This window comes from Bradyrhizobium sp. Kon37, assembly GCF_055807535.1.
On the sequence record NZ_JBVVOY010000009.1, the window covers coordinates 168457 to 218523 of the forward strand.

The following is a 50067-nucleotide window of genomic DNA, read 5'->3' on the forward strand; positions in this document are numbered from 1 at the left end:
CGGCCTGCCGGACGACCTGATCTCGGCGGTGGAGACGCGCGCGATCTGGGCGAAATTCGGGTTCTAGGCGGAGCCCTGCCGCGCCATTTGGCCCCAAGGAGACTTGAAGCCGTGCCAATTGCGGCGCGGCCCGGTCTGCGCAAGAATGCGCGTGGGGGCTGAGCATTGTGAACAAGGAACGACCGATGCCGCCGTTCGTCGCATTCGCGGGCGTCCTGGGCGGGCTTGCCGTGGTCCGCTGGGCCTACAAGACCGCTGTCAGGATCAACCAGGAGCTGGAGGAGATGCGCCTCTCACGCGTCGCCGAGGCCGCCCATAGGGGGGCCGTCCAGACCCTGAAACAGGATCCGGTGACCGGAGCCTATCGGCCGGGTTAGCCGGCGTCTTTCTTCCGGGTTCGATGCTTCGCATCGCCCCGGAATGACGCCATTCAACCCCTTCACCTTGATTCCGACCCCTGCCGTCGATACGGTCCCGCGCGATTCAACCCCCCGCGAGAGCCCGATCTGACGATGGACGCCTCCTTGCCCGCCCATATGCGCCCGGAACGCTCGTTCCAGGGTTTCATCCTCGCGCTCCAGCGGTTCTGGGCCGAGCAGGGCTGCGTGATCCTGCAGCCCTACGACATGGAGATGGGTGCGGGTACCTTCCATCCGGCGACTACGCTGCGCGCGCTCGGGCCAAAGCCCTGGAACGCGGCCTATGTGCAGCCCTCGCGGCGGCCCAAGGACGGCCGCTACGGCGAGAATCCGAACCGGATGCAGCACTACTACCAGTTCCAGGTGATCATGAAGCCATCGCCGCCGAACCTTCAGGAGCTGTACCTGAAGTCGCTCGCCGCGATCGGCATTGATTCCGCCGTGCACGACATTCGCTTCGTCGAGGACGATTGGGAGAGCCCGACTCTGGGCGCCTGGGGCCTCGGTTGGGAGTGCTGGTGCGACGGCATGGAAGTCAGCCAGTTCACCTATTTCCAGCAGGTCGCGGGTGTCGAATGCGCGCCGGTCGCGGGCGAGCTCACCTACGGGCTCGAGCGCCTCGCGATGTACGTGCAGGGCGTCGATCGCGTCTACGACCTCAACTTCAACGGCCGCGACGGTGACGCCAAGGTCACCTATGGCGATGTCTTCCTGCAGGCCGAGCGGGAATATTCGAAGCACAATTTCGAAGTCGCCGACACCGCGATGCTGTTCGAGCAATTCAAGATGGCGGAATCTGCCTGCCGGAAATATCTCGAGGCCGGCTGGAAAGATGGCAAGCGCGAGGCCCATCTGATGTCGCTGCCGGCCTATGACCAGTGCATCAAGGCGAGCCACGTGTTCAACCTGCTCGACGCGCGCGGCGTGATCTCGGTGACGGAGCGGCAGAGCTACATTCTTCGCGTGCGCGAATTGGCAAAGGCTTGCGGCGAGGCCTGGATACATACTGAAGCGGGCGGAGCGGCCTGATGCCCGATCTTTTGCTTGAACTGTTCTCCGAAGAAATCCCCGCGCGCATGCAGGCCAAGGCGGCCGACGATCTGCGCCGCATGGTCACCGACAAGCTCGTCGCCGAAGGCCTCGTCTACGAGGGCGCGAAGGCTTTCGCGACCCCGCGCCGCCTTGCGCTGACCGTGCACGGCATCCCTGCGCGCCAGCCTGACCTGAAGACCGAACGCCGCGGACCGAAGATCGGCGCGGCCGACGCGGCCGTGCAGGGTTTTCTGAAAGCGACGGGTTTGACGTCGCTGGACGAGGCCAAGATCCAGCGCGACCCGAAGGGCGACTTCTACATCGCGCTGATCGAGAAGCCCGGCCGCGACGCGATCGACGTGCTCGCGGAAATCCTTCCCGTGATCATCCGCACCTTCCCCTGGCCGAAATCGATGCGCTGGGGCGCGCGCTCCGGCAAGCCGGGCTCGCTGAGCTGGGTGCGTCCGCTGCACGCGATCACCGCGACGTTCGGGCCCGAGACCGAAGAGCCCGATGTCGTCAAATTCTCGGTGGACGGCATCGAGGCCGGCCAGACCACCTACGGCCATCGTTTCATGGCGCCGGCTGCGATTTCCGTGCGCCGCTTCGAGGACTACGAAGCGAAGCTGAAGGCCGCAAAAGTCATCCTCGATCCGCAGGCGCGCAAGGACATCATCTTCGCCGACGCCAAGGAGCTGACCTTCGCGCAAGGGTTCGAACTGGTCGAGGACCAGGCGCTGCTGGACGAGGTGTCCGGCCTGGTCGAATGGCCCGTCGTCATGATGGGATCGTTCGAGCAAGAATATCTCGCGATCCCCGAAGAGGTGATCCGCGCCACCATCCGCAACAACCAGAAGTGCTTCGTCGTCAGGGATGCCAAGACGGGCAAGCTGACCAACAAGTTCGTTCTCACCGCCAACATCGAGGCGCCCGACGGCGGCAAGACCATCGTCGCCGGCAACGAACGCGTGATCCGTCCGCGCCTGTCGGACGCGAAGTTCTTCTATGAGACGGACTTGAAGACGAAGCTGGAAGATCGGCTGCCGAAGTTCGAGCAGATCGTGTTCCACGAGAAGCTCGGCACCCAGGCCGCGCGTATCAAGCGCATCGAACGCCTCGCCGCCGAGATCGCGCCGCTGGTCGGCGCCGATGTCGCCAAGGCGACGCGGGCCGCGCATCTGGCGAAGGCGGATTTGTTGACCGAGGTCGTCGGCGAATTCCCCGAGGTGCAGGGCCTGATGGGCAAGTACTACGCGCTGGCCCAGGGCGAGGACGCCTCTGTCGCCGCGGCTTGCGAGGAGCACTACAAGCCTCAAGGCCCTTCTGATCGTGTGCCGACTGATCCGGTCAGTATTGCTGTGGCGCTCGCGGACAAGCTCGACACGCTCGTCGGCTTTTGGGCGATTGACGAGAAGCCGACGGGCAGCAAGGACCCGTATGCGCTGCGTCGCGCGGCGCTGGGTGTGATCAGGCTGATTGTCGAAAATGAGCTCCGACTGCCTCTCTATCAGCTTGCCATATTCCACTCACTCTTTTTCGCAGAGCGCACGCTTTCCACATTCGAGCACATGGTCGCAAAGAAGGCGGCGTCGCTGGACTTTGTTGTTCCAGGACTGTCTGAAAAATTGGCACAGCGCGCACGCGAGATCGCTCGTTCGGATAGCGTGTTGGAGAGCGGCCTGGAGCATTTCCAGGCGGTGGTCCAAGATGTAATCACCTTCTTCGCCGACCGCCTGAAAGTCCAGCTCCGCGAGCAGGGCGCGCGGCACGATCTCGTCGATGCCGTGTTCGCGCTCGGCGGCCAGGATGACCTCCTGATGATCGTCCGCCGCGTCGAGGCGCTCGGCAAATTCCTCGAGACCGACGACGGCAAGAATTTGCTCGCCGGCATCAAGCGCGCGAGCAATATCCTCGGCATCGAGGAGAAAAAGGACAAGCGCAGCTTCGACGGGGCGCCCGATGCTGCACTCTACAGTCTCGGCGAGGAGAAGGCGCTGGCCAAGGCGATCGGCGAAGTGAAGGCGGAGGCAAGCGCTGCTGTCGCGAAGGAAGACTTCGCTGCTGCAATGAGTGCGATGGCCAAGCTGCGCCCGCCGGTCGATGCGTTCTTCGAGAAAGTTCGCGTCAACGACGAGGATGCGAAGGTGCGCGAGAACCGGTTGAAGCTGCTCAACGAGATCCGCAGCGCCACGCGTGCGGTGGCGGATTTCTCGAAGATCCAGGATTGATCGCGGTTTTGGCGCAACTGAACACCGTCATGCCCGGGCTTGTCCCGGGCATCCACGTCCTTCTTCGCTCGTGGAGACGCGTGGATGGCCGGGACAAGCCCGGCCATGAGGTCGGAGTTGGTGGCCGCAATCCCTATGCGCGAAGAGTGCCCACACAAAAAGCCCCGCCCGGCGGGGGGAGGACCGGGCGGGGCCTGATGTCCGACTCTACTGCTCGCGTCAGCCTGATTGATGTGACGCGCCGGACACCTAGTCGATCCCTGAAAGCGCTAGTCCATCACCTCGACGATGCGCCGCGAGCGCGGCTCGACCAATACGGTCTCGCCGTTCACGACGGTATAGCGATAGGTGGTGGCGCCGAAACGCTGCGGCACGTCATAATAGGTGACGCCGCTTTCAGGTAAGGTGGCACCGACCACCACGCGATCCGGGATGCGGAAAGCCGGCACACGTTGTTCGACGACATAGTCGCGGAAAGCCGGCCGCTGCTCGACTGCGATGGTCGGGCCGCTGTCGACGACGACGGGCGCGCGTCCCACGGTGACGCTGCTTTGCGCCTGCGCCGCAAGGGGCGAACCGATCGCGGCCGCGAGCGCTGCAAGAGCAAGAATCCTGTTCCGCATGGGCAACTCCTTCGAGAAGGTTTTCGGGAAGCGCCGATGGCGCGACCGGTTGCCAATGCATGCGTCTCCGCGATGTTCCGGAAAACGCCCGCCGCATTCGCGGCATTTTCGGGCTGTTTTCGCGGAGCCGGGAACTCGTGCGCGCCCAGTGCGTCTCTACCCGCGGAACTCAGTCCGCTATGATCCCGCCGCGATTCGCCCCCACCCCACGGAAAGAAAATTCATGCACATCACCGTCGCCCACATCTCGCCGATCTTGTCGCTGCTTGCGGGTGTGCTCATCCTGATCATGCCGCGCCTGCTGAACCTGATCGTCGCGATTTTTCTCATCATAAATGGTGCGATCGGGCTCGGATTGTTGAAGTGGCTCCATCTCTAGGCCTTCATTCTACGGAACTCTTCGACTTGCGCGGACCTGCCCAAAGTGGTGTAAGGCCCGCAATTACCCATTCCTCTCGCAGGTTGTGTGCAAGCTATGGCCAAAGCCGCCTCGAAAACTTCAGCGAAAATGCCAGCGAAATCAAAGTCCTCCGCCAAGGCGAAAGCCGCGCCGGCGGCCCGCAAGGCACTTGCCAAACGCGCCCCGAAGCCAGTGGCCAAGGCCGCTGTTAAGCCGGTTGCCAAGGCTGCTGCCAAGCCGGCTGTGAAGCCTGCCGCCAAGTCGGTTTCCAAGTCGATTTCCAAGGCTGTTGCTAAGGCACCGACGAAACCGGTTGCGCCGAAGGTTGCCGTGAAGCCGGCACCGAGCAAGGCTGCTTCAAGCAAGGCCGTGCCTGTTGCGGCCAAGGCCGGCAAGTGGGTGTTCACGTTCGGCGACGGCAAGGCCGAGGGCAAAGCGGAGATGCGCGACCTGCTCGGCGGCAAGGGCGCCAACCTGGCCGAGATGGCCAATCTCGGGCTGCCGGTGCCTCCTGGCTTCACCATCCCGACCTCGGTCTGCACCTACTTCTACGCGCACGACAAATCCTATCCGAAAGAATTGAAGTCGCAGGTTGAGAAGGCGCTCGACCATGTCGGCAAGTTGACCGGCAAGGTCTTCGGCGATTCCAGGAACCCGCTGCTCGTCTCCGTGCGTTCCGGCGGCCGCGCCTCGATGCCGGGCATGATGGACACGGTGCTCAATCTCGGCCTCAACGACGAGACCGTGGAAGCGCTGTCGGAACTGTCGGGCGATCGCCGCTTCGCCTATGACAGCTATCGCCGCTTCATCACCATGTATTCGGACGTGGTGCTCGGCTTCGAGCATCATCATTTCGAGGAAATCCTCGACACCTTCAAGGACAGCCAGGGCTACACGCTCGACACGGATCTCACCGCCGACGACTGGGTCGATCTGGTCGGCAAGTACAAGGACGCGGTCGCGCGCGAAACCGGCAAGGATTTTCCGCAGGATCCGCACGACCAGCTCTGGGGCGCGATTGGCGCGGTGTTTTCATCCTGGATGAACGCCCGCGCGGTGACCTATCGCAGGCTGCACGACATTCCGGAATCCTGGGGCACCGCGGTCAACGTGCAGGCCATGGTGTTCGGCAACATGGGCGAGACCTCGGCGACCGGCGTTGCCTTCACGCGCAATCCCTCGACCGGCGAGAGCAAGCTCTACGGCGAGTTCCTGATCAACGCGCAAGGCGAGGACGTGGTCGCGGGCATCCGCACGCCGCAGGACATCACCGAGGAAGCGCGCAAGGACTCGGGCTCCGACAAGGCGTCGATGGAATCGGCGATGCCGGAGGCCTTCAAGGAGCTGACGCGGATCTACACGCTGCTCGAGAAGCACTACCGCGACATGCAGGACATGGAGTTCACGGTCGAGCAGGGCAAGCTCTGGATGCTCCAGACCCGCGGCGGCAAGCGTACTGCCAAGGCGGCGCTGCGCATCGCGGTCGAGCTCGCCAATGAAGGCCTGATCACCAAGAAGGAAGCGGTGACGCGGATCGACCCGGCATCGCTCGACCAGCTGCTGCATCCGACCATCGACCCCAACGCCAAGCGCGACGTGATCGCGACCGGCCTGCCGGCTTCGCCGGGTGCGGCGTCCGGCGAGATCGTGTTCTCCTCGGACGAAGCGGCAAAGCTTCAGGCCGACGGTCGCAAGGTGATTCTGGTCCGGATCGAGACCAGCCCCGAAGACATCCACGGCATGCACGCCGCCGAAGGCATCTTGACCACCCGTGGCGGCATGACCTCGCATGCCGCGGTGGTCGCGCGTGGCATGGGCAAGCCCTGCGTCTCCGGCTGCGGCACCATCCGCGTCGATTACGGCCGCGGCACCATGAGCATCGGCTCGCGCACCTTCAAGACCGGCGACGTCATCACCATCGACGGCTCGCTCGGCCAGGTGCTCGCCGGCCGCATGCCGATGATCGAGCCCGAGCTGTCCGGCGAGTTCGGCACGCTGATGAAATGGGCCGACCAGGTCCGCAAGATCGGCGTGCGCGTCAACGCGGACACGCCGGAGGACGCGCACACCGCGATCAAGTTCGGTGCGGAAGGCATCGGCCTCTGCCGTACCGAGCACATGTTCTTCGAGGAGACGCGTATCCGCACGGTGCGCGAGATGATCCTCTCCGAGGACGAGCAGTCGCGCCGCGCTGCGCTGGCAAAGCTGCTCCCGATGCAGCGCGCCGACTTCGTCGAGCTGTTCGAGATCATGAAGGGCCTTCCCGTCACGATCCGTTTGCTTGATCCGCCGCTGCACGAGTTCCTGCCGCACACCCATGCCGAGGTCGAGGAAGTGGCCCGCGCCATGAACACCGACCCACGGCGCCTGGCCGATCGCGCGCGCGAGCTGTCGGAGTTCAATCCGATGCTCGGCTTCCGCGGCTGCCGCATCGCGATCGCCTATCCCGAGATCGCCGAGATGCAGGCGCGCGCGATCTTCGAAGCGGCGGTCGAGGCCGAGAAGCGCACCGGCAAGGCCGTTGGCCTCGAGGTGATGGTGCCGCTGATCGCCACCAAGATGGAGCTCGACCTCGTCAAGGCGCGCATCGATTCCACCGCGAAGGCGGTGATGCGCGACACCAACACCAAGCTGACCTATCAGGTCGGCACCATGATCGAGCTGCCGCGCGCTTGCCTGCTCGCGGCCGAGATCGCGGAGAGCGCCGAGTTCTTCTCGTTCGGCACCAACGACCTCACGCAGACCACCTACGGCATCAGCCGTGACGACGCTGCGAGCTTCCTCGGGACTTACGTGTCCAAGGGTATCCTGCCGATCGATCCCTTCGTCGCACTCGACCAGGAAGGCGTCGGCGAGCTCGTCAAGATCGGCGTCGCACGCGGCCGCAAGACGCGCGCCTCGCTCAAGGTCGGCATCTGCGGCGAGCACGGCGGCGATCCTGCCTCCGTCGCCTTCTGCCACGCGATCGGCCTCGACTACGTCTCCTGCTCGCCCTACCGCGTTCCGATCGCCCGCCTCGCCGCCGCGCAAGCTGCGCTCGGCAAGGCGGTGGCGAGCCAGGCGTAAGCTAAGCGGCGAGTTGAAATGTTGAGAGCGAAAGAGGCGGGGCAAACCCCGCCTCTTTCATTTTGCGCACCGCTCTTTCCACGCCGTCATTGCGAGCGCAGCGAAGCAACCCAGAATCTTACCCCGGCGGCAGTCTGGATTGCTTCGCTGCGCTCGCAATGACGCGTTTGCAACACCGGGAACTCATCGCGCGTCTCGTAATGACACGTGCGCGCAAGAGTTCCTTCACCATTCGCGTTGACCGATTGTTTACCTCGTCGCGTGAGAGCGCGTTTACCAACGTGCATCATCACCCCGTGAAAACACCTGCGATTGCTTGCGTGTGCCGCCTGCGCAACGCCGATTAACGCCCCGGCAACCTAAATTAGATACTCACGATAAAGATCGAATTGCACGGATGTACTGCGGCTCGATTTTTCTAGCGTAAGCGTAGCGTGAGCGTATCGATGTTTTTGTTGCGTACCCATCCGAAGGGCGCGCGGTTCGCGTCCTTCGGCATCGGTCTCTGCATCTTCGCATTGATGCCGAGAGAGACCGGCTATCAGGACATTGCCTCGCTGCTGGCGCGCCAACCCGGCGTCGCGGAGCGTTGGCAGAAGCAGGTGTTCTCTGCTGCGTCCTCCATACAGCTCGCCACTTACAGTTTTTCCCGGCCGATCGGCACTTCGGCTCCGCAGAGCGCGATGGTTCTCCTCGCGAGCCTCGACGGCCGCGACGTCACCGGCGCGATCAGCCGCAACCCGGCGCTTCAGGCGCCGCCGCGCTACCAGGCCGCCGATTTTCCCAAAGTCGATCGCTCCATGAAGGGTGATCGGCTCGCAACGGTCACACCGACGCAGGCTCCCGAAGCGGGCGCGCCAACGGCAGCGCCGACGCAGGAAGATCCCGCGACGTCGAACAGCTCGGTGTTCGGCGCCAAGACGGTCGCGCTGCCACCGGCGATGTCGCCGGAGTCCGCGGCCGCGCTCGATCCCGAACTCGCGGAAGCGCTGCGCGCACCGCCGCTGCCGCAATACACCAATGCGCCACAAGCCAGCGACGCTGCGCGTTCGCTCGCGCTCCAACCGCTCGAAGCCCTGAAGCAGGCCACCATTCCGGCCGCACCGCCGCGCGATCCGTTCCGCGTCAAGACCTCGAACCTGTTCTTCGGCAGTTCCTCACTCGGTGGCAATGTCGAGAGCATCGAGAGCTGGCAACCCGGCGCGGAGCCGCTGATTGTGATGCCCGACCCCGACATGAAGGTGACGGCCTCGCTGTCGCCGCCGTCGGAGGATATTGCGAAGGATATCGAAAGCGGCGAGAGCGTCGCGCCGAAGGGTGAGGTCAACGTCGACAACCAGCGCGCCAGATCGCCGGCGGAACGGCTCGCGCTCGACGACAAGTCGCGCGCGAAGTCCGAAAAATGCCTCGCGGAAGCCGTCTATTTCGAGTCCCGCGGCGAAGCCGTGCGCGGTCAGATGGCGGTTGCGCAGGTGGTGATGAACCGCGTGTTCTCCGGCAAATATCCGGACACGGTGTGCGGCGCCGTCTATCAGAACAAGCACCGCCATCTCGCCTGCCAGTTCACCTTCGCCTGCGACAACAATGCCGACGTGATCCGCGAGCCCGAGATGTGGGAGCGTGCGAAAAAGATCTCGAAGGCCATGCTCGACGGCCAGATCTGGCTACCCGAGGTCGGCAAGTCCACGCACTACCACGCCTATTGGGTACGCCCGTCCTGGGTCGCCGAGATGAAGAAGATGTACAAGACCGGCGTCCACACCTTCTATCGCCCGCGCGCCTGGGGCGACGGCAGCGAGGAACCGAGCTGGGGGACGCCAGCGCAGACCGCAGCGCTCTCCGCCGAGCTCACCCAGGAAGCCAAGAGCTCCGCCGAGATGGGCGCGACCGAGCGAAGGTAGGCGTTCTTCACCTCGCCCCGCTTGCGGGGAGAGGTCAGATTGCATCGAAGATGCAATCTGGGTGAGGGGGACTCTCCACGAGTCCAACTCTCACCTTCCCTGTGGAGGCTCCCCCTCACCCCAACCCTCTCCCCGCAAGCGGGGCGAGGGAGAAGACCGGCCTCACATCTCGATATCCAGCGCGCAGTCGAAATTCGGCGCCGAATGCGTCAGCGCGCCGGCTGAAGCGTAGTCGACGCCGGTCGCCGCGATGGCCGCGATCGAATCCAGGGTGACGCCGCCGGATGCCTCCAGCTTGAGACGTCCCTCGTTAAGCCTGACGGCTTCGCGCAGCGTCGCAATGTCCATGTTGTCGAGCAGCACGGCGTCGGCAAGGTCGGTGTCGAGCACCTCGCGCAACTGCGCCAGCGTGTCGACCTCGATCTCGATCTTGACGAGATGGCCGGCATGGGCGCGGGCGCGCTCCAGCACGGGCCGGATGCCGCCGGCGACCGCGATGTGGTTGTCCTTGATCAGAATCGCGTCATCGAGCCCGAAGCGGTGATTGAAGCCCCCGCCGCAACGTACCGCGTATTTCTCCAACGCCCGTAATCCCGGCGTGGTTTTTCGCGTGCAGCAGATCCGCATCCGGGTGCCCTCGGTGCGCGCAACATAGTCCGCCGTGAGCGTCGCAACGCCTGACAGGCGGCCGACGAAATTCAGCGCGGTCCGCTCCGCCGTGAGGATGGCGCGTGCCGGCCCCGAGATCGTCAGCACCTGCTGCCCGCGGGCGGCGCGCGCGGCGTCGCGAACATGTGCGCGTACCTCGATGTCGGGCGAAAGCCTTTGCAAGGTGGCGAGCGCCAGCGGCAAACCGGCGATCACGCCCGATTGTCGTGCGACCAGGATCGCTTGCGCCTTCGTTGCCTCGGGGATCGTCGCAAGCGAGGTGATGTCGCCGGCGCGGCCGAGATCCTCATCGAGCGCGCGCAGCACGGCCTCGTCGATCGCGAGCGGGGAGAGGAAGGCGTCGGGATAGAGCAGAGAAGTCGGGGTGATCATGGCAGACTCCATCAGGCGGTCATGGGTTGCGCGGTGCGCGGTGTCGGGCGTTCGGTCAGGCCATCTGCGATCTCGCGCACTGCTGCGAGAGTCGTCATCGTGCGTTGCGCGAGTGCGGGAAAGTCCGCGGAATGGTCGGAGCGGAAATGCGCGCCGCGGCTCTCGCACCGGTTCCAGGCCGACGCCGCCACGAGCAGGGCTGCCGTTGCCATGTTGCGGACGGCGATGCTCGCGGCTTCGCGTTCGAGCGCGGCGAAGCCGCGAACCGCGTCTGCAAGCCCGTCACCGTCGCGGATCACGCCGACATGCGCGCTCATCAGCGTTCGCAGCCGCTTCACGGCCGCAGCATCCGGCGCGCCGTTCCGCGGTGTCGTCAACTCCGCCAGTCGTGTGGGCGAGGGAATGGTGCGGCCGGCGATGTCGTCGGCGATGCGCGCGGCGTAGACCACGGCCTCCAGCAGCGAATTCGACGCAAGCCGGTTCGCGCCGTGCGCGCCGGTGGACGACACTTCGCCGCCGGCCCAGAGCCCTTCGATCGAGCTGCGGCCGCGATGGTCGACCGCGATGCCGCCCATGTGATAGTGCGCCGCCGGTGCGATCGGGATGACCTGCGCGGCGGGGTCGATCCCAGCGGCGATGCAGCTTGCATGGACGGTCGGGAATCTGTCGGCAAAACGTCCACCCAGCGCCTGCCGCGCATCGAGGAAGGCGCCGCGCCCGGCGGAGATCTCCGCGAACACGCCGCGGGCCACGATGTCGCGCGGTGCGAGCTCGGCGAGCGGATGGCGCGCCGCCATGAAGCGCTCGCCACGGCCGTTGATCAGCGCCGCGCCTTCGCCGCGCAAGGCTTCCGTGGCGAGCGGCGCGGGATCGCGGCCGACCATGATGGCGGTCGGGTGAAATTGCACGAACTCGGGATCTGCGATGAGCGCGCCCGCGCGTGCGGCAATCGCGAGGCCGGATCCGCTGGCCTCGCGCGGATTGGTGGTGACGGCATAGAGATGGCCGATGCCACCCGTGGCCAGCACCACCGTCCGCGCGGCGAGCAGGATCGGCCGTGCGGCGAAATTGTCGGCTTCGCGCAACTGAAGACCGGTGACAGCGCCGTCCTCGGTCAACAGCGCCTCGGCGACGAATCCTTCGATCAGTCGGATCGAAGGCGTGCGCCGCACGGCATCGCTCAGGGCCGCGATGATGGCGGCGCCCGCGCCGTCGCCACGCACATGCACGATACGCCGCGCCGAGTGTGCGGCTTCGCGCCCGACTGCGAGCCTGCCTTCGAGATCGCGGTCGAACGGCACGCCATAGGCGAGAAGGTCGTGAATCCGCGGTGCTGCCTCGCGCGCGATCCCGAGTGCGACCGCCTGATCGACGATGCCGCCGCCGACAGCGATCGTATCCGCGGCGTGCGCTTCCGGCGTATCGCCTTCAGCCATGGCCGCGGCAATGCCGCCTTGCGCCCATGCGGACGACGCGCCCTGTCCGAGCGGCGCGGCCGAGATCAATGTCACGGGCCGCGGCGCGAGCTTGAGCGCGCAGAACAATCCGGCAAGGCCGCCGCCGACGATGACGACGTCGTCGGAGCGGGTGAGCGTGTTGATGTTGTTTGTCATGGCTTTATCTCAATTCTTTAAATTGATCATCCGTTCGACCGAGCGCCTTGCGCGGTCCGCAAGTGCGGGATCGATCGTCACTTCCTCGCGAAGCTTCAGCAGGCTCTCCAGAATGTTGGCGAGTGTGATGCGCTTCATGTGCGGGCAGATATTGCAGGGACGCAGCATCTCGACATCGGGCAGCTCGGCGCGGACATTGTCGGCCATCGAGCATTCCGTGATCATCACCAGCCGACGCGGCCGCCGCTCGCGCACCCAGTTAATCATGTGCGCGGTCGAGCCGGTGAAGTCGGCCTCGGCCAGCACGTCCGGCGGGCATTCGGGATGGGCGATGATCTGTACGGAGGGATCGGCCTCGCGATAGCTGCGCAGCTCGGCACCAGTGAAGCGCTCGTGCACCTCGCAGGCGCCCTTCCAGGCAATGATCTTCACGTCGGTCTTCGAGGCCACGTAAGTGGCGAGATAGCGGTCGGGCAGGAAGATCACGCTGGGCGCTCTGAGGCTCTCGACCACCTGCACCGCGTTCGACGAGGTGCAGCAGATGTCGACCTCCGCCTTCACCTCCGCGGAGGTGTTGACATAGGCAACGACAGGCACGCCGGGAAATCTGTCGCGGAGCAGGCGGACGTCGGCGCCGGTGATGCTGGCAGCGAGCGAGCAGCCGGCGCGCGTATCAGGAATCAGCACCGTCTTGTCTGGATTGAGCAGTTTCGACGTTTCCGCCATGAAGTGCACGCCGCACTGGACGATGATGCCGGCCTTCACCCTGGTGGCTTCGACCGCGAGCTGGAGCGAATCACCGCCGATGTCGGCGACGCAGTGGAAGATCTCCGGCGCCTGGTAATTGTGCGCGAGGATCACCGCGCCCCGGGCCTGCTTCAGCTCGTTGATCGCCTTGATCGTCGGGGCCATCAGCGGCCATTCGATCGGCGGGATGACGTGTTTCACGCGCTCGTAAAGCGGTGCGGTGGCTCGCTCGACCTCCGGCGTCCATTCCAGCGAAGGCATCGGCAGCGCAGGTCCGGTTCGCGCCTGCTCGGTCCGTACCGGGATGATGAGCTGGCTTTGGGGCCGGCTGGCAAAGTCGTCGGGGCCGTAAATTCCAGTTAGCGGCATCGAAGCCTCCCGTGCATGTCATTTATACTCAGTTTGAGCATATAAAGGGCCTGAGAAATCCGGCCGACAGGCCGGGGATCCATCAGATATGCTCGATATGAGCAAATAAGAAATAGCACGTCCTGTTTGAAGCCGCCAGATCTCGCCGCACACATTTCCGTCAAGTCGGGCACTCGGCGCGTCGACCGAGGCCGCGAGGAAATGCAATGCTCTCGCGCCAGCTCTTCGCGAAACGCAATCGTTTTTGACTTGGGGTTTTCATGCAGATGCATTAAACGAGCTCGCTCGCGGCTGCCATTTGCGAATCCGCGACGACGCACGAGGAACAGCATGTCGACACAGATGGGCGAGCTCGGTTCGGTCTCCCGTTCCTCCTCCTGGCGCACGCCGGCGATCATCATTCTGTGCGGCTGCGCGATCGGGATGCTCGGCTTCGGCCCGCGCTCGGCGCTGGGCTTCTTCGTGCAGCCGATGAGTCGTGAATATGCCTGGGGCCGCGACGTGTTCGGCCTCGCGATCGCGTTTCAGAATTTGCTGTGGGGACTGGGCCAGCCGGTCGCCGGCGCGGTCGCCGATCGCTTCGGCCTGTTCCGGGTGATGTGCGTCGGCGCTCTGCTCTATGCCGGCGGCTTGCTCCTGATGCGCTATTCCTCGACGCCGTTGTCACTCAACATCGGCGCTGGCGTCATGGTCGGCTTCGGTCTCGCCGGCTGCTCGTTCAATCTGGTGCTGTCGGCCTTTACCAAGCTCTTGCCGGCCGAGAAGCGCGGCCTTGCGCTCGGCGCCGGCACTGCGGCGGGATCGTTCGGGCAGTTCCTGTTCGCACCCATCGGTGTGGCCCTGATCGACAATTTCGGCTGGCAACAGGCGCTCACCGTGTTCGGCTTCCTGATGCTGCTGATCGTGCCGCTGGCGCTGGCGCTCTCGACGCCGCCGGTCGCGAGCACGGCAAACGCGGCGCCTGCGGACCAGCAGACCTTCACTAAAGCGCTCGCGGAAGCCTTCGGCCATCGCTCCTACGTGCTGCTTGTCCTCGGCTTCTTCACCTGCGGCTTCCAGCTTGCCTTCATCACGGTGCATCTGCCGGCCTTCCTGGTCGACAGCGGCATCTCCACGCAAATCGGTGGCTGGGTGATCGCGGCGATCGGCCTGTTCAACATCATGGGATCGCTCAGCGTCGGTTATCTCCAGAACTCACTGCCCAAGCGCTACATACTCTCGACCATCTATTTCACCCGCGCGCTTGCGACGCTTGCCTTCATCTCGTTCCCGATCACGCCGTTCTCGGCGATTGCGTTCGGCGCGGTCTCCGGCCTGACCTGGCTGTCGACCGTGCCGCCGACCTCGGCGTTGGTCGCGATCATGTTCGGCACGCGCTGGTTCGCCACCCTCTATGGCTTCGCCTTCGTCAGCCATCAGGTCGGCGGCTTCCTCGGCGTCTGGCTCGGCGGCATCGTGTTCGAGCGGTTCGGTTCCTACACGCCGATCTGGTGGCTTTCGATCCTGTTCGGCGTGCTGTCGGCGCTGATCAATCTTCCGATCGTGGAGAAACCAGTCCAGCGGGCGGTTGCGCAGCCTGCCTGATCGGCTAAACATCCCCTGAAACAAGTCAGGGAGTTTTGCTGTGGCGACGTTCAAGGCGATCCGGATCGATAAGGCCGACAAGGGCACCACCGCGCAGCTCACGCAGTTCGACGAAGCCGAGCTGATGGAGGGCGACGTCACCGTCCGCGTGGAATGGTCGACCTTGAACTACAAGGACGGCCTCGCGCTCACCGGCAAGGCGCCGGTGGTGCGCCGTTTCCCGATGATTGCCGGCATCGATTTCGCCGGCACGGTCGAGCAGTCCTCGCATCCGCAATGGAAGGCGGGCGACAAGGTCGTCTGCACCGGCTGGGGCATGGGCGAGACCCATCTCGGCGCCTATGCCGAGAAGGCACGGGTGAAAGGCGACTGGCTGGTCGCTCTTCCGCAGGGCCTGTCGGCGCGCGACGCCATGGCGATCGGCACCGCCGGCTTCACCGCGATGCTGTCCGTGCTGGCGCTGGAGAAGCACGGAGTGTCGCCGAACAGCGGTCCGGTCGTGGTGACGGGCGCGGCGGGCGGTGTCGGCTCGGTTGCGACCGCCGTGCTCTCGAAGCTCGGCTATCACGTCATCGCCTCCACCGGCCGTGCGTCCGAAGCCGACTATCTGAAGGAGATCGGCGCGACCGAGGTGATTGACCGCAACGAATTGTCGGCGGCCGCCAAGCCGATTGCGAGGGAGCGCTGGGCGGGGGGCGTCGATAGTGTCGGCTCGACCACGCTCGCAAACCTGCTGTCGATGACGAAGTACGGCGGCGCGATCGCGGCGTGCGGCTTGGCCGCCGGCATGGACCTGCCGTCTTCCGTCGCACCCTTCATTTTGCGCGGGGTGTGCCTTCTCGGCATCGATTCCGTGATGTGTCCGATCGAGCCGCGGAAAGCCGCCTGGCAGCGCCTGGCGTCCGATCTGGATCGGACAAAACTAGCTGAAATCACTCACGAAATTTCGCTTTCCGAAGTTCCGGAGTGGGGCGCGAAAATCCTGGCCGGCCAGGTCCGCGGTCGCACCGTTGTAAAAATTGTCTAACGGCGTTCAGACTTTACCAACCATGCTGCTTCAATGTCGCCATGGTTAGTATGGTAAGCAGCGGGTAAAGAGATAAGGCATAGCCCGCTGCGGGGTTGGTTCGGAGTTGAGCATGCTTGCGCGTATTGTGTTGGGGGCGGTCACGGCGGTAGCGACGTTTGCGCCGGCCATTGCTGGAAGCATGAACGCCGATGAGGCGCGCCGCTTCGTCGCCGGGAAGGTGTTTGCTTTCACCTGCTTTGACGGCACCCGCGGGGCTGGCCGCATCATGGACGACCTCGGCGCCGCCGGCGCCGTGCAGTTCTCGGGTGCAGGTCCGGTGAAACATCTCCGCCTGCCCGGCAACACGCTTCAGATCCGCGGCCAGAACGTCTGCGCCTCCATCAAGGGCATTCCGTTCGAGCCCTGTTTCAACCTTGAAAAGACCGACGATCGCAGTTTCCGCGGCTCGGTATCGGGGATGGGCTTCGCCTATTGCGACTTCCATCACCAGGGCGGCAACCAGATGCTGATGGCGCGCGCCGTAGCGCGGCCGCGCTCGCTGCGCACCTCGGAACACACGGGTTCGGTCGGCACGCCCAACACCGAAGTCGCCGCGCGTGTCGAGAGCCCGCGCGTCGAGAGTAGCCGGCTCGAGCCGGTGAAGCCGCAAGTCAAATCGGAGCCCGCCAGGGACGACGCCCCGCTGGAGCTGCGCCGCTCCACCCAGTAATTGGTGCGCGGGACAGTCTGCGCACTTTGTCGTTGAGAGCTGCCATCAGACACGAAGCCGCCGCGCCGTAGTCATACGGACGGCGGCTTTCATGCGTTGGTAGCTGTTCGCACCCCAGTTTGCGTACGGCCGGGGGGCGCGGCCCGATAAAAGGGTTCAACGATGTCGCTGTACTTCTTCCGTATCAGCACGGGCCGCTATTCCGGTGCTGCCGACCAGCCATATGAGTTCGAGGACCGCGCCGCGGCCTGGACCGAGATGACCGAAGTCTGTGCCAATTTGCTCGGCGGCATCTCGCGCGGCCTGAAACAGAACGCCGAATGGCGCATGGAGCTGCTCGACGAGAACAAGGAGCCGGTGTTCCGGATCAGCTTGATCGGCGAGAGCCAGAAGGCCCTTGGTCGCACTGGTTAGAAATCGGGCATCCTACCGCCGCGTGTGGTTAACCTGTTAAGCGCGCGGACCGTGCCGTTTTTAAAGGGATTTTTGGCGAGTCCGGTAGTTGTCCGGGGGCTGTCGTTAACCGGATAACCACACCTGAAGCTCAGTTTTTAGGCAAGGGCGATCAACGCCGAGGGCGGCCGACAATGACTTGGCCGCGCAATCCCGGGAAACGCCCTCATGTCGAGACTCATCCAGAATCTGCAAATCGGTACCAAGCTCGCGCTCGCTTCGGTGTTCGGCGTTGTTCTCGTCGGCGCCATGATCGCGAGCCAGGTCATCGGCAACAACACCGTGCGTCATTCCAACCAAGGCGCGCTTGCGCAGCAGGAATTGGTGCGCGAGGCCACCGAAGCCAAGCTTGGGATACGCGGCATGCAGCTCGCCGTACGGGACATGCGTCTCGCCAACAATCAGGGTGACTTGCAAAAGGCGAGCGAGACTCTGCTGGAGCGGTCGAAAGCGCTGAACGGCGTCGTCGATTCCATGCTCAGATTGGCGCACTCACCGGAAAATCGCGCGCGGATGGAGAAGCTCAAGTCTACGTCCGCCGATTACCTGAAGGGCGCGCAGCAGAACGCCTCTGTTCGCAGCGAGGCCATTGCCGTTGCGGCCACGGACCCGGTCCGCGCCGCCAAGATTTCCGAGGAAGGCGCGCGCCACATCCGTGAGGTGACGCTGCCGCTCGCTACGCAGCTGGATAATTTGACCAGCGAGATTGCCGATTTCGCCAAGCACAAAGGCGACGAAGAAATCGCGGCCGCGGCACAGGAGATGGCCGCGAGCGAGCGTCTCGGCATGGTGGTCGGCGCGTGCGCCGTGCTCGTTCTCATTGGTTCGTGGCTGATGTCCTTCCTGACCATCGCGCGGCCGATCCGCGCGCTCACGGTTGCCATGGACAAGCTCGCTGGTGGTGACTTCTCTGTTGTCCTGCCGGGTCTCGGCCGCAAGGACGAGGTCGGCGGCGTCGCTGCGGCTGTCGAGAAATTCAAGGTCGTATCGGAGCAGAAGGCGCGCGGGGAAGCGGAAGCCAAGATGCGGCAGGACCAGGTGGCGGCCGAGCAGCGCAAGGCCGATATGCGCAGGCTTGCCGATAGTTTCGAAGGCGCCGTCGGCGAGATCGTCGATACCGTCTCCTCGGCCGCGACGGAGCTCGAGGCTTCGGCCTCGACGTTGACTTCGACGGCGGAGCGGGCACAGGAACTGACGATAGTTGTGGCTGCGGCCTCCGAGGAGGCGTCGACGAACGTGCAGTCGGTTGCCTCCGCGACCGAAGAGCTGTCGTCCTCGATCACCGAGATCAGCCGCCAGGTGCAGGAATCGGCGCGGGTCGCGAGCGAGGCGGTGACCCAGGCCCGAACCACGACCGACCGTGTCGGCGAATTGTCCAAGGCGGCGGCTCGCATTGGCGACGTGGTCGAGCTGATCAACACCATCGCCGGCCAGACCAACCTGCTGGCGCTCAATGCCACCATCGAGGCCGCGCGCGCCGGCGAGGCCGGCCGCGGCTTTGCCGTCGTCGCCTCCGAAGTCAAGGCGCTTGCCGAGCAGACTGCGAAGGCGACCGGCGAGATCGGCCAGCAGATTTCCGGCATTCAGGCCGCGACGCAGGACTCGGTCAGCGCGATCAGCGCCATCAGCAACACCATCGAAAAGCTGTCCGAGATATCATCCACGATCGCTGCGGCCGTCGAAGAGCAGGGCGCGGCGACGCAGGAGATCTCGCGCAACGTGCAGCAGGCGGCGGAAGGTACCCATCAAGTGTCGTCCAACATCACCGACGTGCAGCGCGGTGCGGGCGAAACTGGATCGGCATCCTCGCAAGTGCTGGCAGCCGCGCAGTCGCTGTCCGGCGACAGCAACCGCCTCAAGCTCGAGGTCGGCAAGTTCCTCGATTCCGTGCGCGCCGCCTAAGAACCTCGTTCCAGACAGTTCGGAAGACGCCCTGCCTCCTTAGGCGGGGCGTTTTTGCATCCGATCGTCGCCGCGAACGTCTCGCGCATGCCTTCGGCGAACGTCGGCTGCAAAAGTAAACAGTGGCGACCTCAAGCTGAAATTTACAACTTGCTCGCGAAATTATCTCTTCCATTTCAATTATTTGGGCTGAAATCCCAGTATTTCTCCGGGCCCTCCCGTTAACCAGAATGCGAAGCTCGAGGACTAGATTCTCCGGCAAGGGCGATCAACGTCCATGCAGCCGGCAAGGACTTGGCTGCGTGTTTCCTTTGGGGGAAACGTAGCATGTTGAGCCCTGCTCATTATCAGCAGGTCCGAACTCAAGCCGCCAGCGCGTGGAGTCGGCTTGGACATGTTCGGATCGGCACGATCTTGCCAATCATCATCTCTGTCTTGGTCTTGCTGGGGTTGGCCTCGGCTGGATTCATCGCCTATGAGGCCATCCTCAAGCGGCGAGAGTCCGAGGCATTCCTGAAGGTCAATGCAGTTGCCCATCTGCTGCTGCGCAGCGCAGGACATTGGGCGATCGAACGCGGGCTGACCAACGCCGTGCTGAAGTCTCCTGATGTCGTCAGCGCCGAGCGCCGCGCCGAAATCGCAAAGGCGCGCGCGACGGCCGACGAGGCCTATCGCCAAGCCATCCTCGATATCAGCGCGATTCCCGAAATGACAGCGGGGCAAAGACAAATTGCGGACGCCGCGGCGAAATTCGAGGCGCTGCGTCTCTTGCGTGAGAAGGCCGATGCGGGAATGTCGCGCCCGCGCGTCCAACGCGAGCCTGACCTCGTCGATGGCTTCGTTCCAACGATTACGGAGGTGATCGACGTCGCGAGCAACCGCTTGCGGCTGACGCTCGAAACGCTCACCAGCCCGCCCGTGGCAAGGCTGGCGCAGCTCATCGGCTTGCGACATCTGACAGCTCAGATGGCCGAGAATGCCGGAAGGGAGCGGGCCCTGCTGGCCGGGGTCGTCGGTGCGCGCGCGAAGCTCGGGATGGAGGGGTATGAGCGCCTTTCGGCGCTGCGAGCCAAGGTCGAACTCGCATGGGACACGGTATTGCCGGTGCGGCTGCGCTCCGACCTCGCCGCGCAGATCGGCGAGGCGATGACGGAGGTCGAAAAGTCCTATTTTGGAGCCTACGGCGAAACGCGGGCGCTTGTGCTCGCCGGTGGCGAAGGCGGGGACTACAAGATCACGGGACCTGAGTACTTCGCGCGGGCCACTGCCGGCATCAATGCGGTGCTGAAGCTCGGTGAAGCCATTGGCGCGGCCGCTGACCGCGAAGCCACGATGCAGGCAGAAGGCAGCACTCGTAATTTCGCTTTCACGGTCGTGTTGCTCTGCGCCTCGGTGATGCTCGCTGGCCTCAGTTTCTGGATCACCTTTGGCCGGATCCTCAAGCCGCTTTCAGCCATTTCGGTTGCGATGGGTGGGCTCGCCAATGGCGACTTCACGACGGTCGTGCCAGGCACCCGCCGAGGTGACGAGGTCGGCGAGATGGCGCGGACCGTTGAAGTCTTCAAGCAAAACGGCCTCGAAGTCGAACGCATGCGCGGCGATCACGCTGCGGCCGAGCGGCGGGCAGCCGAGCAGCGCAAGGCGGAGATGCGGAAGCTGGCCGACGGCTTCGAAGCCGCGATCGGGGAGATCGTCGATACCGTGTCCTCGGCAGCGACCGAGCTCGAAGCCTCGGCGTCGACGCTCACATCGACCGCCGAGCGCGGACAGCAGCTCACGACCATGGTTGCTGCGGCCTCCGAGGAGGCGTCCACCAACGTGCAGGCGGTGGCGTCGGCGACCGAGGAGCTGTCGTCTTCTATCACCGAGATCAGCAGGCAGGTGCAGGAATCGGCCCGCGTGGCCAACGAAGCTGTCGGCCAGGCGCGTGTCACCACCGAGCGTGTCAGCGAATTGTCCAGGGCGGCGACGCGGATCGGCGACGTGGTCGAGCTGATCAACACCATCGCAGGTCAGACCAATCTCCTGGCGCTCAACGCGACCATCGAGGCCGCGCGCGCCGGCGAAGCCGGTCGCGGCTTTGCGGTCGTCGCCTCCGAGGTCAAGGCACTCGCCGAACAGACCGCGAAGGCCACCGGCGAGATCGGGCAGCAGATCGCCAGCATCCAGACCGCGACCGAGCATTCGGTCGGCGCAATCAAGGACATCAGCGGCACTATCGAGAAGCTCTCGGAGATTTCCTCCACCATCGCGGCTGCCGTGGAAGAGCAGGGCGCGGCGACACAGGAAATCTCCCGCAACGTGCAGCAGGCGGCGGAAGGCACCCATCAGGTCTCGGCCAACATCACCGACGTGCAGCGCGGCGCGAGCGAGACCGGCTCGGCGTCGTCGCAGGTGCTGGCGGCGGCCCAGTCGCTCTCCGGAGACAGCAACCGCCTCAAGCTCGAGGTCGGCAACTTCCTCGATACCGTGCGCGCAGCGTGACGCGGCCGCCGTCATCAACGACTGCAACCGCCGCGCGAAGACGCGCGGTGGCTCGCATGCGTTCGCAGCTGGATGCCGCGGTGCGAAGAGCCGCACGGTTAACCTTCCGGAAAACCGATTCAGTCATGATCTCCGCAATATTCCGGGTGCCGAGTCGCCCTCCTTGCATTGCGTATCCATCGTATTGGAGCACATCCCATGAGTGGCCCTTCCATTCGCCTCACCCATAAGGTCATGGCGATCGGACTGTTCGGATTGTTGGGTCTCGTCGCCTTCGGCGCGATCTATGAGATCGGCAGTCTCTCCCAGGACGCCTCGCGCGACGTTGCCAACCGGGCTCGCGCGATTGCGGATCTCGACAAGCAGCTCTCGATCGAGATGCTGGAGGCGCGCCGCAACGAGAAGAATTTTCAGCAGCGCCGCAACGAGAGCTACGCCAAGGCCCACGCGGAGTTGATCGGGCCGATCAACCGCGATTTCGAAGAAATCGAGCGTCTGATGGCGGCCGGCGGCATGAGCGCGCTGTCCGACCGGATGAAGCAGGCCCAGGACGACTTCAAGCGATACGCCTCGGACTTCGGCAAATTGGTGGCCGCGGAGACCCGGCTCGGCCTGAACGAGACGCTGGGCCTATCCGGCTCGCTCCGCGCCGCGGTGCACGACATCGAAGCCAAGCTCAAGGAGATCGACGATCCCAGGTCCACGAGCTGGATGCTGATGATGCGCCGGCATGAGAAGGACTTCATGCTGCGGCGCGATCCAAAATACATCGCCGAGATGAAGAAGGCCGCAGCCGAATTCTCCAAGGCGATAGAGGTCGTCGCAGTCCCCACGGCCGTGATGAACGACATCACAGCCAAGCTGCAGAAATACCAGTCCGAGTTCGCGTCCTGGGTTGAGACCGCGCAGCAAACTGCGGCCCTCGACGCCAGCATGATGAAAACCTTCCGTGGGTTGGAACCGGGCATGATCGAGGTGCGCAACACAGTCGAAGACCTCTACAGGAAAGCCGAAGCTGCAGAGGCTGCGACCCGCGATTCCGTGCGGCTGTGGATGGCCGTCGCCTTCGGCGTCACCGTCCTCGTGCTCGCCGCGGTCGGATTCCTTCTGGGACGTTCGATTTCGAAAGCGCTTGCAGGCATGGTCGGCGCGATGACGCGGCTAGCGCGCGGCGAGCTTTCGATTTCCGTTCCCGGCGTCGGGCGCAGAGACGAGATCGGCGAGATGGCCGGCGCCGTCGAGGTGTTCAGGACCAATATGGCGGAAGCCGAGCGGCTGCGCACCGAGCAGATCGAAGCCGATGCGCGCGGGCGCCAGCAGCGCAAGGCCGACATGCACCGGCTCGCCGATAATTTCGAAGGCGCGGTCGGCGAGATCATCGATACTGTTTCGTCGGCTGCAACCGAGCTCGAGGCGTCCTCGAACACGCTGACGCAGGCGGCCGAGCGCGGCAACGGGCTTGCCACCGTCGTGGCGGCCGCCTCCGAAGAGGCCTCCGCGAACGTGCAGTCGGTGTCTTCAGCGAGCGAGGAAATGACCTCCTCGATCTCCGAGATCAGCCGTCAGGTGCAGGAATCGGCGCGTGTTGCCGATGTCGCCGTCGAGCAGGCCCAGCGCACCAATGCGCGCGTCGCCGAGCTGACCAAGGCCGCCTCCCGCATTGGCGACGTGGTCGAGCTGATCAACACCATCGCCAGCCAGACCAATTTGCTGGCGCTCAACGCGACGATCGAGGCGGCGCGGGCGGGCGAAGCCGGCAAGGGCTTTGCCGTGGTCGCGACCGAAGTGAAGGCGCTCGCCGAGCAGACTGCGAAAGCGACCGGCGAGATCAGCCAGCACATCGGTGCGATCCAGAACGCAACGCAAGACTCAGCCGGGGCGATCAAGGAGATCGGCGACACCATCGCGCGGATGTCGGAGATCTCGTCGACCATCGCGGCCGCGGTCGAGGAGCAGGGCGCCGCCACCCAGGAGATCTCCCGCAACATCCAGCACGCCGCGAATGGCACCTCCGAAGTCTCAGCGAATATCGGCCACGTCCAGCGCGGCGCAGGCGAAACCGGAGCTGCCTCGGCGCAGGTGCATTCGGCTGCGCAATCCCTTTCGCAGGAGAGCAACCGGCTGAAGAGCGAGGTCGCGCGCTTCCTGGAATCGGTCCGGGCGGCGTGACAGCCGCTGCCGCGTTGGTCGCATGTTGCGGCGCAAGCGGACAGGCTGCGCGTGGCAGCATGAGGTGGCTGCGAGCTGCAACAGATGGTTGCAGGAGAAATAGCGACTCTTGGAAGTGTCCCGTAATTTTACGTAGGTCCCTGTTAACGCCTGCTTGCGACTATGTGTGCAATCTCTCGGGATAAGAACCAGCCAGCATTGTTGAACTGACCTCCGTCTCGCCATCTTCGTGGCGATTTGCGGCGCAGGTGGTTTGCGCGTTGCCAGGTAACATCGGGATTTGTCGTGATGTCGAAATTGTCCATCGTCTTCAAGCTTCTGGCAGTGCTGTCGGTCCTCGTTCTTTCGCTCGCCGGAGTCGGCGTGACGGCGATCGGCACCATGCAGAACATCAATTCCCATACGGTCGAGATCGCGGAGAGCTGGCTGCCCAGCGTGCGCGCGCTCGGCTCGCTTCGCGCCGACATCAACGAGCTGCGCGTCGCGCTGCGCCTGCATCTGATGCAGGACACCGTCGAGGGCAAGGACGCCGCCGAGAAGCGCCTCGCCTCGCTCCGGGCGCGCATCGACCAGACGCGTAAGGTCTATGAGCCGCTGATCACCTCCGCCGAAGAGCGCTCGCTCTATGGGCAATGGAGCACGGCGTGGGCCGAGTATCTGAACGGCGTGCAGGACGTGATGGCCCTGTCGCGCAAGGGCGTGGGACGTTTCCCGGCCGACGCCAACGAGTTGTTGCAGACCAAGGTCGCAAAGATGGCCCAGGCCGCCGATCCCCTGCTCCAGAAGGGCATCGAGATGAACAACCGCGGCGCCGAGCTGGAGACCAAGCAGGCCGCCGACAGCTACGCCATGATCTTCCGCGTGCTGGTCGGCATCATCGTGTTCTCGGTCGTGATCGCGATCGGCGCCGCCTATTATCTCGTGCGCGACGTTTCCCGTGGCATTGCCTCGATCATCCGCCCGATGCAGTCGCTCGGCGAGGGCGACCTTTCGGCCGAGGTGCCGCATCGCGGCGAGAAGACCGAGATCGGCTCGATGGCGGATGCGCTGCAGATCTTCAAGGAGGCGCTGATCGCCAAGAAAGCCGCCGACGAGGCCGCTGCGCGCGATGCCGAAGCCAAGATCGAACGCGGCCGCCGCGTCGACGCCATCACCCGCAAGTTCGAAGCCATGATCGGCGAGGTGGTCGGGACCGTGTCCTCGGCCTCGACGGAGCTCGAGGCCTCCGCCTCGACGCTGACCAACACCGCGCAGCGCGGACAGGAACTCGCGACCGTCGTCGCAGCCGCCTCCGAGGAAGCCTCGACCAACGTCCAGGCGGTGGCATCCGCTTCCGAGGAGCTGTCGTCCTCCATCACCGAGATCAGCCGCCGCGTGCAGGATTCGGCGCGGATGGCGGCGGAGGCCGTCGAGCAGGCGGCGCGGACCAACGACCGCGTCAACGCACTGTCGCAGGCGGCGTCCCGCATCGGCGATGTCGTCGAGCTCATCAACACCATCGCAGGGCAGACCAATCTGCTGGCGCTGAACGCGACCATCGAGGCCGCGCGTGCCGGTGAAGCCGGCCGCGGATTCGCCGTCGTCGCCTCCGAGGTCAAGGCGCTGGCGGAGCAGACCGCGAAGGCGACCGGTGAGATCGGGGCGCAGGTCTCGGGCATCCAGGCAGCGACGCAGGAATCAGTCAGTGCCATCCAGGAGATCGGCGGCACCATCGAGCGGCTGTCCGAGGTGGCTGCGGCCATTGCCGCCGCCGTCGAGGAGCAGGGCGCGGCCACGCAGGAAATTTCGCGTAACGTGCAGCAGGCCTCGGTCGGCACGCAGGAGGTCTCGTCGAACATCACCGACGTGCAGCGCGGTGCGATCGAGACCGGCGAGGCTTCGAACGAGGTGCTGTCGGCGGCGAAATCGCTGGCGACGGACAGCACCCGTCTCAAGGTCGAGGTCGCGCAGTTCCTGGAATCGGTTCGCGCGGCCTGATCCTCACATGCTCGTCTGCGGAGCCGGCGGCGGTGCGACCTGCCGCCGGAACAGGATACGCTGGTAGAGCCAGCCGATCGCGACCAGCACGATGCCGAGGCACATGAAGGACAGCGCGCGGTAGACGCCCGTCAGCGTCGACATGTCGATGACGAAGGCCTTCAGGATCGTCAACGCGATCACGACGGCCGATGCCAGCCGCGCCCGCTCGGAATTGACGAGAATGCCGACGCCGAGCAGCACCACGCCGAAGCCGAGCCAGCCGATCGAATAGGTATATTGCTCGGCGCCCGTGGTCGTCCCGGCGGAGAGGATCGGGCCGTGATAGAAGCGGCGGATCTCCAGCGTGACATAGGTCAGCGCGAACAGCAGTGCGCCGCCCGCAATCGTGTTGGCGTAGGCCTTGCCGCGTTCGCCGGCCACGGCATAGGACAGCAGCAGCATCAGCACGGCCGGCAGCGCGTAGCCGAGCAGCAGCAGGTTGAACACGGCGCCGCCAACGTCGGTGCGCCACAGCAGCGGGTTCTCCAGGATCAGGAGGCCGAACACGCCGACGAGCCCGGCGATTGCCGTGAGCACGACTGCGCCGACATTGTGCACGATGCTGCGGCTGCGCTGCCGCAGACGCTCCAGCCCGATCGCCATGGCGAGCATGACGCAGACCTGCAGCGCGCATTCCAGCAGCGACGGTGCGTCCGTCATGTTGCCGCCGGTCGCAAAATGGCGGATCTCCATGAAAGCGAGGAGCGCGGTGAACAGGATCGCGGCGCTCTCGACCATGCGCAGAGGGGCGTCGTCGGCGCGTCGGCGCAGGAACAGGCTCGCCGCCCAGAACGATGCCGCCGGCAGTCCGTAGCCCCACAACAGCCAGTTGAAGATCGGCGTGGTGCCGACGGCGTCGCCGACGATGCGCGGATCATAGCCGATCCGGGCGGTGACGAGGCCTGCGAAGATCGCGGCCAGCCAGCGCAGGAACGGGATCGGCCGCTGCATCGAGATCCAGGCGGTGCCGAGCGACATCAGCGCCAGTGCGATCGTGAGCCAGCCCTTCTCCAGTGCAAACGTCAGCGCCAGCGCCAACGCACCGAGCGTGCCGGTCGCGAACAAGGCCGTGGAGATCATGGCGCCCGGCCGGGTCTCGCGGCGCGCAAGGGCCTCGGTGGCAGCGCCAAAGGCGGCGGCGAGCAGCACCGCGAGGATGGCGAACGGGATCGAGCGGTCGAGATGCGCGATGCGTGCGTAGAGCGCGACCAGGATCGCGATCGGCGTCGCGACACCGGCGACCGACCACACCACCGGAATGATCGCCGAGTTCGAACGGCCCTGCGCGAGGAAGCCCGCGATGCCGAAGCCGGCGGCGAAGATCGCCGCCATCACCAGATGCAGTGTCACCGCACTGTCGATCGCCGTCGGTGCGATGCCGGCGATGGGGCCGCCCGGCAGCACCAGCATGTCGGGATTGGCGCGCACCGCCCATTCGGCGAACACGACGAAGACGGTTGCGGCCGCCGCGCCGAGTGCGCCGGTGGCCGCCGGCGCGCGCCAGGCGACAAGCAGCGTCGCGCCGACCAGCAGCGCGAAAGCGATCAGCGCCAGGTCCGCATGCGCGCTCGACAGCACGATCAGCATCGCGCCGAACAGATAGGCACCGAGCGAGCCGGACGAGACCGGTTCGATCTCGCCGTCCTCGATCGTCGGGCCGAACATGAAGCCGCAGACCACGAGAAGAGCGGCAAGAACGAAGCCTGCGATCACATGGAAAGCGTGCGGTGCGACCTGCAAGTCGCTGGTATCTAGTCCCGGAAAGATCCAGAGCACGGCGAAGGCGATGGTGGTGACTGCAAGCCAGCGCCACAGCCGGATACGGGCGAGGCCGAAGCTCGCGGCGGTGACGATCGCGAGATAAATGTAGAGCGCCCAATAGTCCGGCTTGTCGCTGGAGACGAGGATCGGCGTCACGAACGCGCCGACCACGCCGAGGCCCGCGAGCGCGGGCCCGTGCAAGAGCGCCGCGGCCAGCGTGCCGAGCGCGACGAGGCCGAGCAGCACGAAGGCGGTCGCTGGCACGAGGAAGCCATAGAGCGCGTAAGCCGCGTAGATGGTCGCAAACGCCACCGCCGTGCCGGCCGCGGTGAGAATCGCGGGAATGTTGGCGATCGGCAACGCGGCGATATTGGAGATGCTCTCCTTGCGGCGTGACCATTCGCCGGCCCCCAGCAGCGCCAGCGCGAATACGCCGCCAAGGAACACGCGCACGCCGGGGCCGACGAGGCCGGCCTCGATCGAATAGCGCACCATGAAGAAGCCGCCGAGCGCGAGCGCAAGGCCGCCGATCCACACCACCCAGCGAGTGCCGAGCCGTTCCTCGAAGCCGGGCGCGGGTGCGGGCAGCGGCGGCGTCGCGTCGGCCCCGGTGTTCGCTGCGAGCGGTGGCGGTGAAACATCCTCGGTGATGAGCGGGGGCGGCGCTTCGGGCACCACTTCGGCTTGGGGCACAAGCGACGGCGGCGCTGCGGAAGTCGTCGCGGACGCTTCAGCCCACACATCTGCCGGGATCCGCGGCGGCTGCACGGGCCGTTGCGCGTGGAACGTCTCTTCGAGCGAGCTCAGCCGTCGTCGCAGCTCAGACGCCTGGCTGGAGGCCTTGATCGCGATGATGAAAGCGATGACCGCAATGATCAGCGCGAAGACGTCGAACGGACCGTCAGACATAAAGCCTCCAGGCAATCGGCGGGCAGGGGCCGATCACACATATATCGGGTTAGCGCCGGGAGCGTACGCGCAAGCCCGGCGCGGGCCGCTCCTGGAGCACCTCGCGACGGAAGCGGTAGAGCGCCGCCGGACGTCCGCCCGTCTGTGTCGACATCACCCCGGTCGGTTCGACCAGGGCTTCCATTTCGACCAGGCGGCGGAAATTTTGTTTGTGCAGGTGTCGGCCGGAGATCGCCTCCACCGTATACTGCAATTCGGTGAGTGTGAACTCGGCGGGCAAAAGTTCAAAGACCACAGGACGATACTTCAGTTTGGCACGCAGTCGCGCGACCGCTGTCGCAAGAATCCGGCGGTGGTCGAAGCGCATGGATGTGCCGAGCGCGGGCAGGGCCTTGCGCGCTAATGCCGCAGGACGGCCGTCGCGCCGCGCTTCCTCGACCAGCCCAGCCTCGTACAGGAGCTCGTAGCGGTCGAGCACGCGCTCCTCGTCCCAGGACGCGCCGTCCAGACCGAAATAGAACCGCACCCGATCCTTGCGGGGCAATGCGCGCGTCGTTTCGGGCGTCTCCTCTTCGGCCCACTCGGTCAATGCCGGGATGATGTCGCGCGCGACGATCGCGGGCGGGCCCTCGCGCCGGTCCTCCCAAGGCAGGAAGCGATACCATGGCGCGAAGCTCGCACTCGTGGCTGCCAGTTCGCCGCCGATGGCGCGCGTCAGTGCGAGATAGCCGATCGACACCATGTGCGCGCCGGTGTCGCCGGCCTCGGCATGCCGGCCGCGATCGCCGAACGTGTAGAGCTGTTCGACATAGCCGAGCCGCAGCCCCGTCTGTTCCTCGACCCAGGCCCGCAGGCCGATCTCGAAAGTGCGATGGCTCGGCGCATCGAACGGGCCGAACGGCAGGCCCGCCAGTCCGTCACTGTCGCGCGCGGTGAGGATCAGCGGCTCGTGATCCTCGATCGCGACGATCGCGGCAGTCAGGCCGATCTCGATCGGCGTCAGCAGCTTTTCGCTCATGCGACGGCGGTCGCGTGAGTGATGAGATAGGTATGCCAATTGATTGAGCCGGTCTCGCCGCGGGCTCGCTGTAATCTCTCCCGCTTGCGGGAGAGGTCGGCGCGCAGCGCCGGGTGAGAGCTTTCTCCTCTAGGGGACTGTCCCGATGCGGAGATACCCTCTCCCCACCCCTCTCCCGCAAGCGGGAGAGGGAGCGCACCTGTGCTGTGGTGCGCAACTGTCATTCGAGCTCGATCACGAAGGGGCGGCCCTCGACCATCATCGCGCCCGGGCCCATCTCGTCGAGTGCGCGCAGCATGCGGCCGTTGCGCCCCAGCGCACGGTCGGCAAGACCGACGATGCGGCGGTTCGGCCAGGCGATCGGGGAAGCTGCCCGGATCTTCTTCGCGATCTCGGTCTCGTCGCGATCCGGATTGAGTGCGCACACGGCGGCAAAGGCGCTCGCGGTGGAGCGGCTGATGCCGGCATAGCAATGCACCACCAGCGGCGCGTCGCGGTCCCAGCCGCGCACGAAATTCAGCACCTGCTCGATATGCGTTTCCGATGGCGCGACGAAGCCGTCCATCTCCTCGGTGATGTCGTCCATCGACACCTTGAGATGGTTGGCCGGCAGCACCGACACCGGCCGCGCCACCTGCTCGACATTGGCCATCACGGTCAGCACGTGGCTGGCCTTGGTGAGGCGGACGGTTTCGGGAAGGGCGGCGAGGGAACAGACGTGGATCATGGCGGACCTTTTTCCGCACATTATAGCGAGCGTTGGCGGGGTGGGCAAAGCGAAGCGTACCCACCACTTTCGTCTCATTGCGCAAAATCAGTTGGGGGCGGCGCAAGGGCCCCAATGCCCGCCCTGCAGGACCTACGCAAACACGGCGCCAAACCGCTCCAGAAACTGCTTCTCGGCCCGGGCAGCCGTCCAGGGGGTGAGATAGTCGCGCCGGACGCTGTCGGAGAGGCCGGGATCCTTGCCGAACAGGCGCTTGGCCTCGCTCTCGCTGAAGCCGGCCAGCGTCGTCGCCTCCAGATAGGCCGCGCCGCGATCGGCGGCCTTGATCGCCAGCGTGATCTCCTCCGGCAGTACCGGCGGCAGGCCAAAGCGGATGTGGATGGCGCCGAGCAGGCGTTTCTCGACCGCCTTGTAATGACCATCGAGCACCGCCTTGAACGGCGAGATCATGTCGCCGATCACGTATTCGGGTGCGTCATGCAGCATCGCCGCAAGCCGCATGCGCTGATCCACGCGCGGGTTCTCGTGCCGCATCACGGTTTCGACCAGCAGCGTGTGCTGCGCGACCGAGAAGATGTGCGCGCCAATGGTCTGGCCGTTCCAGCGGGCGACACGCGCCAGCCCATGCGCGACGTCGGCGATCTCGATGTCGAGCGGGGAGGGATCGAGCAAATCGAGCCGCCGGCCCGACAGCATACGTTGCCAGGCGCGGGTGTCGGCGCCGCGTTCCGTCTTCTTCGCGCTCATTTGGCCTTGAGGCGCGGCTTGCGCTGCGACTTGCCGCAGCTCGCGTGACAATGGCAGTCGACGAGATGATCGTTGACCATGCCGGTCGCCTCCATGAAGGCATACACGATCGTCGGGCCGACGAATTTGAAGCCGCGCGCGGACAGCTCCTTGGAGATCTGCATGGAGAGCGGCGTCGAGGCCGGTACGCTCGCGGTGGTCTTGAAATGATTGACCTTGGGCCTTCCGTCCATGAAGTCCCACAGGAATTTCGAGAAGCCGGGGCCCTTCTCCATGATGTCGAGATAGGATTTCGCGCTCGATATCGCGCCGTCGATCTTGGCCTTGTTGCGGACGATGCCGGCATCGTTCATCAGCGCGTGAACTTTCTTCTCGCTGTAGCGCGCGATCTTGTCCGGCTGGAAATCGTCGAAGGCTTTGCGGAAATTGTCGCGCTTGCGCAGGATGGTGATCCAGGACAGGCCGGCTTGGAAACCGTCGAGGATCAGCTTCTCATAGAGCGCGCGGTCGTCGTATTCCGGCACGCCCCATTCCGTGTCGTGATAGGCGACGTAGAGCGGATCTTCGCCGGGCCAGGGGCAACGCGTCTTTCCGTCGGGATGCAGGCGGGGAGCACGGCTCATGCGGTGGGTTGCTTCGTTGGAATGCGCACGACGTCTGGTTCCGCAAGCCTCACAGCGAGGCCACCGGCAGTCAGCGCCTGTCCCGCGTCGAGCGCATCGGCGACGCGGTCGATGCGCACCAGCGCGATACCGTTGCCCTGCGCCGACGAGCCCATCGTGCCAACCGGCTTGTCGCCGGCGAGAATGCTGACGCCGGGCTCAGGCGAGGAGTTCTCGAGCAGCACCTTCACGCTGCGGGTGCGGGCGGTGCCGCGATGCTGCATGCGCGAGACGACCTCCTGGCCGACATAGCAGCCCTTGTCGAAATCGACACCGGCCAAACGGTCCATGTTGGTCTCGTGCGGGAACGCATCGCTGTACGTGAAATCGAGCCCGCCGCGCGGCACGCCGAGCGCGATGCGGTGGGCCTCGTATGCGGCGGCGTCGACGAGCTCGGCGCCGATCAGATCGGACAGCTTCTGTTTGAGATCTTCGGGGATCAGGATGCGGGTGCCGAGGTCTTCATTGCGCGGATCGGCGAAGGCGAGGTCGGGCTGGGCCGCGGGCTTGCCGTCCCAGGCCGCGAGCACGCCGAGATCCTCGGACAGGTTTTCCACCGTGACCTTGGCGCGCAGCTTGTAGAATTTCAGCTTGGTGGCGAGGCCATCGGCAAGCGGCTTCGGGCAATCGATCAGGAACCCGCCGCCATGGCCGTCAGGCGCTTCCGTGATCAGGAAATCCACGATGATCTTGCCCTGCGGCGTCAGCAGTGCGCCGAATCGGCCGAGGCCCGGCTTCAGCTTGTCGACATCGGTCGTGACGAGGCCATTGAGGAAGTTGCGCGCATCCTCGCCCGCGACCTTGATCACGCCCCGGTCCGGAAGAAACGCTGATTTCATACGAAAATCTCTTGCGACATGTTGCTCCGGAACGTAAGCCCGCAAGGCAAAAACGACAAGACCTCAAGCCCTGCGCTTGGGGACGAGAGAGGCCTTCAGCCATGACCCAGCGTTTCGACGTGATCCTCAAGGGCGGCACTGTCGTCAACCAGGACGGCGAGGGAGCCCGCGATATCGGCGTCGTCAACGGCCGCATTGCCGAGATTGGCGCGCTCTCGCAGGCTTCCGCCGCCGAAGTGATCGACTGCAAGGGCCTGCACATCCTGCCCGGCGTGATGGACACGCAGGTGCATTTCCGCGAGCCCGGGCTGGAGCAGAAGGAAGACCTCGAGACCGGCTCGCGCAGCGCCGTGATGGGCGGCGTCACCGCCGTGTTCGAGATGCCGAACACCTCGCCATTGACCGTGACCGAGGCCACCTTCACCGACAAGGTGAAGCGTGCCCATCACCGCATGCATTGCGACTTCGCCTTCTTCATCGGCGGCACCCGCGAGAACGTGCAGGACCTGCCGGTGCTGGAGCGAGCGCCCGGTTGCGCCGGCGTCAAGGTGTTCATCGGCTCCTCGACCGGCGCGCTCTTGGTGGAAGACGACGAAAGCCTGCGCCGCATCTTCCAGGTGATTCGCCGCCGCGCAGCCTTCCACGCTGAGGACGAATACCGCCTCAACGAGCGCAAATCGTTGCGCATCGAGGGCGACACGCGCTCGCACCCGGTGTGGCGCGACGAGACCGCGGCGCTGATGGCGACGCAGCGGCTGGTAAAGCTCGCGCACGAGACGGGCAAGCGCATCCATGTGCTGCACATCTCGACCAAGGAAGAGATCGAGTTCCTGCGCGACCACAAGGATGTCGCCTCCTGCGAGGCGACGCCGCATCATCTCACGCTGGTCGCGCCCGAATGCTACGAGCGGCTCGGCACGCTGGCGCAGATGAATCCGCCGGTGCGCGGCGCCGATCACCGCGCCGGCATCTGGCGCGGCATCGAGCAGGGCATCATCGACGTGCTCGGCTCGGACCACGCCCCGCATACGCTTGAAGAAAAACAGAAGACCTATCCGGCCTCGCCCTCCGGTATGACCGGTGTGCAGACGCTGGTGCCGCTCATGCTCGACCATGTCAATGCCGGCCGCCTGTCGCTCGCAAGGTTCGTCGATCTCACCAGCGCCGGCCCCGCGCGCCTCTACAATATGGCCTGCAAGGGCCGCATCGCCGCCGGCTACGACGCCGACTTCACCGTCGTCGATCTCAAGCGCAGCGAGACCATCACCAACAAATGGGTCGCGTCCAAGGCCGGCTGGACCCCCTATGACGGCGTCCGCGTCACCGGCTGGCCCGTCGGCACCTTCATCCGCGGCCGCCGCGTGATGTGGCAGGGCGAACTCGTGACGGCCGCGCAAGGTGAGCCGGTGCGGTTTCTGGAGACGTTGAAGGCGTAAGGATTGCAGGTAAGCGGCACAAACTTCCCACACATCCGGTGTCGTCCTGGCGAAAGCCAGGACCCATTACCCCGACTGCATTTTGTTGCGAAGATGGGTGGCTACGCTTGTGCGCCACAACTTGATCCTGTGGTAATGGGTCCTGGCTTTCGCCAGGACGACGCTGAGGGAGGAATGAATGTCCCAACCGACACCCCTCATCACCACCGAGCAACTCGCGGCCCAGCTCGGCGATCCCAACCTGCGCCTCTACGACTGCACGACCTACAACGAGCCGGTGCCGCCGGGCAGCGACGTGCCCTATCGCGCGGTACCCGGCGACAAGACATTCGAGGCAGGCCACATCCCGGGGGCCGATTTTCTCGACCTGCAAGGCGAGTTCTCCGACGCCTCTGCGCAGCAATTCTTCATGATGCCTGATGTGGCCCAGCTGGAGGCCGCGTTCGGCCGCCACGGCCTCGATGCATCGAAGTCCGTCGTGCTCTACAGCATCGGCACCATGATGTGGTCGACGCGGTTCTGGTGGATGCTGGGCTCGCTCGGCGTCGACGCGCGGGTGCTCGACGGTGGCCTCGACAAATGGAAGGAAGAGGGTCGGCCGGTCGTATCAGGAGGACCGAAGGGTTATCCGGCCACGACCTTCAAGGCCACACCGCGCGCAGATTCCTTCGTCGACAAGAATGCAGTGAAGGCACGGCTCGGCGATCCCGCGACTGTTATCGTCAACGCGCTCGGCCCGCAATTTCATCGCGGCCTCGAGCCGAGCCGCTACGGCCGGCCCGGCCGCGTTCCCGGCAGCGTCAATGTTCCCGCGGCAACCCTCACCAATGCCGACAAGACGCTGACGACGCTCGCCGATGCCGAAGCCAAATTCGTCGCGGCAGGCGTCACCCGCGATAAGAATGTGATCTGCTATTGCGGCGGCGGCATCTCGGCGACGATCGACCTGCTGCTGCTGACGCAGCTCGGCTACGACAAGCTGACGCTGTACGATGCCTCGATGGGCGAGTGGGCGAGGGATCCGGCGCTTCCGGTCGAGACGGATTAGGCCTCCGGGGGAGACCAGAAAGTTGGGAACCTTTCCCTTGGGGCGGCATCCAATGTCCGGACGAAGCCAAACGAGCAGGTGACCGCCATGCCACGGACCGCAGCCGACCTATCCGCCGGCGCCAAAACATCGGAAATCCGGACCTTGGAAGCCGAACTGGTCGAGCGGGCGCGGGGCCGTGACGAGGCCGCGTTGCGCGAGATCATGCAGGCCAATAACCGCAGGCTCTATCGTCTGGCGCGCGGAATCCTGCGCAGCGACAGCGAAGCCGAGGATGTCGTTCAGGAAACCTATGTCCGCGCCTTCACCCATCTCGACAGCTTCCGCGGCGAGTCCGGGCTGTCGACCTGGCTGTCGCGCATCGCCATCAACGAGGCGCTTGGCCGGGCGCGAAGCACCAGGCCGCATGTCGAGCTCGGCTCGGTGCCTGAAGCGATGCTCGAGGCGCAGATCATCAAATTTCCCGCTTCTCCCGCAGGCGATCCGGAAAGGACCATGGCCCAACGTGAAATCCAGCGCGTCGTCGAGCGCGCCATCGATGAATTACCGGATGTCTTCCGCATGGTCTTCGTCGCACGCGTCATGGAAGGCATGAACATCGAGGAGACTGCCGAGCTGCTCGGCGTCAAGCCCGAGACCGTGAAGACGCGGCTGCACCGTGCGCGGACCATGCTGCGCGAGAACGTCGAGAAGGAGATTGGTCCGGTGGTGATGGATGCGTTCCCGTTCGCCGGGTGGCGCTGCGAGCGGCTGACCGTGTCGGTGCTGAAGCGGCTCGGCATCGGCGGCTGAAGTTTTTCGGGAACGTTCGCGCCATAGTCCCATCCAACGCCTGTGAAGCAACGCGCCGGCAAAGCGTCCGGCACCACAGGAGTGTCAAACCATGTTCGTTCGTTGGAGCGCGGCGATTGCCGCTGCAGTCTTGTTGTCGAGCCCCGCGCTGCTGCAAGGCGCCCGTGCAGCCGACAAGCTGACCGATCCGCAGATCGCCCATATCGCCTACACCGCGGGCCTGATCGACATCAACGCAGCCAAGCAGGCGCAGAAGAAGACCAAGAACAAGGACGTGAAGGCGTTTGCCGACGACATGCTGCGCGACCACGAGGCCGTCAACAAGCAGGCGCTCGCGCTGGTCAAGAAGCTGAACGTCACGCCTGAAGACAACGACACCAGCAAGGCGCTGTCGAAGCAGGCGAGCGAGAAGGTCGCCGAACTGGACAAGCTGAGCGGTGCGGCCTTCGACAAGGCCTATGTCGCGAACGAGGTCGCCTATCACAAGACGGTCAACGGCGCGCTGGAAACCCAGCTCATTCCATCCGCCAGCAATGCTGAACTGAAGAGCCTGCTGCAGACCGGCCTGAAAATCTTCCAGGGGCATCAGCAGCATGCCGAGCATGTCGCGGCGGAGCTGAAATAGGGAGGCGATGATGCCGGGACGATTGTCTGCGATCGTGTCAGCGGTCCTGCTCGTGGCGTTGGCCGTCCCGGCGCACGCTGCGACCATCGAGATCACGATGGAGAATCTCGAAGTGTCGCCGAAAGACGCTTCGGCCAAGGTCGGCGACACCATTGAATGGATCAACAAGGACGTGTTCGCCCACACCGCGACTGCTGGGAACGGCGATTTCGACGTCAACCTGCCGGCGAAAAAATCAGGGACGTTGGTTCTCAAGAAGGCAGGCACGGTGGATTATTACTGCCGCTATCATCCCAACATGAAAGCGACGCTCAAGATCGAGCCGTAACGGGCTGGGGAGCGCATTCGCGGCGGCAGCGGAAACTGGCCCCGCCCGCGTGGCGGGGGCATTTTCGGCAAGGCTTACTGCCTGGAGAAAGACTTACTGTCTGGAAATGTCGACCGAGAATTCGCCGTTGCGGATGCGGCCGGGAAAGCCTTCGACGAACTTCGCCACCGCGTCCTCGCCATAGGTGCCGACGAGCTCGGCAAGGGCCGCGAACAGGCTCGCCTGCGCCAGGCAGTCGCCGTCGACGCCATCATGGCGCGCTTCGGCCCAGGCCTCGTTGAGATAGCTCAGTGCGGCCTGCTTCTGCTCGTGATCGGGCAGCGGCGCGCGTGCGGGGGCGTAGGACACTGGATGGCTCATGAAACTCGATCAGGGCTGGGGCGCGATCCACGGCGATGCGCTGTGCGAGAGGTGTAGCACGCGCGTTAACGCCCGCTAGGCCACATCTTTAGGAACGGTTAACGGCTGTGTACAAAGTCGATGACAGGGTTCCCCGCCGCGCGTCCGACAGCCCAATCCTCATGGTGAGGAGCGCGTTCTTCGCGCGCGTCTCGAACCATGCGGGCCCCGCTAAAGCCGGGCCTTTCATCCTTCGAGACGCCCGCTTTGGCGGGCTCCTCAGGATGAGGAATTTGCGTTGCAGGATGAAGCCGACAGGAATTCAGTTCGCGTAACGCGCCGTCAGATCGCGCGAGATCTTCGCGCCTTCCTCGATGTAGCGGCGGATCGCCACCGTCGCGGCTGGCGTGCAGCTCCGGTAGGTCTGCTGAAAACCGTTATAGCCGCGGTTGAAGCCGGCGATCATGCGAGTGCGGCGTTCGCCCGCGGGGGTTTCGGCATCGATCAGCGCCTGCATCTCGCTGCGCCATTTGTTGCCCTCGTTGGACCCGCAGATGCCGCGCAGATAGTGCAGCCCGCCGAGGATCTCCGCCAGCCGCTGCAAATCGCCGTCAAACGGCGCTGCCCCGTCCTGAGCCCTCGTGGGCACCGAGGCACAGGCGAGAATCAGGGCAAAAATGGCCAGAAATCGCGTCGACATCGGCGGGGTGTATGCCTCCTCGGGGCGGTGGACGCAAGGCGGGGGCGGTCAGGGGCCGATCAGCCGGTGGGCCGACTGGATGATCTCTTCCAGCCCGCCGGTCAGCTTGAGCTCGCCAAGGCACGCCAGGGCCTCCGGGGCGATCCAGCGGTAGTCGTCGAGCTCGTCGTTGAGAACCGGCTCCCGGGCCACCCAGCGGGCAGCAAAGGACATGATCAAATAGTGGCCGGCGCCGGCCGCGGCCGGGAGCACCTCGCGCCAGCCCGCGAGGCCGATGATGTCGATATCGAGCCCGGTCTCCTCGTCGATCTCGCGCGCTAGCGCCTGGTGCAGCGATTCGCCGAACTCGACCCGGCCGCCCGGCAGCGAATAGAACCCCTTTGCCGGCGAGCGTGCGCGACGGGTCAGAAGCACCTTGCCGTCACGAAAAATCGCGGCACTGACCGCGATCTGGGGACGGGTGGGCTGAACGATCGCAGCCATGACTTCACCTGCTCGGGCCTAGTTCGCCATGATGTTGTCGACGTCGGCTTCCGCGCCGCCATTGATGATGCCGCCGCAGGCCGCGATCAGCGGCTTGACCCACTGGGCGGCTTGCTCGGCGAGGCGCACGCGGGTCGTGTCCTTCTCGACCTCGCGCATGGCCGAACCGACCGCCGACAGGATCGAGGTCATGGTGTCGGTGAGATGGTCGAACTGGGCGCGCACGTTCGGCTCGGCCTTTTCATAGGCCTCGATCGCCAGATCCCGGGCCTTGAAATTCGAGGCCGTGAAATGCTCGGCATAGGACAGCGGCGACCAGGTCAGAAAATCTTCCGCGCATTCCGGCATGTCCGGCACCATTTCCAGCAGCATCACGGCTTCATTGAAATGGTTGAGATAGTCGGTGGCAAGCCCGGTCCGCGGGTTGATGTTGGCCACGCGCAGCCGCTCGGCCCAGGCCGCGGCCTCGGGCGCCGTCTGTCTATGCATTCGCGCCGGCTGGGAGACCGTTGAGCTCATCTGCCGCAGTGTTAACGTTCGGGGTTAAAAGGACCTGAACGGACCCTATATAGGCCCTCGAGGATGTGTGGACGCTTCGTCATAACTTCGACCCCCGCGGCTTTGCGGCAACTGTTCGGCTACATTGAGCAGCCGAACTTCCCGCCCCGGTTCAATGTGGCCCCGACACAACCGATTCCGGTCGTGCTGGCCGAGAACGGCGCGCGCCATTTTCGCCTGATGCGCTGGGGACTGCTGCCGGGCTGGGTCAAGGATCCCCGCGGGTTTACGCTCCTGATCAATGCGCGTTCCGAGACGGTGCTGGACAAGCCCGCCTTCAAACGCGCGATTCGCCGGCGCCGCGGCCTGATTCCGGCCGACGGCTATTACGAATGGAAGACGGAGGATGGCCGCAAGCAGCCCTTCTTCATCCATCGCGCCGACGGCGCGCCGCTCGGCTTTGCCGCATTGTTCGAGACCTGGGTCGGGCCGAACGGCGAGGAGCTCGACACGGTCGCGATCGTCACGGCGGCGGCGGGCGAGGATCTCGCCACGCTGCATGACCGCGTGCCCGTCACCATCAGCCCGCGCGATTTCGAGCGCTGGCTCGACAGCCGCAGCGATGACGTCGATGCCGTGTTGCCGCTGATGACCGCCCCGCGCATCGGCGAATTCGCCTGGCACCCGGTCTCCACCCGAGTCAACCGCGTCGTCAACGACGACGACCAGTTGCTGCTTCCGATCAGCGCGGAGGAGATGGAGGCGGAGGCGGTGAAGCCGAAGAAGGTGGTGCGGAAAGCGGCGGTTGGCTCGGCCGATGACGGGCAGGGGTCGTTGTTTTAGGCGGCTTCGCCCTTAAACGATCTCCCGCGCCCGCAGCGCCGCAATCTCGGCCGCGTCAAATCCCAGCTCGCCCAGTATCGCGTCCGTATCCGCACCGAGCTCCGGCGCCATGCGGTCGAGCCTGCCGCCGCCATGCGCGAGCTTGAAGCCGCTGCCGGCAAAGCGCAGGCGGCCATAGGGCGTATCGAGCTCCTGGATCGCGCCGCGCGCCTTGATCTGCGGATGGTCGATCACTTCCTCGACCTTCCAGATGCTGGCGCAGGGCGCGCCGGCATCTTCAAGGATGGTCTCCCATTCGCGCGCGGGCCTTGCCGCGAGCGCTTCCTCGATGATGGCGCGTAGCGCCGGCTCGTGCTCGTTGCGCGCGAACCAGTCGGCAAAGCGCGGATCGCTGAGCGTGTCCTCGCGGCCGAGCGCAGACATCAGCGCGCGATATTGCTTCTCGTTGTTGACGGCGAGCAGGATATGACCGTCGCCGCATTTGAACAAATTCGCCGTGGTCCTGCGGCTGACGGCCTGATTGCCCGACAGCTGCTGGCGATGGCCGGCAACCGACCAGTCCGCGATCTGTCCCGACAGGAACGCCATCGTCGCCTCCAGCATGGAGACGTCGATGAGCTGGCCCTTGCCGGTGCGATCGCGCTGGTACAGCGCGCTCGACACGCCAAAGGCAGCGGTCGCGCCCGACAGCACGTCGCACACGGCAAAGCCCGCACGCGTCGGGCCGGTTTCGGTATGACCCGTGATCGCCATGATGCCGGACAGCGCCTGCATCTTGCCGTCATAGCCGGGGCGCAGCCGGTCCGGACCGGTCTGGCCGAAACCGGACACCGCGCAGTAGATCAGCTTCGGATTGATCGCGGACAGCGCCTCGTAGCCGATGCCGAGCTTGTCCATCACGCCGGGGCGGAAATTTTCCATGACCACGTCGACCTGCGCGGCGAGCTTCTTCACGATCGCGATCGCATCGGGTTTTTGCAGATCGAGCGTCAGGCTGCGCTTGTTGCCGTTGATGGCCTGGAACGCTGGCGCCAGACCGCGGTCGGCCCATTCGCGCGAGAGCGGCGTGCGGCGCATGTCCTCGCCCTCGCGCCGCTCGACCTTGATGACGTCGGCGCCCAGGAGCGCGAGCTGGTAGCTCGCATAAGGCCCGGCCAGCACTTGCGTGAAGTCCAGGATCTTCACGCCCTCGAACGGTCGCGTCACGTCGCTCTCCCTTTTTGTTTTGGTTGTCGGAGGACGTCAGGCGGCGCGATTGCCGCGCGCGATCTCCTTCTGCTTGTCGAATTCGGCACGGCGGCGCGCCAGCTCTTCGGCTGAGAGCTGCGCGACGTTGTTGTAGTCGAGCTTCCAGGAGGCGTCCTCGCTCCAGCGCAGCGGCGACTGCATGGTGGTCTGCGGGCCGCTCGCGGTTTCCAGCAGTTTCAGCGCCAGCTCGAGCGTCTGCGCCTGCGAGGCGACGTCGTGCGGCTTGCCGGCGGAATTGCCGAGCGGGAAATCCGAGAACAGGAAGCGCGGCACGGCGGCGTGCTCGATGATGTCCTTGGCGCAACCCATGATCACGGTCGGAATGCCGTTCGCCTCGAGATGCCGCGCCACCAGCGCCGTGGTCTGGTGACAGACCGGGCAGTTCGGCACTAGTACCGCGACGTCGACCTTGTCGGCCAGACAGCGCGCCAGAATCTCCGGCGCGTCGGTGTCGAGAGTGACGCGATGGCTGCGGTTGGTCGGCGCGCCGAAGAAGCGCGGGGCCACCTCGCCGATGCGCTCCGCAGCGCTCGCCTTCAAAAGCTGCGGCAGCGGAAACCAGGTGCCGTTGTCGGTGGCCGTGGTGTGCTTGCGGTCGTAGCCGATATGCGAGATGCGAAGGTCGTGTGGCTTCGCCGTGTCGCCGTCATAGACCTGGTAGAATTTCGCGCCGCCATTATACGCCGCGCCCGGGCCCTGGTCGCCCTTGGTGGGGTCGTATGGTGCGGCCGTCGTGATGATGGTGACGCGCGACTGCGACAGCGGCTTCTTCAGCGGCTGGAACGGCGCCTCGGTGTAGTGCGCCCAGCGATACGCGGTGGTGTAGCCAATCGCGGCGTAATAGTCCCGCGTGCGCTGCATATAGGGCACGGGGGCGTCATAATCGGGCGCAAAACCGAATTCGTCGTCGCGCGAAGCGGACATGGGGCGCGTCTCCTGGTTCTTGTTGGCCACAGACTAGAGATAGTCGGGGGTGAGCTCAAGAGTAAGCAAGTTCACCGAAACACATGCAGCGCCACATGCTGCAGCAGCATGATGGCCTTGGCGTCGATGATGCGCCCGTCCGCGATCATCGCCAGCGCCTCGTCGATGCCGAGCTCCAGCACCTCGATGTCCTCGCCTTCATGTTCGAGGCCGCCGCCGTCGCTGACCCGCATCTCCGGCTCGTATTCGGCGACGAAGAAATGCAGCTTCTCGGTGATGGCGCCGGGGCTCATGAACGCCTCGAACACCTTGTGGACGTGGTGCAGGCGATAGCCGGTTTCCTCCTCGGCCTCGGCGCGGATGCGTATCTCGGGCGAGGCATCGTCCAGCACGCCGGCGGCCGCCTCGATCAGCAAATCGTCGTAGCCGCGAATGAACGCCGGCAGGCGGAATTGCTTCACCAGGATCACCGTACGGCGTGCCAGACTATACGGCAGCACGGCGGCGGCGTTATCGCGCTCATAGGTCTCGCGATGCTGCGTTTGCCATTCGCCATTGGCGCGCCGGTACTCGAACGTGGTGTTCTTCAGCGTGGTCCAGCCGTCCGAGAGCACGCGGACGTCCTTGATGCGGACGCGGTCGGAAATGGTCATGGCTCGATCTCAATTGCTTGGCGTTGTGGTGCGGCCGTCGAGCCACTTCTGGAACATCACCGAGGTCGATTCCTCGAAACCCAGCGACTGGTAGAACGCATTGGCTTGCTCATTACCGCGCCGGACCAGGAGCTGGAGTTTCAAAATTCCGGCTTGACGCAGCCAGTCTTCGGCCGCCGCCATGATGACGCGTCCGTAGCCACGCTTCTGGCTACCCGGATCGACGGCGACGTAATAGACCCAGCCGCGATGGCCGTCATGGCCGACCATCACGGTGGCGACGATGGCGCCGCCGTCGCGGCCGAGCAGGATCGTGGAATTGTCGCGTCGCCGCGCCAGCGCGATGTCGGCATGCGGATCGTTCCACGGCCGCGTCAGCCCGCAGCGCTGCCACAGCGCAACCACGGGCTCGACATCGGCCTCGGTGATCGTGTCGATCGAGAGCGCACTCACAGCACTTTGCCCGGGTTCATGATTCCAAGTGGATCGAGCATCGCCTTGAACTGTCGCATCAGCTCGATTGCAGTCTTGTCCTTCACATCGGGCAGCTCGTCGCGCTTGAGCACGCCGATACCGTGCTCCGCCGAGATCGAGCCGCCCATGCGCAGCACGATGGCGAACACGACCGCGTTCATCTCGTGCCAGCGCGCCAGATAATCCGCGGTGTTGGCGCCGATGGGCTGGCTGACATTGTAGTGCAGATTGCCGTCGCCGAGATGGCCGAACGGCACCGGCCGCGCGCCGGGGATCAGCTTGACCACGGCTTCATTGGCCTCGGCGATGAAGGCGGGCACGGTGGCCACCGGCACGGAAATATCGTGCTTGATCGAGCCGCCCTCCGGCTTCTGCGCCGACGACATCTCGTCGCGCAGCTTCCAGAATCCGGCGCGCTGCGTCAGATTGGCCGCGATCACCGCGTCGTCGACGATCTCGTCCTCCATGGCGCGGCCGAGGATGGTTTCCAGTGGCGTGCGGGCATCGTCGCCGGGTGACGATAATTCCATCAGCACGTACCAGGCATGCTTTTGCGCGAGCGGATCGCGCACATCGATGCCGTGGCGAATCGAGAAATCGACCGCCATCTCCGAGAGCAATTCAAAACTCGTGAGCGCATTGGCGGCCTCGCTTTGCGCGATCGCCAGCAGCTTCAGCGCGGCGTCCGGCGACTTCAACCCGACGAAGGCGGTCTCGATCGACCGCGGCTTCGGAAACAGCTTCAGCGTCGCCGCGGTGATGATGCCGAGCGTGCCTTCCGCGCCAATGAAAAGGTTGTGCAGATTGTAGCCGGTGTTGTCCTTCTTCAGCTTCGACAGCACGTTGAGCACGCGCCCGTCGGCCAGCACCACCTCAAGCCCCAGCGCCATCTCGCGCGCGACGCCATAGGCGAGCGCGGCCGTGCCGCCGGCATTGGTCGAGAGATTGCCGCCGATGGTGCAGCTCCCTTCCGCGCCGAGCGAGAGCGGAAACAGCCGGTCGAATTCCGCGGCCTTCTGCTGCGCGATCTGCAGCACGACGCCGGCCTCACAGGTCATGGTGTTCGACGCAGTATCGACCTCGCGGATCTTGTCCAGCCGCCGCAGCGACACCACCACCTCGCCATGGTGCGGGGTCTGGCCGCCGACGAGCCCGGTATTGCCGCCCTGCGGCACCAGTGCGATTTTGTGCTCGGAGGCGAGCTCGCAGATCGCGGCGACTTCGGCGGTCGAGCCCGGGCGCAGCACCAGCGGCGAGCGGCCGTGGAACAGATTGCGCTCCTCGGTGACATAGGCCTCGATGTCAGCCGCATCGGTGATGGCGTGCCTCTCGCCGACGATCTTGCGGAATTGTTCGATCAGCTCGGGCGCAAGCGGAGCGATGGCGGAATGATTGACGTTCATGGTGGTGTCTCTTCTCAAGCTTCTTACTCTTTGCGCATGATCTTGTCGGAAAACCGCGACACACTTTTCCGGATCATGCGCTATCTCGCGACCGCAGCCCGGCGCAGCCGGTCGTTGATCGCTTCGCCCAGATCTTGTTCAGGGATCGTCATCACCGCGATCGCCCGCGGCCCCCTGGCATCGAGGGCGCGAAGATAGCCGAACAGATTGGCGGCGGCTTCATCGAGATCGCCGCTGGGCGACAAATTCATGACCGCGGTGGCGGCCTCCAGACCAGACAGGCGCGCGGGGCCGAACGCCAGCAGCGCTTCGCCCGGCGCGACGTCCTGCGCATTGAGCCGCACATTGGCGCGCGGCGCATAATGCGAGGCCAGCATGCCCGGGGCCAGCGGCTGGCTGTCGTCGCTGTCGGGCTCCGCCGGCAGTCGCGCCAGCGGTGCGCCGAGCACGGCCTCGATCCGCTCGCGTGACAGCCCGCCGGGCCGCAGCAGCATCGGCGCCGCAAAGCAGCCGACGATGGTCGATTCGACGCCGACCGTAACGGGCCCGCCGTCGACGATCAGGTCGATCCGCCCTGCAAGGTCGCCCTCGACATGGGCTGCCAGCGTCGGCGAGACGTGGCCGGAAAGGTTGGCGGACGGCGCCACCACCGCCCCGCCGAAGGCGCGCAAGATCGCTTGCGCCACCGGATGGGCCGGAATGCGGATCGCGACCGTATCGAGGCCGGCGGTGGCAAGCTCGGCCACCGGGCAGTTTTCCGTCTTCGGCACTACCAGCGTCAGCGGCCCCGGCCAGAACGCCTCCGCGAGGCGCAAGGCGCAGGCGTCGAATCGCCCGATCCTTCGCGCGGCCACGAGGTCGGCGACATGCGCGATCAGCGGATTGAAGGCCGGCCGCCCCTTGGCGGCGTAAAGATGGGCGATCGCGCCGGCATTTCCGGCGTCCGCCCCGAGCCCGTAGACCGTCTCGGTCGGGAACGCGACCAGCCCGCCGGCGACCAATGTCCGGGCGGCAGCTTCCGCGCCGGCTTCGCCGGCCGGTAAAATCAGCGTTTCAAGACCCGTTTTCACAGAGATAAGATTCCTCAGCTCGGCCGCTTGCGGTGCGCCAAACCCGACGCTATAAGCCGGCCTCTTGTCGGAGTGTGGCTCAGCCCGGTAGAGCACTGCGTTCGGGACGCAGGGGTCGCAGGTTCGAATCCTGCCACTCCGACCATTCTTCCAAAAGTCGACGTTCTTCTAGAGGCTCGGCGGACCGGTCGCCGGGGCCTCGGAAGCGCCTTATTGCAACGATTTAGGGCGCGGGTCCACGGCCGATTTGGCCGGACAGAGGCGTGTGCCGCAGCGGCATGGCTTTCTTTTCGCCGGCATCCCTGATCCGGCGTTGCAGGGTAGGTCAGAGAATTACCGTCTCGCCGCGAGCGAGCCAATCAAAAGCATCGCCAGGCACGGCTCCCACGCGGCCCTCCTCTGACCCTTCCGCAATTGCCTCGAAACCGCCGGAGCTCATTAAGCGCTCGCGCTCGGGACGATCGGTTGCCATCCGGTCAGGCCGACGGTTAGATGAACCTGCACTCGATCGCAGCTTTCAAGCAGCGATCGGCCAATAACAAAAAACAGGGCAGGAAATCATGAACAAGAAAATCGTCGCGCTCGTTGCAGCTTTTACCTTCGCTGCTTGCGGATCGGCATGGGCCGCGTGGCCGGAAGACAAGCCAATCGAAGTCGTCGTCGGCTTTGCGCCCGGCGGCGGTACCGATGTGATGGCTCGCAAACTTCTTCCCTTTGTTGAGCGCGCGCTAGGCGGCAAGGCGAAGTTTGTCGTCCTGAACAAGCCTGGCGCTGGTGGAGAGATCGCGTTTGCAGCGATCGCGCGCGCGGCGCCCGACGCCTATTCGATCGGCGTCGTCAACGTGCCGGGCTACAACTTTCTGCCGATGACGCGCAAAACCCAATACACCACGGATGAAATCCGGCTGGTCGCACGGATCGTTGAAGATCCGAACGTGATGGTGGTTCCCGCGGACAGCAGATTCAAGAATCTGCCGGATGTCATTGCCGCACTTCGCAGCAAGCCGGGCTCGGTGACGTTCGGTCACAACGGTGCGGGCACGAACGGTCATTTGGCCATTCGGATGCTGGCAGCAGCCGCGAAGGTCGAGCCCAACGAAATCTCTTACAGAGGAACGGCCGCGCAGCGGACCGATCTATTGGGCGGGCATCTGGAAGTCGGGATGGTCACTCTCAGCGAGATTCCCGAATTGCATGGCACCAACAAGGGGCCACTTCGCGTCATCGCGATCCTGTCGAAGAAGCGCTTTCCGTCGCTGCCCGAAGTTCCGACAGCGGAGGAAGTGGGCTTTCCGATCACGACGACAGCAGAACGCGGCTTCGCGGTCCCGAAGGGCGTTCCGGACGACATCGTCAAGAAGCTGGAAGCCGGGATTGCCGAAGGCCTGCGCAATCCCGAATACCTGACGAATTCGCCCGGCGACGAGCCGGTGATCGCCTTCCTGACTGGCGCTGAGTGGCAGAAACGCCTCGACGGCATGTCTGAGGCGTTGCGTCCTTATGCTGAAGACATGCGCGCGAACGAGCAGAAGTAATCAACCCTGCTGTCGCCGGCGGTTGTCGCGGGCCTACCGCCGCGCCACCAGCACGCCAATCATAAACGCAATCATCAGCGCGGGCAGCGGCGCCTCGCGAACCATGCCGCGAACGACGTGTGTCCAATGTTGCTCCGGGACGAGGTTCGGAGACCTGATCTCCGGCGTTGGCGTGATGCCCCATTCCGACGCTAGCTCTGCGACCTCGCTCGATGCGAGCCGCACGCCATCGCGGACGCGGAAGATCGCTGCGTCGGATCGTTCGCCTGGTGCGAGCGCCATCAGCGTCGCGACGGCTGTGCGCAACGTCATCTCGCCGTAGCCTTGCAGCCTCACGGATTCCTCAGGATCGGACGTCATCGGAGATCCCTCACAGCGCCAAATGCCTTACAACGCGAAGTGGCGCGCGATGGTGAACGCCATCGTCGCGCACAGGACCAGCGTGGATACCGCGCCGGCCACGCCGCGCGCGAGATCGGCCCGCGTCAGGTGCCTGGTCATGATTTTGCTCCATGCTCGGCATGGCAATGGCGGGGAGGCGGCGTTGGTTCCTTGCGCGACGGGCGAACGCCGGCTATTTCCGCAGCAGCTCGCTCAGCGCCGCCGTCGCCTCGGCGCAGCGGATGTCGTCGATCTCGCGCGACAGGCTGAGCGCGCTCGATCTGAGCTCTTCGACTTTCCAGCTCTCCGGGTGCTGGGTCTCGAGTTGACCGAGCCGCTTGTTCAGATCGTCCAATCTGGTTTGCAATTGTTCGACGCTGGCGGCCCCATTCACCACCCAGACTCGTTGCGCACGCATCGTAGTTCCCCTGCTCGTCTCACGGCGTTGTGAGAGGGGTTCGTGGCCGCAATGGGAGTTTCTTTTGTCCGCCTTCAGACGGACGGGAACCGTTGCAGATCAGCAACGGGAGTTCCCTCGCGTCAGCGCGCGTCTGGAGCCCGGCCATCACCACATCAGGCGGCGCGCGGCCACTCGGTCGATTGCTTTTCAAGCCGGCTTTCGAGAATGGCGATGCTCACCCGGATATTGTCGCGCCGGGCCCGCAGGTTCTGCGCGAGCATGGGGTAGGCGACGTTCTGGGGATCGGAGATTCCGGCCTTCCGTTCTTCCTCCAGAATGTCGGCGTCGATCATTCGCATGCGCCAGCGCAGATCAGAGATCAATGCGTGGAGCTGTGTCGGCATGGTCGCTTCGAAACGGGACGTCGGGTGCATGATCGCCTCACGATGAGACAGACCCACTGCGGGTCTGAGGGATTTGACTCCCTCGCAGCAAGCGGAATGCCAGTGCACCGGCTGAGCGAGTTCCTCGCGCGATTGCTACGACGTTGCGCCGGAACGATTGCCACTCTTTCCCGTTGCTGCAGGGGCCTCGATGACGAGGCGATCGAGGGACCCATGCCGCTCATCCGCTATTTCGTATTCACCGGCGGCGCTCTGCTCGCCCTCTTGTACCTTGCTGATTACTACCTGGCCGGTCCCGTGAGCGCCGCCGCCGAAACCGGGCCGGACCTCTCGATCGCCCGAATTCACTCTGCACAGACATGGCCGGAGAAGATCGTCTTCGACACCAACGTCCGACAGATTCCGTTGACCAAAACCGTGGCGTCAACGTCAGATGCGGCGGCGCCAGTCGCGCCGGACGGTACGCGCCAGGCATTTGCCATGGCGGCGCAGCCCGCCGCAGAGCCCAGGCAGGCCAAGGCGGCCGCTCCGAACAAGCGCGTCGCGGAGCGGCATCGTCGCCGCCAGCCGTCGCGCATGGCGGCGCGCAGTCAGTTCTTCAACGAGCCCGTCGCCGCAGAATGGTGAGTGGCGCCCTGTGATGGTGTTTTCGCGCGACGTGGATGCGGTCGATCACCATTCATCCTCGGCGCTCCCCGCGTGACGGTCGAACTGCCTCACGGTTGGGCACCGTGCCGGACAGCGAGGCTGTGCGCGCGACGCATCGCACGATAGTCTCTGCCGCGACCTGACCCGGGAAGCGGACGAGGGAAAGATTCGTGACGAGATTTGTGACGATCGCGGCCGGCCAGCTTGGCCCTATCGCGCGAACCGAGACCAGAACCGCGGTCGTGGCGCGCCTGATGGCCTTGATGCGCCAGGCGCACGCCAACGGCTGCGACCTGATCGTCTATCCCGAGCTCGCACTGACCACGTTCTTTCCGCGCTGGTATTTCGAGGATCAAGCCGAGATCGACAGCTTTTTCGAGCGCGAGATGCCGGGGCCGGAGACGAGAGGCCTGTTCGATCTCGCGCGCGAGATCGGCATCGGATTTTATCTTGGCTATGCCGAGCTGACGGTCGAGGCCGGAATTGTCAGGCGCTACAACACCTCCATCCTGGTCGAGAAGAGCGGCGCCATCGTCGCGAGATATCGCAAGGTTCATTTGCCCGGGCATGCCGAGCACGAGCCTTGGCGCGAATTCCAGCATCTGGAAAAGCGCTATTTCGAGCCCGGCGATGGTTTTGGCGTGACCGAGGCCTTTGGCGGCGTGATGGGGATGGCGATCTGCAACGATCGCCGCTGGAGCGAGACCTACCGGGTCATGGGGCTGCAGGGCGTCGAGATGGTGATGATCGGCTACAACACGCCGGTGCACAATCCGCCCGCGCCCGAGCATGACGATCTCTCGCTGTTCCACAATCATCTGGTGATGCAGGCCGGCGCCTATCAGAACGGCACCTTCGTGGTCGGCGTCGCCAAGGCCGGTGTCGAGGAGGGCGTCGACCACATCGGCGGAAGCTGCGTCATCGCGCCCTCCGGCGAGATCATCGCGCGATGCACGACCAAGGGCGACGAGATCGCACTGGCCCGCTGCGATCTCGATCTCTGCAACTCCTACAAGCGCACCACCTTCAATTTCGACGTTCACCGTCAGCCGCAGGCCTACGGGATGATCGTCGAACGGAAGGGCGTGACCCTGATGGCGGACGGAACGCCGGTGCGAACGACAGGGTGAGCTCCTGTAGCCCGGGTGAGCGAAGCGATACCCGGGACCGCTGCGAGAGTCCCGGATGTCGCTTCGCTCATCCGGGCTACAAGACCTTGCCGTCGGGCAAAACAGCCGGCGGCTGTCAATCCGTCGCCGCAAAAATATTCCGCTTTACCGAAATTCGGTTTTGGCGTATGTGTCGCCCATCCCGGCTCATCCTTGAGGGGCGATCTTGTGGTCGTCACGTTCGCGAGCCGGGCTTGCGGTGGACGCGGCAGCG

Annotated in this window: 47 protein-coding genes and 1 tRNA gene (1 of these 48 only partly in view); 25 read left to right on the forward strand and 23 right to left on the reverse strand. The window is 64.9% G+C overall.

The features are described from left to right. The 4 genes from AC0L3J_RS19290 to glyS all read left to right on the forward strand — a co-directional run. Positions 1-67, forward strand: the end of a protein-coding gene (locus tag AC0L3J_RS19290; RefSeq protein ID WP_456765565.1) for a S49 family peptidase. 842 nt of this gene lie to the left of the window's left edge; only the last 67 of its 909 coding nucleotides appear in the window; the start codon falls outside the window, past its left edge; the stop codon is at positions 65-67. Positions 68-185: 118 nt separating this feature from the next. Further along, a complete protein-coding gene (locus AC0L3J_RS19295) occupies positions 186-377 on the forward strand; it encodes a hypothetical protein (protein WP_007607173.1) in 192 nt (63 codons plus the stop codon). Positions 378-512: 135 nt separating this feature from the next. Next, positions 513-1448, forward strand: coding sequence for a glycine--tRNA ligase subunit alpha (locus AC0L3J_RS19300; RefSeq protein ID WP_456765564.1), 936 nt, complete (start codon positions 513-515; stop codon positions 1446-1448). Next, positions 1448-3679, forward strand: a complete 2232-nt coding sequence (gene glyS / locus AC0L3J_RS19305) for a glycine--tRNA ligase subunit beta (protein WP_456765563.1) — start codon at positions 1448-1450, stop codon at positions 3677-3679. The genes AC0L3J_RS19300 and glyS overlap by 1 nt, the downstream gene beginning before the upstream one ends. Before the next feature lie 269 nt (positions 3680-3948). Here the strand turns inward: glyS and AC0L3J_RS19310 are convergent, their stop codons facing one another. Next, positions 3949-4302 carry a DUF1236 domain-containing protein gene (locus tag AC0L3J_RS19310; protein WP_007594952.1) on the reverse strand — a complete coding sequence of 118 codons (354 nt, stop codon included), beginning with the start codon at positions 4300-4302 and terminating at the stop codon, positions 3949-3951. A 223-nt stretch (positions 4303-4525) separates the two neighbouring features. Here AC0L3J_RS19310 and AC0L3J_RS19315 point away from each other — a divergent pair, with 223 nt between their 5' ends. The 3 genes from AC0L3J_RS19315 (at position 4526) to AC0L3J_RS19325 (ending at position 9669) form a co-directional block, all read left to right on the forward strand. Further along, entirely contained in the window at positions 4526-4681 is a 156-nt protein-coding gene (locus AC0L3J_RS19315) for a DUF3096 domain-containing protein (RefSeq protein ID WP_007594951.1), read from the forward strand. A gap of 96 nt (positions 4682-4777) precedes the next feature. Further along, the gene (ppdK, locus tag AC0L3J_RS19320; protein WP_456765562.1) at positions 4778-7768 is read left to right on the forward strand and encodes a pyruvate, phosphate dikinase; all 2991 of its coding nucleotides are present in this window, start codon (positions 4778-4780) and stop codon (positions 7766-7768) included. 446 nt (positions 7769-8214) lie between these two features. Further along, positions 8215-9669 carry a cell wall hydrolase gene (locus AC0L3J_RS19325; RefSeq protein ID WP_473348068.1) on the forward strand — a complete coding sequence of 485 codons (1455 nt, stop codon included), beginning with the start codon at positions 8215-8217 and terminating at the stop codon, positions 9667-9669. 162 nt (positions 9670-9831) lie between these two features. Here AC0L3J_RS19325 and nadC read toward each other — a convergent pair whose 3' ends face one another. Genes nadC through nadA form a run of 3 tightly spaced genes read right to left on the reverse strand, consistent with a single transcriptional unit; the run spans position 9832 to position 13439 of the window. After that, positions 9832-10710 (reverse strand): carboxylating nicotinate-nucleotide diphosphorylase, encoded by an 879-nt coding sequence (gene nadC, locus AC0L3J_RS19330; RefSeq protein ID WP_456765560.1) that lies wholly within the window; start codon positions 10708-10710, stop codon positions 9832-9834. Positions 10711-10721: 11 nt separating this feature from the next. Next, the gene (locus AC0L3J_RS19335; protein ID WP_456765559.1) at positions 10722-12323 is read right to left on the reverse strand and encodes an L-aspartate oxidase; all 1602 of its coding nucleotides are present in this window, start codon (positions 12321-12323) and stop codon (positions 10722-10724) included. 9 nt (positions 12324-12332) lie between these two features. Continuing rightward, the gene (gene nadA, locus AC0L3J_RS19340) at positions 12333-13439 is read right to left on the reverse strand and encodes a quinolinate synthase NadA (protein WP_456765558.1); all 1107 of its coding nucleotides are present in this window, start codon (positions 13437-13439) and stop codon (positions 12333-12335) included. A 330-nt stretch (positions 13440-13769) separates the two neighbouring features. Here nadA and AC0L3J_RS19345 point away from each other — a divergent pair, with 330 nt between their 5' ends. From AC0L3J_RS19345 to AC0L3J_RS19380, 8 genes are all read left to right on the forward strand, one after another. Next, the gene (locus AC0L3J_RS19345) at positions 13770-15023 is read left to right on the forward strand and encodes an MFS transporter (RefSeq protein ID WP_456765557.1); all 1254 of its coding nucleotides are present in this window, start codon (positions 13770-13772) and stop codon (positions 15021-15023) included. Between the two features lie 40 nt (positions 15024-15063). Beyond that, on the forward strand, positions 15064-16050 hold the full coding sequence (acuI, locus tag AC0L3J_RS19350; RefSeq protein ID WP_456765556.1) for an acrylyl-CoA reductase (NADPH): 987 nt from the start codon (positions 15064-15066) through the stop codon (positions 16048-16050). Positions 16051-16162: 112 nt separating this feature from the next. Further along, the gene (locus AC0L3J_RS19355; protein WP_456765555.1) at positions 16163-16762 is read left to right on the forward strand and encodes a hypothetical protein; all 600 of its coding nucleotides are present in this window, start codon (positions 16163-16165) and stop codon (positions 16760-16762) included. 162 nt (positions 16763-16924) lie between these two features. Then, complete coding sequence (locus AC0L3J_RS19360; protein WP_247298960.1) at positions 16925-17176, forward strand: DUF6894 family protein; 252 nt, start codon at positions 16925-16927, stop codon at positions 17174-17176. Between the two features lie 207 nt (positions 17177-17383). Next, positions 17384-19117 (forward strand): methyl-accepting chemotaxis protein, encoded by a 1734-nt coding sequence (locus AC0L3J_RS19365; RefSeq protein WP_456765554.1) that lies wholly within the window; start codon positions 17384-17386, stop codon positions 19115-19117. A gap of 327 nt (positions 19118-19444) precedes the next feature. Then, on the forward strand, positions 19445-21601 hold the full coding sequence (locus AC0L3J_RS19370; RefSeq protein ID WP_456765553.1) for a methyl-accepting chemotaxis protein: 2157 nt from the start codon (positions 19445-19447) through the stop codon (positions 21599-21601). Positions 21602-21799: 198 nt separating this feature from the next. Further along, a complete protein-coding gene (locus AC0L3J_RS19375) occupies positions 21800-23770 on the forward strand; it encodes a methyl-accepting chemotaxis protein (protein ID WP_456765552.1) in 1971 nt (656 codons plus the stop codon). A 288-nt stretch (positions 23771-24058) separates the two neighbouring features. Continuing rightward, on the forward strand, positions 24059-25747 hold the full coding sequence (locus AC0L3J_RS19380; RefSeq protein ID WP_456765551.1) for a methyl-accepting chemotaxis protein: 1689 nt from the start codon (positions 24059-24061) through the stop codon (positions 25745-25747). Positions 25748-25750: 3 nt separating this feature from the next. Here AC0L3J_RS19380 and AC0L3J_RS19385 read toward each other — a convergent pair whose 3' ends face one another. The 6 genes from AC0L3J_RS19385 to ygfZ all read right to left on the reverse strand — a co-directional run bounded on the left by AC0L3J_RS19385 (position 25751) and on the right by ygfZ (position 32452). Further along, positions 25751-28459: a DUF2339 domain-containing protein gene (locus AC0L3J_RS19385; RefSeq protein ID WP_456765550.1), complete on the reverse strand. Its 2709-nt coding sequence runs from the start codon at positions 28457-28459 to the stop codon at positions 25751-25753. A 49-nt stretch (positions 28460-28508) separates the two neighbouring features. After that, positions 28509-29477 carry an NUDIX hydrolase gene (locus tag AC0L3J_RS19390; protein WP_456765549.1) on the reverse strand — a complete coding sequence of 323 codons (969 nt, stop codon included), beginning with the start codon at positions 29475-29477 and terminating at the stop codon, positions 28509-28511. A 220-nt stretch (positions 29478-29697) separates the two neighbouring features. Beyond that, the gene (locus AC0L3J_RS19395) at positions 29698-30204 is read right to left on the reverse strand and encodes a tyrosine phosphatase family protein (protein ID WP_473348069.1); all 507 of its coding nucleotides are present in this window, start codon (positions 30202-30204) and stop codon (positions 29698-29700) included. 132 nt (positions 30205-30336) lie between these two features. Then, the gene (locus tag AC0L3J_RS19400) at positions 30337-30951 is read right to left on the reverse strand and encodes a YfbR-like 5'-deoxynucleotidase (RefSeq protein ID WP_456765548.1); all 615 of its coding nucleotides are present in this window, start codon (positions 30949-30951) and stop codon (positions 30337-30339) included. Continuing rightward, positions 30948-31574 carry a DNA-3-methyladenine glycosylase I gene (locus AC0L3J_RS19405; RefSeq protein WP_456765547.1) on the reverse strand — a complete coding sequence of 209 codons (627 nt, stop codon included), beginning with the start codon at positions 31572-31574 and terminating at the stop codon, positions 30948-30950. The genes AC0L3J_RS19400 and AC0L3J_RS19405 overlap by 4 nt, the downstream gene beginning before the upstream one ends. Continuing rightward, on the reverse strand, positions 31571-32452 hold the full coding sequence (ygfZ, locus tag AC0L3J_RS19410) for a CAF17-like 4Fe-4S cluster assembly/insertion protein YgfZ (protein WP_456765546.1): 882 nt from the start codon (positions 32450-32452) through the stop codon (positions 31571-31573). The genes AC0L3J_RS19405 and ygfZ overlap by 4 nt, the downstream gene beginning before the upstream one ends. Positions 32453-32553: 101 nt before the next feature. Between ygfZ and AC0L3J_RS19415 the strand changes: the two genes are divergently transcribed. The 5 genes from AC0L3J_RS19415 (at position 32554) to AC0L3J_RS19435 (ending at position 36681) form a co-directional block, all read left to right on the forward strand. Then, a complete protein-coding gene (locus AC0L3J_RS19415) occupies positions 32554-33888 on the forward strand; it encodes a dihydroorotase (protein WP_456765545.1) in 1335 nt (444 codons plus the stop codon). Positions 33889-34066: 178 nt separating this feature from the next. Beyond that, positions 34067-34936 carry a sulfurtransferase gene (locus tag AC0L3J_RS19420; protein WP_456765544.1) on the forward strand — a complete coding sequence of 290 codons (870 nt, stop codon included), beginning with the start codon at positions 34067-34069 and terminating at the stop codon, positions 34934-34936. An 87-nt stretch (positions 34937-35023) separates the two neighbouring features. Next, a complete protein-coding gene (locus AC0L3J_RS19425; protein ID WP_456765543.1) occupies positions 35024-35728 on the forward strand; it encodes an RNA polymerase sigma factor in 705 nt (234 codons plus the stop codon). 91 nt (positions 35729-35819) lie between these two features. Further along, the gene (locus tag AC0L3J_RS19430; RefSeq protein WP_456765542.1) at positions 35820-36353 is read left to right on the forward strand and encodes a DUF4142 domain-containing protein; all 534 of its coding nucleotides are present in this window, start codon (positions 35820-35822) and stop codon (positions 36351-36353) included. A gap of 10 nt (positions 36354-36363) precedes the next feature. Beyond that, on the forward strand, positions 36364-36681 hold the full coding sequence (locus tag AC0L3J_RS19435) for a cupredoxin domain-containing protein (RefSeq protein WP_027568641.1): 318 nt from the start codon (positions 36364-36366) through the stop codon (positions 36679-36681). A 93-nt stretch (positions 36682-36774) separates the two neighbouring features. Here AC0L3J_RS19435 and AC0L3J_RS19440 read toward each other — a convergent pair whose 3' ends face one another. The 4 genes from AC0L3J_RS19440 to AC0L3J_RS19455 all read right to left on the reverse strand — a co-directional run bounded on the left by AC0L3J_RS19440 (position 36775) and on the right by AC0L3J_RS19455 (position 38722). Beyond that, complete coding sequence (locus AC0L3J_RS19440; RefSeq protein ID WP_007594892.1) at positions 36775-37041, reverse strand: hypothetical protein; 267 nt, start codon at positions 37039-37041, stop codon at positions 36775-36777. 301 nt (positions 37042-37342) lie between these two features. Then, positions 37343-37720, reverse strand: a complete 378-nt coding sequence (locus AC0L3J_RS19445) for a TIGR02301 family protein (protein ID WP_007607220.1) — start codon at positions 37718-37720, stop codon at positions 37343-37345. A 48-nt stretch (positions 37721-37768) separates the two neighbouring features. Beyond that, entirely contained in the window at positions 37769-38203 is a 435-nt protein-coding gene (locus AC0L3J_RS19450; protein ID WP_456765541.1) for an NUDIX hydrolase, read from the reverse strand. Between the two features lie 18 nt (positions 38204-38221). Continuing rightward, positions 38222-38722, reverse strand: coding sequence for a hypothetical protein (locus AC0L3J_RS19455; protein WP_456765540.1), 501 nt, complete (start codon positions 38720-38722; stop codon positions 38222-38224). A gap of 63 nt (positions 38723-38785) precedes the next feature. Here AC0L3J_RS19455 and AC0L3J_RS19460 point away from each other — a divergent pair, with 63 nt between their 5' ends. Beyond that, positions 38786-39544, forward strand: a complete 759-nt coding sequence (locus tag AC0L3J_RS19460) for an SOS response-associated peptidase (RefSeq protein WP_456765539.1) — start codon at positions 38786-38788, stop codon at positions 39542-39544. A gap of 12 nt (positions 39545-39556) precedes the next feature. Here AC0L3J_RS19460 and AC0L3J_RS19465 read toward each other — a convergent pair whose 3' ends face one another. The 6 genes from AC0L3J_RS19465 to AC0L3J_RS19490 all read right to left on the reverse strand — a co-directional run bounded on the left by AC0L3J_RS19465 (position 39557) and on the right by AC0L3J_RS19490 (position 45316). Next, a complete protein-coding gene (locus AC0L3J_RS19465) occupies positions 39557-40750 on the reverse strand; it encodes a CaiB/BaiF CoA transferase family protein (protein WP_456765538.1) in 1194 nt (397 codons plus the stop codon). A 36-nt stretch (positions 40751-40786) separates the two neighbouring features. Beyond that, the gene (locus AC0L3J_RS19470; protein ID WP_456765537.1) at positions 40787-41716 is read right to left on the reverse strand and encodes a glycine reductase; all 930 of its coding nucleotides are present in this window, start codon (positions 41714-41716) and stop codon (positions 40787-40789) included. A gap of 71 nt (positions 41717-41787) precedes the next feature. Further along, the gene (locus AC0L3J_RS19475) at positions 41788-42369 is read right to left on the reverse strand and encodes an NUDIX hydrolase (protein WP_456765536.1); all 582 of its coding nucleotides are present in this window, start codon (positions 42367-42369) and stop codon (positions 41788-41790) included. A gap of 9 nt (positions 42370-42378) precedes the next feature. After that, positions 42379-42822, reverse strand: a complete 444-nt coding sequence (locus tag AC0L3J_RS19480; protein ID WP_456765535.1) for a GNAT family acetyltransferase — start codon at positions 42820-42822, stop codon at positions 42379-42381. Continuing rightward, a complete protein-coding gene (locus tag AC0L3J_RS19485; RefSeq protein ID WP_456765534.1) occupies positions 42819-44246 on the reverse strand; it encodes an FAD-binding oxidoreductase in 1428 nt (475 codons plus the stop codon). The genes AC0L3J_RS19480 and AC0L3J_RS19485 overlap by 4 nt, the downstream gene beginning before the upstream one ends. Before the next feature lie 80 nt (positions 44247-44326). Next, positions 44327-45316 carry an L-threonylcarbamoyladenylate synthase gene (locus tag AC0L3J_RS19490; RefSeq protein WP_473348070.1) on the reverse strand — a complete coding sequence of 330 codons (990 nt, stop codon included), beginning with the start codon at positions 45314-45316 and terminating at the stop codon, positions 44327-44329. Between the two features lie 68 nt (positions 45317-45384). Between AC0L3J_RS19490 and AC0L3J_RS19495 the strand changes: the two genes are divergently transcribed. Beyond that, a tRNA-Pro gene (locus AC0L3J_RS19495) sits at positions 45385-45461 on the forward strand. Positions 45462-45876: 415 nt separating this feature from the next. Then, positions 45877-46851, forward strand: coding sequence for a tripartite tricarboxylate transporter substrate binding protein (locus tag AC0L3J_RS19500; RefSeq protein ID WP_247816830.1), 975 nt, complete (start codon positions 45877-45879; stop codon positions 46849-46851). Positions 46852-46884: 33 nt separating this feature from the next. Here the strand turns inward: AC0L3J_RS19500 and AC0L3J_RS19505 are convergent, their stop codons facing one another. From AC0L3J_RS19505 to AC0L3J_RS19515, 3 genes are all read right to left on the reverse strand, one after another. After that, a complete protein-coding gene (locus AC0L3J_RS19505; RefSeq protein ID WP_456765532.1) occupies positions 46885-47211 on the reverse strand; it encodes a hypothetical protein in 327 nt (108 codons plus the stop codon). Between the two features lie 214 nt (positions 47212-47425). Further along, positions 47426-47650 carry a hypothetical protein gene (locus AC0L3J_RS19510; protein WP_007594875.1) on the reverse strand — a complete coding sequence of 75 codons (225 nt, stop codon included), beginning with the start codon at positions 47648-47650 and terminating at the stop codon, positions 47426-47428. Between the two features lie 155 nt (positions 47651-47805). Continuing rightward, on the reverse strand, positions 47806-48066 hold the full coding sequence (locus tag AC0L3J_RS19515) for a hypothetical protein (RefSeq protein ID WP_027516488.1): 261 nt from the start codon (positions 48064-48066) through the stop codon (positions 47806-47808). A gap of 183 nt (positions 48067-48249) precedes the next feature. On the opposite strand from AC0L3J_RS19515, the gene AC0L3J_RS19520 reads away from it, so the two are divergent. Then, complete coding sequence (locus AC0L3J_RS19520; protein WP_456765531.1) at positions 48250-48663, forward strand: hypothetical protein; 414 nt, start codon at positions 48250-48252, stop codon at positions 48661-48663. Between the two features lie 191 nt (positions 48664-48854). Continuing rightward, positions 48855-49814: an N-carbamoyl-D-amino-acid hydrolase gene (locus tag AC0L3J_RS19525; RefSeq protein WP_473348071.1), complete on the forward strand. Its 960-nt coding sequence runs from the start codon at positions 48855-48857 to the stop codon at positions 49812-49814. Positions 49815-50067 lie beyond the last annotated feature (253 nt).

Bases quoted from the DNA above. Each gene is read 5' to 3' on its own strand.
- AC0L3J_RS19370 (WP_456765553.1), top strand. From the start codon at position 19,445: ATGTTGAGCCCTGCTCATTATCAGCAGGTCCGAACTCAAGCCGCCAGC.
- nadA (WP_456765558.1), bottom strand. From the start codon at position 13,439: ATGCCGCTAACTGGAATTTACGGCCCCGACGACTTTGCCAGCCGGCCC.
- AC0L3J_RS19460 (WP_456765539.1), top strand. From the start codon at position 38,786: ATGTGTGGACGCTTCGTCATAACTTCGACCCCCGCGGCTTTGCGGCAA.
- AC0L3J_RS19295 (WP_007607173.1), top strand. From the start codon at position 186: ATGCCGCCGTTCGTCGCATTCGCGGGCGTCCTGGGCGGGCTTGCCGTG.
- AC0L3J_RS19385 (WP_456765550.1), bottom strand. From the start codon at position 28,459: ATGTCTGACGGTCCGTTCGACGTCTTCGCGCTGATCATTGCGGTCATC.
- AC0L3J_RS19500 (WP_247816830.1), top strand. From the start codon at position 45,877: ATGAACAAGAAAATCGTCGCGCTCGTTGCAGCTTTTACCTTCGCTGCT.
- AC0L3J_RS19425 (WP_456765543.1), top strand. From the start codon at position 35,024: ATGCCACGGACCGCAGCCGACCTATCCGCCGGCGCCAAAACATCGGAA.
- AC0L3J_RS19335 (WP_456765559.1), bottom strand. From the start codon at position 12,323: ATGACAAACAACATCAACACGCTCACCCGCTCCGACGACGTCGTCATC.
- nadC (WP_456765560.1), bottom strand. From the start codon at position 10,710: ATGATCACCCCGACTTCTCTGCTCTATCCCGACGCCTTCCTCTCCCCG.
- AC0L3J_RS19435 (WP_027568641.1), top strand. From the start codon at position 36,364: ATGCCGGGACGATTGTCTGCGATCGTGTCAGCGGTCCTGCTCGTGGCG.
- AC0L3J_RS19375 (WP_456765552.1), top strand. From the start codon at position 21,800: ATGAGTGGCCCTTCCATTCGCCTCACCCATAAGGTCATGGCGATCGGA.
- AC0L3J_RS19520 (WP_456765531.1), top strand. From the start codon at position 48,250: ATGCCGCTCATCCGCTATTTCGTATTCACCGGCGGCGCTCTGCTCGCC.
- AC0L3J_RS19365 (WP_456765554.1), top strand. From the start codon at position 17,384: ATGTCGAGACTCATCCAGAATCTGCAAATCGGTACCAAGCTCGCGCTC.
- AC0L3J_RS19405 (WP_456765547.1), bottom strand. From the start codon at position 31,574: ATGAGCCGTGCTCCCCGCCTGCATCCCGACGGAAAGACGCGTTGCCCC.
- AC0L3J_RS19315 (WP_007594951.1), top strand. From the start codon at position 4,526: ATGCACATCACCGTCGCCCACATCTCGCCGATCTTGTCGCTGCTTGCG.
- ygfZ (WP_456765546.1), bottom strand. From the start codon at position 32,452: ATGAAATCAGCGTTTCTTCCGGACCGGGGCGTGATCAAGGTCGCGGGC.
- AC0L3J_RS19345 (WP_456765557.1), top strand. From the start codon at position 13,770: ATGTCGACACAGATGGGCGAGCTCGGTTCGGTCTCCCGTTCCTCCTCC.
- AC0L3J_RS19400 (WP_456765548.1), bottom strand. From the start codon at position 30,951: ATGAGCGCGAAGAAGACGGAACGCGGCGCCGACACCCGCGCCTGGCAA.
- AC0L3J_RS19380 (WP_456765551.1), top strand. From the start codon at position 24,059: ATGTCGAAATTGTCCATCGTCTTCAAGCTTCTGGCAGTGCTGTCGGTC.
- ppdK (WP_456765562.1), top strand. From the start codon at position 4,778: ATGGCCAAAGCCGCCTCGAAAACTTCAGCGAAAATGCCAGCGAAATCA.
- AC0L3J_RS19415 (WP_456765545.1), top strand. From the start codon at position 32,554: ATGACCCAGCGTTTCGACGTGATCCTCAAGGGCGGCACTGTCGTCAAC.
- AC0L3J_RS19395 (WP_473348069.1), bottom strand. From the start codon at position 30,204: ATGATCCACGTCTGTTCCCTCGCCGCCCTTCCCGAAACCGTCCGCCTC.
- glyS (WP_456765563.1), top strand. From the start codon at position 1,448: ATGCCCGATCTTTTGCTTGAACTGTTCTCCGAAGAAATCCCCGCGCGC.
- AC0L3J_RS19440 (WP_007594892.1), bottom strand. From the start codon at position 37,041: ATGAGCCATCCAGTGTCCTACGCCCCCGCACGCGCGCCGCTGCCCGAT.
- AC0L3J_RS19485 (WP_456765534.1), bottom strand. From the start codon at position 44,246: ATGAACGTCAATCATTCCGCCATCGCTCCGCTTGCGCCCGAGCTGATC.
- AC0L3J_RS19450 (WP_456765541.1), bottom strand. From the start codon at position 38,203: ATGGCTGCGATCGTTCAGCCCACCCGTCCCCAGATCGCGGTCAGTGCC.
- AC0L3J_RS19325 (WP_473348068.1), top strand. From the start codon at position 8,215: ATGTTTTTGTTGCGTACCCATCCGAAGGGCGCGCGGTTCGCGTCCTTC.
- AC0L3J_RS19505 (WP_456765532.1), bottom strand. From the start codon at position 47,211: ATGACGTCCGATCCTGAGGAATCCGTGAGGCTGCAAGGCTACGGCGAG.
- AC0L3J_RS19470 (WP_456765537.1), bottom strand. From the start codon at position 41,716: ATGTCCGCTTCGCGCGACGACGAATTCGGTTTTGCGCCCGATTATGAC.
- AC0L3J_RS19445 (WP_007607220.1), bottom strand. From the start codon at position 37,720: ATGTCGACGCGATTTCTGGCCATTTTTGCCCTGATTCTCGCCTGTGCC.
- AC0L3J_RS19420 (WP_456765544.1), top strand. From the start codon at position 34,067: ATGTCCCAACCGACACCCCTCATCACCACCGAGCAACTCGCGGCCCAG.
- AC0L3J_RS19455 (WP_456765540.1), bottom strand. From the start codon at position 38,722: ATGAGCTCAACGGTCTCCCAGCCGGCGCGAATGCATAGACAGACGGCG.
- AC0L3J_RS19360 (WP_247298960.1), top strand. From the start codon at position 16,925: ATGTCGCTGTACTTCTTCCGTATCAGCACGGGCCGCTATTCCGGTGCT.
- AC0L3J_RS19430 (WP_456765542.1), top strand. From the start codon at position 35,820: ATGTTCGTTCGTTGGAGCGCGGCGATTGCCGCTGCAGTCTTGTTGTCG.
- AC0L3J_RS19515 (WP_027516488.1), bottom strand. From the start codon at position 48,066: ATGCACCCGACGTCCCGTTTCGAAGCGACCATGCCGACACAGCTCCAC.
- AC0L3J_RS19300 (WP_456765564.1), top strand. From the start codon at position 513: ATGGACGCCTCCTTGCCCGCCCATATGCGCCCGGAACGCTCGTTCCAG.
- AC0L3J_RS19510 (WP_007594875.1), bottom strand. From the start codon at position 47,650: ATGCGTGCGCAACGAGTCTGGGTGGTGAATGGGGCCGCCAGCGTCGAA.
- AC0L3J_RS19390 (WP_456765549.1), bottom strand. From the start codon at position 29,477: ATGAGCGAAAAGCTGCTGACGCCGATCGAGATCGGCCTGACTGCCGCG.
- AC0L3J_RS19475 (WP_456765536.1), bottom strand. From the start codon at position 42,369: ATGACCATTTCCGACCGCGTCCGCATCAAGGACGTCCGCGTGCTCTCG.
- AC0L3J_RS19355 (WP_456765555.1), top strand. From the start codon at position 16,163: ATGCTTGCGCGTATTGTGTTGGGGGCGGTCACGGCGGTAGCGACGTTT.
- AC0L3J_RS19310 (WP_007594952.1), bottom strand. From the start codon at position 4,302: ATGCGGAACAGGATTCTTGCTCTTGCAGCGCTCGCGGCCGCGATCGGT.